This window comes from Flavobacterium muglaense, from assembly GCF_014305155.1.
Taxonomy (GTDB): domain Bacteria; phylum Bacteroidota; class Bacteroidia; order Flavobacteriales; family Flavobacteriaceae; genus Flavobacterium; species Flavobacterium muglaense.
This window is the reverse complement of record NZ_JACRUK010000030.1, coordinates 1-46,351: the sequence shown is the minus strand read 5'-3', so window position 1 is coordinate 46,351 and position 46,351 is coordinate 1. Positions and strand designations below refer to the sequence as shown.

The following is a 46,351-nucleotide window of genomic DNA, read 5'->3' as shown; positions in this document are numbered from 1 at the left end:
TCTTTGCATTTAAACAAGAAAAAGTAACTCTAAATACCTGTGTTTTATTGGATTTGCAATTTTTCAGCAAGCCCTAACTAATTTCAATGAAGTGTAAAAAGAAAGTCCGATTCTCATTTTTAGTATAAATGGGAATCGGACTTTTTTTGTTCGGATGGTTTTTACAATTTATCTTTCAAATAGGCCGCAGTAACAGAGTCTTTGATTTTTACAATAGCTTCGGGAGTTCCTACAGCGAGTAATTTACCGCCATTTTCTCCTCCTTCAGGGCCTAGGTCAATAATCCAATCGGCACATTTTATCAAATCTAGGTTGTGTTCGATAACGAGTATTGAATGCCCTTTTTCGATCAAAGCATTAAAGGAAGCGAGTAGTTTTTTAATATCGTGAAAATGCAATCCAGTTGTAGGTTCATCAAATACAAAAAGAGCTCGGTCTTTTGTAGCTCCTTTTACAAGGAACGAAGCAAGTTTGATACGCTGTGCTTCTCCACCAGATAAGGTTGAAGAAGATTGTCCTAGTTGCACATAGCCTAATCCTACATCTTGCAAGGGCTTTAACTTCTGTGTGATTTTATGCTGTTGATTGGCTTCAAAGAATTCCACTGCATCATCTATGGTCAAACAAAGAATATCGTTGATGTTTTTGCCTGCAAAGGCTACTTCAAGAACCTCTTTTTTAAATCTTTTTCCGCTACAGGTTTCACAAGGCAATTGCACATCGGCCATAAAAACCATTTCAACATTGATTGTTCCTTCGCCTTTACAGGTTTCACAACGTCCGGCATCCACATTAAAAGAAAAATGTTTAGGTAAATAACCTCTTAATTTAGCCAGCTTTTCCTTGGCATACAACTCTCTAATGTCGTCATACGCTTTTATGTAGGTCACGGGATTAGATCGAGAGCTTCGGCCTATAGGGTTTTGATCTACATATTCGATATGCTTGATGTGCGAGAAAGATCCTGATATTTCGCTAAATTGCCCTGCTTTTTCACCAGCATTATCTAGCTTTTTTTGCATTGCAGGAAACAAAATTTTCTTGACTAGCGTACTTTTTCCACTACCAGAAACACCGGTAATCACGGTGAGTACATCAAGAGGAAAAGTAACATCGATATTTTGTAAATTATTTTCTCGCGCTCCTTTTATTTCGATAAAATTCTTGAAAGGTCTTCGTTTTTTGGGAACTTCAATTTCGAGATCGCCATTAAGGTATTTAGCGGTTAGCGAACTAGATTGTAGAATCTCGTCATAGGTGCCTTGCGCGACCAATTCTCCTCCAAAAGTTCCTGCTTCGGGACCAATGTCGATAATCATATCAGCAGCTTTCATGATGTCCTCGTCATGTTCTACTACGATAACCGTATTTCCTAGATTACGTAACGAAATTAGGACGTTAATTAAGCGTTCGGTATCCTTTGGATGTAAACCAATACTTGGTTCGTCAAGAATGTACATAGAACCCACTAAACTACTGCCTAAAGAGGTGGCTAGGTTAATTCTTTGTGATTCTCCTCCTGATAAGGTAGATGAATTTCTATTTAAAGTCAAATAATCCAGCCCTACCTCAGTCAAGAATGACAGTCTGTTGTTTATTTCTAATAGTAAACGCTTTGCAATTTGTTCTTCGTAAACGTCTAGTTTTAGGTTTTTGAAAAATGCAACCAAATGTTTAATAGGCAGATCCACTAGATCCGAAACCGTTTTACTATTGATTTTAACATACGAAGCTTCGATGCGGAGTCGTTTCCCTTTGCAGGAATGGCATTTGGTTTTTCCACGGTAGCGAGAAAGCATCACGCGGTTTTGGATTTTATAATTTTTTTCTTCTAATTCTTTAAAGAAATCGTTTAAACCTTGAAAATAAGAGTTTCCTGTCCAGATTAACTCTTTTTGCTCCTCCGTAAGCTCAAAAAAGGGTTTGTGAATAGGGAAGTCAAACTTGTAAGCACTATTAACTAGTTCATCTCTAAACCAGCTCATGCTTTCACCGCGCCAAGGAAAAATAGCGTTTTCAAAGACAGATAAAGTAGTGTTTGGTACAACAAGTTCAGCATCGACACCAATGATGTTTCCGTAGCCTTCGCATACAGGACAAGCGCCATAGGGATTGTTAAAGCTGAATAAATGTACATTTGGCTCTAGAAAATTAATGCCATCTAGTTCAAAATTATTCGAATATGAGAATTTCTTATCGGAATTTAGTTCTCTTAGGTAACAAATTCCTTTTCCTTCATAGAAAGCTGTTTGTACAGCATCGGCAAGGCGATTGTAAAATTCCTCTTCCTCTTTTACAACGATTCTATCAATAATAAGAAGTATTTCTTTTTTAGCAAGTCCAGTAGGTAAATCGTCTAAACGCACCATTTCGTTATCGACTAAAATCCTTGCAAACCCTTGTTGTAACAGGGCTTTTAGTTTGTCTTCTAGTTTTCTACCTTTTTCTAAATGAATAGGAGCAACTAGCAACCACTTGCTATCGATAGCAAGCGTTTTTACATCTGTAATTACATCTGTAACCGTATTCTTTTTCACTTCTTGACCGGAAATAGGAGAGAATGTACGTCCTATTCGGGCAAAAAGAAGCTTCATATAATCGTATATTTCGGTTGAAGTTCCTACCGTAGATCTGGCATTTGTGGTGTTTACCTTTTGTTCTATGGCAATAGCTGGAGCGATTCCTTTGATATACTCCACTTTTGGCTTGTCTAGTCGGCCTAGGAATTGTCTGGCATAGGATGATAAGCTTTCCACGTATCGTCGTTGTCCCTCAGCATACAAAGTATCAAAAGCCAAGCTGGATTTACCAGAACCCGAAAGTCCCGTGATTACGACCAATTTGTTTCTGGGAATTACCACATCGACACTTTTTAAATTGTGTACTTCGGCTCCTTTGATAATAATGTTTTTCTTGGGATCTATTTTCGAAAAGTCAACTTGCATAACTACTGATATATTTTACACAAAAGTAATCATTTTTCGTTGGGGAGAAGGGGTTGAACAAATCACAAATTTTAGTTAGCATCATTCTTTTTAATCGAGTTATGAGATCTTAGTACTGTTTTTAACATTGTATAGTAATTATATATTCTTTTACTATTAAGTATTGTTTAATATTTTAATTTTACAAATTATAAATACCACCACAATGAAAAGTAAATTTTACATTTTACTCCTTTTAATAAGCGCTTGCGTTATGGCACAGGAATTACCGCCAATTGTAAAATACACGCCAACTACTTATGGCGCTGGAAATCAAAATTGGATGATTTCTCAGGATCAAAGTCATTTTATTTTCTTTGCAAATAATGATGGTTTGTTAGAGTTCAATGGTTCGAATTGGGAATTATACCCTTCGCCTAATGAGACTATCATTCGATCTGTAAAAGTGATAGACAATAAAGTGTACACGGGAAGTTATATGGAGTTTGGGTACTGGACAAGGCATAGTAACGGAAAGTTAAAATACAGATCCCTAAGCAATCTTATTAAAAAACAATTACTAGATGATGAGCAGTTTTGGAATATTTTAAACTATGATCAATGGGTTATTTTTCAGTCTTTAGCAAGAATTTATGTGTATGACACAAAAGCGGGTAGTTTTAAGATCATAGCACCAAGCACAGATGTTGTTAAGTCGTTTAGCACTACTAATGCTATTTATTTTCAAGTGAATAATCAAGGTTTGTTTGAAATTGAAGCAGGTAAAAGTCATTTGATATCCAATAATCCAATTTTAAAAGCCAATAGAATTGTCAATGTTTTTTCGGTTGGGAATAGTTTATTGATTTCGACTCAGAAAAACGGGTTTTATACATTAACAGGAACAGTGCTTACTAAGTTTTCAAGTGATATTGATGGTGCATTAAATACAGGAAGTGTCTATAGTTGTGAGTTATTATCGAATGGAGATTTGACAGTTGGAACTATTTCCAATGGTGTTTTTATTATTTCGAAAGAAGGTAAAATGAAATACCATATTGCTCAAAACAAAGGGTTAAGTAATAATACGGCACTGTCTTTATTTGAAGATGCCGATAAAAATTTATGGGTAGGGCTTGATAACGGGATCAATTGCATCAACCTGCAATCGCCTATCAAGAACTACGTAGATGATACTGGAATTCTGGGCACTACTTATACCTCTAAGTTGTTTAAGGAGAATCTATATATAGGTACAAATCAAGGATTATTTTATAAAAAGTACCAAAGCAATGACGAATTTAAATTTATAGCTGGTACCAAAGGGCAGGTTTGGTCCTTGTTTGAGTACCAAGGCACTTTGTTTTGCGGCCATGATTCGGGGACTTATGTTATAGATAATGGAAATGCAGTAAATATTTGTTCTAAATCGGGAACATGGAAATTTGAACCCATCCCTAATCAAAAAGATTTGTTGCTTCAAGGAAATTATTATGGAATTTCAGTTTTAGAAAAAAGCAATAATCAGTGGCGCTTTAGAAATAAAATCAAAGGTTTTGATTATTCGGCTCGTTATTTTGAAGTCACTAATGATCTTCAGATATATGTGAGCCATGAGTATAAAGGAGTTTTTCGATTGGAACTAGATCAAACAGTGCAACGTGCAAAATTAGTTTTTGCATATGCAAACCCTAAAAAAAGTAAGAACGCAGGTTTAGCCAAGTTCAATAATGCTATTTACTACGCTTGTAAAGAGGGTGTTTTTAAATTGAATGCCCAAACAAAACAGTTTCAAAAGGACAAAGTATTGAGTTCGGTTTTTGAAAAAGACCAATACACATCGGGGAAGATCGTAGTGGATAATTCGAACAAAATCTGGCTGTTTTCTAAAAACTATATTCATTATTTTTCACTTAGTAAGTTAAGCAATCAGCTGAAGCAAAATGTAATTCCAATTCCAGCTTCGTTAACAAATTCGATGTCAGGATTTGAAAATATTACTAAAATATCGAATTCAGATTATCTTATAGGAACCACTGATGGGTATTATACGATGAATATTAATGAGTTGAGTTTTGAGAATTATAAAGTTTCAATATCGAATGTAGAGACCAATAAACTCAATGAAAAATACAATTATAATGCTATTCTAGAGGAAGGTGCATTTCATTATGATGAAAATAATATCATTTTTAATTATACGGTACCAGAGTATAATAAATACATCAATGCCGAATATCAAGTTCAGCTGGAAGGCTTTCAAGATAATTGGAGTGAGTGGAGTACAAAGAATAGCGTGAGTTTTAAAAATTTGCCACCGGGTGATTATGTTTTTAAGGTCAAAGCTAAATTTGCAAGTTCTATTTTAGAGAATACTGCCCAGTATGCATTTACGATCAAAAAGCCTTGGTATTTGACCAATTTGGCTATTTTTTTCTATATGATCCTGACTGTTGTACTAGCAAGGGTGATTCATAAGGCATATAAGAATTATTATTACAAGCAAAAGGAGAAGTTAATTGAGGAGAATAACTTATTGCTAGAGATTAAGGAGCTCGAAAACGAGCAAGAAATCATGCGCGTGAGAAACGAACAATTGTCGCAAGATGTAGATTCTAAAAGTCGAGAGTTAGCCGTATCAACAATGACATTGAACAGTAAAAATGAATTGTTGAATTTTATAAAGGACGATTTAAAAAAATCAGTCGAAGAGGATAATAGAAGTTTGAAATCGGTTATTTCTAAAATCAATAAAAATATCACAGGAAATGATTCTTGGAGTGTTTTTAAGGAAGCATTTGAAAATACAGATAAAGAGTTTTTGAAAAAAATAAAAGAAGCGCATCCTTCTTTGACTCCAAATGATTTACGATTATGTACGTATTTACGATTGAATCTTTCGTCTAAAGAAGTAGCTCCATTGCTTAATATTTCAGTTCGAAGTGTAGAGATTAAAAGATATCGTTTGCGTAAAAAAATGGATTTAGTCCATGATCAAGGACTTGTCGAGTATATCTTGTCTATTTAATACCTCTACATTTTTAAAATCTACCTATACATTACCACAACATTAACGTTAAAGTTGTGGTTTTGTTGTTTTTAGACGGTGCTCAGTTGGCGTGATTTCCAGTAGCTATTCCTAGGTTTATTTATGATATTGGTAAAAAACATTGGTTTTTTTTGCATTGTATGTTTTTTGTAAAGGTTGTTTTTGATGAATTAAGGGTACTTCCTTTTTAATTTTATAATTCACAAAAAACACAAATTATGAAGTCAAACTATCTATTAATTATTTTTCTTTTTCTCTCAAGTTTTGGGTTTGCCCAAAGTTTTGAAGTAGGGGGAACTGTAAAAGAAAAAGGAACTGGTCTACCAATACCAGGGGTAAATGTTCAAATTAAAAATTCGACCAAAGGTGTCGCAACAGATTTTGATGGGAAATTTTTATTGAAAAGTATTCCGTCTGGATCAACACTAGTGTTTTCTTATATAGGATATAAGAATTTTGAATATAAAGTATCGTCAAGTACTACATCGTTAACTGTTGCGATGCAAGAAGATGCTAAAAGCTTAGACGAAGTTGTAGTAATAGGTTACGGAAGTCAAAAAAGACGTGAAGTTACCGGAGCGGTTTCGGTTATAGATAGTAAAACACTAGATATTATAAAACCAGTAAAAGTAGAGCAAGCCTTGCAAGGTACAGTATCTGGGGTTAATGTTACGTCACAATCTGGATCTCCCGGAGCAGCATTGGATATTAGAATTAGAGGTATTGCTACCAATGGTGAAAACAGACCAACAACCATTATTGATGGATATGTAGGTGAATTGGGGTTATTAAATCCTAATGATATTGAATCAATTACAGTTTTGAAAGATGCTCAAGCAGCCATTTATGGTACCATTGGTGCCAATGGAGTGATTTTGATAACTACAAAAGCTGGAAAGAAAAACTCAAAATCAAAGATTGTTTACAATACATATACTGGATTTCAAGAAACGTCAAGAAAGTTAAACTTGTTGAACGCAACTGAATATGCATTGCTACTAAATGAAAGTTATGCGAATGGTGGGCAAACGTTGCCGTATAAAACAGTAACAGGTTTAGGGAAAGGAACCAACTGGCAAAATGAAGTTTTTAATAGCAGTGTGCCTATCATTAACCATGATATATCAGTTTCGGGAGGATCAGATAAGGTAACTTATGCAGTTAGTGGATCTCACTTAGACCAAGAAGGAATCATCGGTGGAAACAAATCAGGTTTTTTAAGAAATACAGCCAGAGTCTCTTTGAATGCAGATGTCACGGATAAGTTAAAATTGAAAACAAACGTAATCTATACCTATTTTAATCGTAAAACTTTAAATGAAAATGGTTTAGGTTCTGTTTTATTCAATGCCTTAAACGTTCCCTCAACTTTAAGTCCTTATGATGCAAATGGTAACTACAGTTTAGTACCTAGTACGACTGGTCTTGGTACAGAAATTATAAATCCGTTGGCGCAAATCGCTAATACAAACAACGATTACAACTTCAAGAAGTTAAATGGAAATTTTGGTTTGGAATATAAAGTGTTGAAAGATTTTGTAGTGTCTAGTTCAATGGGTTTTAATACGTCAAACAGTAAATCGAGAGATTTTGCAAAACAGATAAGCTATGGCGGAAAAGTATTTGATGTTATTAGAAGTTCAGTAACTCAAGGCGCAGTAAATGACAATAATTATTCGTTTGACGTTTTTGGTACATACACTAAAAAAGTAGGTGCTAATCATAATTTTGTTGGTACAATTGGTAATACTATTTTCAAAGAATGGGGTAACGGTTTGTACGCAACTGGTTTTGATGTGCCAAATAACTCTTGGGATTTTGCTGATATTAGTTTAGCGAATGGATTATCTGCAGCAAAGTCTAACAGTTCTTATTCTTACGATGAAAGAAGGTTGTCTTATTTTGGTCGTGTACAATATGATTATAAAGGAAAATACCTTTTGTCGGGAATGTTAAGACGTGATGCTTCAACAAAATTTGGACCAGGTAATAAAGTGGGATATTTTCCATCATTCACCGCAGGTTGGGTACTATCTGATGAAGACTTCTTTGGGACAGACAAGCTAGTTAATTTTGTGAAATTACGTGCGAGTTATGGAACTTTGGGTAATGACCAAATACCAAACAATGGATATATTTCGCAATTGTCTGGCGAAGGTACTTATGTTTTTGATGGTGCACTAGTAACTGGTACGGCCATCGGTCAAATTCCGAATCCAGATTTGAAATGGGAGGAAGCTCAAAAAACAGATATCGGTGTAGATGTAAAATTATTCGACAACAAGGTTTCGTTAGTAGCCGATTATTTTACAGATACAAGAAAAGATTTATTGATTCCTAATATTCCAGTTTCAGGTATAACAGGTGTTTATGCTCCAGGAGCATCATCTCCAACAGTAAATGCTGGTACAGTAAAAAACTCAGGAGTGGAATTTGCTGTGGATTATAAAAATAAATTCTCAGAGAATCTAACGGTAAGTGTAGGCTACAATGTTACCTTTTTACGTAATAAGGTATTAGCTGTAAATAACGGTACAGGATTTATAGAAGGAGGTTCTTTTGGTGTAGGGCAACCAGCACCTTCAAGAATGGAAGTAGGAATGCCAATAGGTTATTTCTATGGATATAAAACAGATGGAATTTTTCAAAACCAAAAAGAAGTATCAGAGCATCCATCACAAATAGCATTAGGAGCTAATGCAGCACCTGGTGATATTCGTTATGTTGATGTGAATGGTGATGGTGAAATTACAACTGCTGACCGAACTAATTTAGGAAACCCAATCCCTACAGCAACTATGGGATTCAATTTACAGTTGAATTATAAAAACATTGACTTTGCAGCTTACACATTTGCTTCAGTAGGTAATGATATGGTTAGAAATTATGAGCGTACATTAACAGATGCAAATCGTTTGAATTATGTTTTAGGAAGATGGACTGGCGAAGGAACAAGTAACACTACGCCTAGAGTAACCACTGGTGCGACTGCTAATAATGTTTTCTCAGACTATTTTGTAGAAGATGCTTCTTATTTAAGAATTCAAAATATTCAAGTAGGTTATACGTTGAATTCTAGAATTTCTGAAAAAGTAGGTATTTCTAAGTTTCGCCTTTACACTGGTGTAAATAACTTATACACTTTTACAAAATATAAAGGTTTTGACCCAGGAGCTTCTAATGGTTCTCCTATTGGTGGTGGAATCGACTATGGTTTTTACCCGACTCCAAGAACCTATTTGTTAGGTCTAAATATTAATTTTTAATGCTAATTAAGATGAAAAAACACATATATAAAGCAATAACAGCAGTAGTACTCTTTTCTTTACTTACGGTTTCTTGTAGTGATGAGTTTGTAAATAGAGATGCAGTATACTCTATTGACTCAGAGAATTATTTTAATTCTAAAACGGATTACGATAATGCACTTGTAGCAGCCTATGATTTACTACAATCTTCGTATGTAAATGTTTTATTAGGAGAAATTGCTTCTGATAATACATTGGCTGGTGGAGAAAGTCAAACCGATGTGGTAGGTTTTCAACAAATTGACGACATGATTCATACACCGGTAAACAGTAATTTAAGAGATATTTGGAATTGGATGTTTGCGGGAGTAAATAGAGCCAATTACATTTTAGAATTCAAAGACAAAACAGATTTTGAAGGAAAAAGTCAGGTGATTGCAGAAGCTCGTTTTTTAAGAGCGTATTATCATTTTGAATTGGTGAAATGGTTTGGTGGAATTCCACTTAAAGGAGATGTACGTTTTAATGTAGGTGACGAGAAAACGATAGCACGTTCTTCTACAGCAGATGTTTATGCATCGATTGAAGCAGATTTGATTTATGCATCTAACAATCTAGCAGCTGTTCCATCTCAACAAGGAAGAGCGACTAAAGGAGCTGCCTTAGCACTTTTAGGAAAAGCTTATTTGTATCAAGAGAAATTTACTGATGCTGCTACCACTTTTCAAACGCTAATTGACACTAAAAAATATTCATTAGTGACCGATTACAATAGCATTTTTGAAGAAGCTGGAGAAAACGGGAGTGAATCAGTATTTGAAGTACAGTACACAGATGTTGAAGGGGCTGGTTTTGGATGTTTGCAATGTAGCGAAGGAAACGTAGCGGTAGGATTTAATGGACCTAGAAACTATGTAGGTACATTGTTTACTTCTGGATTTAGTTTTAATGTTCCAACTCAAAAAGTAGTGAACGCTTTTGAAGTAGGAGATAATCGTAAAGCAGTAGCTATTTTAGATATGGCTGCTTGGAACGCATCAACAGGTGCTACATACGGACAAGGTTATGAAAATACTGGTTATTTCAATAGAAAGTATATACCAAGAAAAAGAAGTGCAACTGCAGCTGGGGATTTGAACTTAACAAATCCTAATAATTATAGAGCTATTCGTTATGCCGATGTGCTTTTAATGGCGGCTGAAGCAAACAATAGAGGCGGAATTGATGATGCTAAAGCAAGAGGATTCTTGAATGAAGTAAGACGTCGTGCATTTGGAGATACAAATCATGATATTTCGGCGTCAGGAGCGGCTTTAACCGATTTTATTTGGGCTGAAAGAAGAGTGGAGCTAGTAGGTGAAGGACATCGTTTCTTTGACTTAGTAAGAACGAAAAAAGCAGCTCAGGAAATCACAGGATTTAAGACTGGTAAAAACGAATTATTCCCAATTCCTATCGAGGAAATTCAATTTTCAAGCGGAAATTGGACACAAAATCCTGGATACTAATAAAAAAACATGATGATGAAAAATTTAAAATACATAACAAGTCTTATTGTTGCTGCACTTATTTTTAGTTGCTCAACAGAGAATGATCTTATTGATCTAGACACGCTTAGCGCACCAACTAATATTTCGGCATTGACAACGGTGACGCAGGACAATACAGGTAAAGTGACTTTTTTACCACGTGGTGAAGGCGTTACGCAGTACATTATCTACTATGGTGATGGTACAACTGATCCTGCATACGTAAATCCTGGTGGAACAGTAGATCATATTTATAAAGAAGGAATTTATACTGCAAGAATCATCGGTACAACAGTGAATGGTAAAACAACAGAGCAGAAACAACAAGTTGAAGTCTCTTTTAAATCACCTGAGAATTTAGTAGTAACGATAGAAAATGATTTAGCAGTATCTAAAAAAGTAAATGTAAAAGCATCTGCTGATTATGCATTATTCTACGATGTGTATTTTGGAGAAGCTGGAGTATCAGCCCCAGTATCAGCAAATAATGGAGAGATTGCTTCTTACACATATGCTAATGCAGGAGTGTATACGATTAGAGTGGTTTCTAAAAGTGCTGCAATTAAAACGACTGAATTTACGAAGGTCTTTACGGTAACTGTGGTAAACAAACCTTTTACATCTGCGCCAACACCACCTAATAGACAAGCAACAGACGTGATTTCGATCTATGGTTCTAAATATACAAATGTTGCGGGTACTAATTTTTTCCCAGATTGGGGACAAGCTGGTCAAGGTAGCAGTTGGGCTGAATTTGATTTGAACGGAGATAAAATGCTTAATTATATTAAATTAAGTTATCAAGGAGTAGCATTAGCCGATGGAACAACAATTGATGTGTCTGGAATGGAATACTTACACATGGATGTATGGACTGCCGATTTAGAAAAAATCGAGACTTCACTTATTAGTAAAACGAATGGCGAAAAGCCAGTTGTTAAAAGTTTAACGGCAAATCAATGGACTTCAATTGATATTCCAGTTTCGGCTTTCACAAGTCAAGGATTAACAGTTGCTGATATCTTTCAATTGAAATTTGTAGGTACACCATGGGCTGGAGGAAGCGTATTCATTGATAATATTTATTTTTATAAAACGCCTGCGGCATTGATCGAATTGCCTATTGATTTTGAGTCGACTACATTGACTTATTCTTGGTCTGGTTTTGGATCATCAAGCTATGGAGCGATTCCAGCTTCAGTAGTTACAAATCCTGACAAATCAGGAATAAATGTTTCAAATAAAGTTGTTAAAATCGAAAAACCATCTGGAGCTCAAGTTTGGGCTGGAGCAAGTTTAGACTTAGATTCAAAAATCGATTTTAGTAAAGGAACCAAGGTAAAAGTGGCTGTTTGGTCGCCTAAAGTTGGCGCTACAATTTTATTCAAGACAGAAGTATCGACCTCTCCAAAAGACGGTAACGGTAATCCAACTGTGTTTGTTGAAGTACAAGGTACTACAACAGTGGCTAATACTTGGGAAATTATAACATTTGATCTTACTACGGCATCATCTTTCAGTGCAGCCAATAGTTACGATAGAGTAATCTTATTTCCTGATTTTAATGTAGGAGGTACAGGGACAAGCTACTATTTTGACGATATCAAACAATCCAACTAAAAATATACAAGATGAAAAAAATATTAATGAATACAATTACCATTCTTACATTGTTACTGATGGTAAATTGCGCCAAAGATGATTATTCTTTTGGGGACTTGATAGGGCCAACGAATTTAAATGTTAATTATGAAATAGTTGGAAAAACAACAGCTACTCCTGATGGAGATGGAACTGGTGTTGTGAAATTTACTGTAACAGCGGATGATGCTATATCATATAAATATGTTTTTACAGATGGAACCTCTGAAAACTCACCTAGTGGAGTGTTCGAAAAACGTTTTACGACCACAGGTGTAAATACTTATACGGTTACCGTTATTGCTTCAGGAAAAGGAGGATTGACATCAAATACAACTGTAGAGGTTAAGGTACTAAGTACTTTTAGTGATGATGGAGCTGTTCAATTATTAACAGGCGGAACGTCCAAAAAATGGTATTTTTCTGCTTCAGAAGTGGGGCATTTAGGTGTGGGACCTAACAGCTCTGATGCGACGCAAAATTATTATGGTTACTGGTATCAGGCTGCTGCTTTTGAAAAAGCAGGCGCGTCTAGCAGTAGTTGTTTATATGATAATGTGTTAACTTTTTCGAATGTTAACGGTCAGTTGAAATTTAATTTAGATAACGGCGGTAGCACCTTCTTCAACGCAGCATACTTAAGTACTGCGGGTGGTTCAGGTTCTAATGATAGTTGTTTAAGTTACACAACAACTGGAACTAAATCGGTTTCATTAAGTCCTTCGGCATCCGTTGTGACAAAAAACCCTAATGCTGCTACGCAAACAAGAGGTACTTTAATGACAATTGCTGATGGTGGATTTATGGGGTATTATATTGGTCAAAGTACGTATGAGATTTTATCAATTACCGAGAATCGAATGGTAGTGAGAGCGACCATGGGGAATGATTCTGGAATTGCATGGTACCACACATTTACAACTACAAAACCATCTCAGGCTAGTGCCGTTACAGATTACACAAAGTTAGTATTCTCGGATGAGTTTAATACTGATGGTGCTCCTGATCCTACAAAATGGGGTTATGATTTAGGTGCTGGTGGATGGGGTAACTCGGAAGAGCAAACTTATACAAATGCTTCAGATAATGCAGTTGTGTCAGGAGGTAGTTTGAAAATCACTGCCAAAAAAGTTGGAACTGGATATACTTCAGCCAGATTAAAATCAGAGAATAAATTTGAGTTTACTTATGGTAAAGTTGAGGTGAAAGCAAAGCTGACAACAGGTACGGGTACATGGCCAGCTATTTGGATGCTTGGCGAAAACTATGCGACTAATATTTGGCCTGCTTGTGGCGAAATAGATATTATGGAATTCAAAGGCAGCCAACCAACTACTATTTATGGAACGTTGCATTATCCTGGAAAATCAGGGGGTAACGCTAATGGGAATTCAACTACAATTGCTAATGCTGCATCAGAATATCATGTGTACAAAACGATTTGGACTCCAACTTCGATTAAGATTTATGTTGATGATCAGTTGTTTCATTCGGTTGCCAATGATAGCTCGTTGCCTTTTAATAAAGATTTCTTCTTGATATTGAATGTCGCAATGGGAGGTACATTTGGAGGAACTATTGATCCTGCATTTAGCCAGTCTTCTATGGAGATTGATTACGTAAGGGTGTATCAATAAACACATATTAAATACAACAATACTAAAAGGTAGGTTTTTTTACCTACCTTTTCTTTTTTAATAAAATAAAATAAATGAGAAAGTCAGTTTTAATTATATCATCCAGTCTATTGGTTTTGGCTGCTTGCAGTAAAAAAGTAGTGCAACCTGCCACCATTTTTGCCGCCGCAAATCCATTAGAACGAAAAGTAGATTCAGTACTTAAATTGATGACCTTAGAGGAAAAAGTAGGACAGCTAAACCAATACAATGGTTTTTGGGAAATAACAGGACCAACACCCAAAGAAGGACAAGCGGCAAAGAAGTATGCTGATCTAAAAAAGGGATTGGTAGGCTCGATGCTTAACGTAAAAGGAGTCAAAGATGTTCGTGCTTTACAAAAGATAGCAGTCGAAGAAGCACGATTGGGTATTCCTCTTGTTTTTGGTTTTGATGTTATTCACGGTTATAAAACAATTAGCCCTATTCCCTTGGCTGAGTCGGCTAGTTGGGATATGGAAGCCATAAAAAAATCAGCGGCGATTGCTGCAGAAGAAGCTGCTGCGGTAGGACTTAACTGGACATTTGCTCCTATGGTGGATGTGGCTAGAGATGCAAGATGGGGGAGAGTTATGGAAGGTGCTGGTGAAGATCCATTTTTAGGAAGTAAAATTGCAGTAGCGCGTGTGCAAGGTTTTCAGGGAACCAACTTGGCGGCAACCAATACTATTTTGGCTTGCGCCAAACATTTTGCAGGTTATGCATTTGCCGAAGCAGGAAGAGATTATAGCACAGTTGATGTGAGTGAAACAGTATTGCAAAATACGATTTTCCCTCCCTTTAAAGCAGCTGTTGATGCAGGAGTACGAACCTTTATGAACTCGTTTAATGAGTTGAACGGAATTCCGGCAACTGGTAGTAAATATTTGCAAAGAGAAATATTGAAAGGAGATTGGAAATTTGATGGTTTTGTAGTGTCAGACTGGGGTTCAATCAATGAAATGATGAATCACGGTTATGCCAAAGACAGTAAACAAGCAGCCGAAATCGCTATCAATGCAGGTTCGGATATGGATATGGAGTCTAGCGCTTATGTAGATCATCTAGTAGCCTTAGTAAACGAAGGAAAAGTAAAAGAAACCGTTGTTGATGATGCTGTTAAAAGAATTTTAAAAGTAAAGTTTGAGTTGGGGTTATTTGATGATCCATATCGATATTGTGATGAGAATCGCGAGGCAGCCACTGTGGGAAAACCTGCATTTCAAGAGGGCGTTTTGGACATGGCCAAAAAATCTATCGTGTTATTAAAAAACGACAAAGAGGTATTGCCTCTTAAAAAATCAGGACAAAAAATTGTGGTAATCGGTGCTTTGGCTAATGATAAAACAAGTCCATTAGGAAGTTGGAGAATTGCTGCTGATGACAATACTGCTATTTCTTTTCTAGAAGGAATGCAAAATTACAAAGGCAACCAACTTACGTATAAAAAAGGTGCTGATGTGGCCGTAGGAAGAACACAGTTTGTGTGGGAAACAAAAATTAATACGACTGACAAAAGCGAATTTGCCGAAGCGATTGCTGCTGCAAAAACTGCCGATGTAGTAGTAATGGTTTTAGGTGAACACGGATTACAATCTGGTGAAGGTCGCAGTAGAGCTGATATCGGTTTGCCAGGTGTACAACAAGAATTATTAGAGGAAGTGTATAAAGTAAATCCTAATATTGTTTTAGTTTTAAACAATGGTAGACCTTTGGCAATTCCATGGGCTGCAGATCATATTCCTGCTATTGTTGAAGCTTGGCAGCTAGGTACGCAAAGCGGAAATGCAATTGCACAAGTATTGTATGGCGATTATAACCCAAGTGGTAAGCTACCAATGACTTTTCCTAGAAACGTAGGACAGTTGCCTTTGTATTACAATCATAAAAACACAGGAAGACCGGTTATGACTGAAGAGGATAGCGTTTTTTGGTCGCACTATATTGACGAGAAAACAACGCCATTATATCCTTTTGGTTTTGGATTAAGTTATGCTAAATTCGAATATGCCGATTTACAAATTTCAGCTCCTTCATTTGCGCAAGCAGGAAGTATTACAGCAACAGTAAAAGTGACAAACACAGCTAAAGTAGCGGGTAAAGAGGTTGTACAACTGTACATCAGGGATTTAATCGGGTCTGTTACACGACCAGTAAGAGAACTAAAGGGATTTGAAATGATCGAATTAAAACCAAATGAGACTAAAACAGTTTCTTTTGTAATCGACTCAAAGACCATTCAATATTTTACAGCAAATTCAAAATGGGAAGCCGAAGCAGGAGATTTTAAACTGTTTGTTGGAGGAAGTTCTGCAGCTACTTTAGAGGCTGATTTTGAATATAAAAACAACTAAAACATGAAACATTTTTTAATAGTATTGGCTGTAGCTCAAATTGGTTTTGCGCAGCAAGGCAAACGAAAATTAGTTTGGGAAGAAAATTTTTCAGGAAAAAAGCTGAATGAAAAAGTGTGGAATGTGATGTTGGGTGATGGATGTCCCAATTGTGGTTGGGGTAATAACGAACGACAGTTGTACACGAATGAAAATCACGAATTGATCGATGGTAACTTAGTTATTACTGCTAAAAAAGTTGGTGATGCTTATACTTCAACACGCATCACTACAAAGGATAAACAACAGTTTCAATATGGTTATTTTGAAGCCCGAGCTAAGTTGCCTGTTGGTCAGGGAATTTGGCCAGCGTTTTGGATGCTTGGCGCTAATATCGATCAGGTGGGTTGGCCAAAATCTGGCGAAATAGATATTCTAGAATATGTAGGAAAAGAGCCTGCTATGGTTTTTACAACCTTACATACGCAAGATAGTTTTGGGAATTCGATCAACACTAAGAAAACTAAAATCGAGGGCATTGAAAACGGTTTTCATCGATATGGAATCGATTGGACCAAGGATAAAATGGACTTTTTTGTAGATGATGTTTTAGTCTATACTTTTCAACCAAAAGAGAAAAATGATGTAATATGGCCGTTTAATCAGCCTTTTTATTTCTTAATAAATATGGCAATAGGAGGGAATTTTGGTGGACCAGAGGTAGGTGATACCATTTTTCCACAGCAATTTACTGTTGATTATGTCAAAGTATATCAATAATTGATTCAATAAGTAGCATAGAGAAGGCCAAAATTTGACTGGTCTTCTCTATTTTTTTTAAATAATGCCAAGAACACTACTTTAAATTTGTAGCCTTACTTTTAATGATAGCTACTGTTAACGTTCTTTTAATAAGAAATATTGTTATTTCGTCAAGTTTATTTGTATTTTAAAATAAATTTTTGTTAAATTTGTCTCAGAACTTAATCTTAATCTATTCATTGCCTATTCAGTAAAATTACTTTTTTTTAGAAAAATTGCTCCAAATTTTAATTTAAACTAAAAAGTATATTATGGCTAATTTAGAATTACCTGACGCTTTATTGGTACAAAACTATGTATCAGGCGACGAAAATGCCTTGGCTACATTAATTAAAAGGCACGAATCAAGAATTTTTGGATTTATATATTCAAAAATCGCAGATAGAGATACTTCAAATGATATCTTTCAAGATACTTTTATCAAAGTAATCAAAACTTTAAAATCAAACTCTTATAATGAAGAAGGTAAATTCTTGCCTTGGGTAATGCGTATTGCGCACAACCTCATTATAGATCATTTTAGAAAAAATAAAAAAATGCCCATGTTTAGAGAAACAGAGGAGTTTTCTATTTTTTCAGTCATGTCTGATGATGAGCCTTCAATCGAGAGCCAGTTAATTTCGGCTCAAGTGGAGCTAGATTTAAAAAAGTTAATCGAAGAGTTACCTCTGGATCAAAAAGAAGTTTTGGTTATGAGGATGTATCAAGATATGAGTTTTAAAGAAATTTCCGAAATTACTGGTGTAAGCATTAATACGTCTTTAGGGCGAATGCGTTACGCTTTATTGAATTTGAGAAAAGTTATTGACAAACATCAAATTGTATTAACAAATTGACAATATATAAATAGTTCGTTCGTTGTTATAAAAAAAGAAATTATAACATGGCAAAAATTTACTCGAGAAAATCAGTAGTTGCAACAACTATGAAACCCAAAAAAGAAATTGTTTCTTTTTTATTAAGTTATTCAAAAGCGGTGAGCATGATCAATATCAAGAATCAAAGCTTTGAAATAATTGCAAATTAGTTAGTTGAACGCAGGTCTTGCAAAGTTAAGATTGCAGGTATCGCAATGAGTTTCCCTATTTTGAATTTCAAATTAGGGAAATTTATTTTTTAGTATATTCCTCTAGTACAGACTTACGTCCCACAGTTTTTGTAATAATATCTTTGTCCAAATCCCATCCTCTGGCAGGCGAATATTCACGGCCATACCAAATAATTTGTAAATGCAGATCGTTCCATATTTCCTCTGGAAAAAGGCGCTTGGCATCCTTTTCAGTTTGGACTACATTTTTCCCATTCGTTAAATTCCAGCGGTACATCAAGCGATGTATGTGCGTATCAACAGGGAAAGCCGGCACGCCAAAAGCCTGTGACATCACCACGCTAGCTGTTTTATGTCCCACAGCTGGCAATTCTTCTAGAAATTCAAAACTTTGGGGCACTTGACCGCCATGTTTATCAATTAAAATATGAGATAAACCATGAATTCCTTTAGACTTCATTGGCGAAAGCCCGCAAGGACGAATGATATCTCTAATTTCCTCGACCGTCATCTTGATCATATCATACGGATTATCAGCCTTGGCAAACAACAAAGGTGTAATCTGGTTCACACGCACATCAGTGCATTGTGCCGACAGTAATACCGCAATCAACAATGTATACGGATCCTTGTGATCTAGTGGTATAGGAATCGTAGGGTATAATTCTTTTAACGTATTTATAACAAATGTTACACGCTCCTGCTTGTTCATTTTTGTAATTTTATATCTTGTAAAAATAGAATAATTTTTAGGATGTGCCTAATCCAGCTGTATGTTACTCACCTCCTTTAAAACAACTTTTTTTTCACTGGACATAAGGAGCTTCCTGCGGTCGCTCTTCTTACCAAGAAAAAAATAGTTTTCTTTCAGAACGGGCTTTCCAGTACCATCTGGGGTATAAAGTAAAACACTATAAAACAATTATTCAACCAAAGCATAGCACTTGTGGTGAAAATCGTAACGTTCTTTGCGGAAAAAATAAGTAATAAAACATAGCGACCTTAGATAATAACTTTTGAGGTTAAAATAACGTAAATCACCATAAAATAGCCCTAGCATTTTTTAAAGAAAATAAAAAAAAAACAAAATTATGACAACATTAAAACAAGGAGACCAAGCACCATCCTTTTCGGGAGTAGATCAAGACGGTAAAGCGCACAAACTAGAAGATTACAAAGGGAAAAAACTAGTCGTTTTTTTCTATCCCAAAGCAAGTACACCAGGTTGTACTGCTGAGGCTTGTGATTTAAGAGACAATTTTGCCCGTTTTGAAGCCAGTAATTATGCTTTACTAGGAGTAAGCGCCGACTCGGCAATTAGACAATCTAAATTCAAAGAGAAATATGAATTGCCTTTTCCGTTATTAGCCGATGAAGATCGATTTGTAATTGAAGCATTTGGAGTTTGGGGGCCTAAAAAATTTATGGGAAAAGAATACGATGGTATCCATAGAACCACATTTGTAATAGACGAAAATGGTGTGATTGAAGAGGTAATAGAAAAAGTAAAGACAAAGGAGCATGCCAATCAAATACTGAAATAAGCAGGATTTGTGGCAGTACAATAAATCCATAAAAAAAAAAACAGATTAAATGAGCCTCAACGCTTGATTTAATCTGTTTTTTTGTGTTAGATTGGTCTTGTAGTTCTATTGTTTTTTAATAAATAGACCTTTGTCGTTTATTTGGTATTTAACAACTTCGGTTAAGGTATCGTTTACTTTCTTGTTTCCAATGATATCACCATTGTCATTAAAGTCTAATTTATCAACGCTTATTTTTTTAATTTCGATAGTATTTCCATCTATTTTAAAATTACGGTAATATTCTGTTTCAAATGTAAAACGACAATCCAATAGTAAAGCGTCTATTAACTTTTCGTCTTTATAACTGTTCAACTGAATGTTTAAAATTTTACCGTCGTTCTCGCCATAGGTGTTAAAAAGAATGATTTTGAATGTATGGGCAGCAATCTCAAATGATTTTGCTGTAAAATAATCAAAGTCGGTTGATTTAGCATAGTCAAAATCATTCTCTTTTAAAGGGAAAGAAAGTGCTGTACTAGTAAATTTTTCAGCTTTATCGAGTCCTGTAATATCGTATTCAACCAATTCTGGATCAAATTTTAAGTAGGAATCAAGATTTTTTGAACTAATAGCAATAGTTACTTGGTTAGTGTTTTCCTCTTTTGGAGCAGCCTCTTTGGTATCATTTTTACAAGAAATAAAAAGGATCGTTAGCATAAAAAATAGTGTTTTTTTCATTCTCTTATTTCTTTAAAATTAGGCTCGTACTCTTGTACATGAATATGATGGTAATGATTGGCAGTGTTTTTGGGTACGTGATTTAGGTATTTTTTTTTGCCTCTACTGACCAATGTCCATCCTAAGAAATCTTTCCATCCAAATTTGTATAACGCATTATTCCATTTGTTTTGCCTCACATAATCCAGCGAGTCAGGTGATTTAATGATGTTTAAACTAGTCCCTTTTCCACAAGGTAATGATTGGTCTTTTCTAAGGTATTTAAAATCACCATTATTACCATTAATATGGCTTTTGCTAGGTTTTGATGAGCCGTCACTATGGCTAAAACCGTTGCAACTAATGTCTAGGAAGTTAACCTCTAGCATGGCACCAAAAAAGCTTGCCAATGTTTGTTCGTTTACAAACGACCGTTTTGAATCAATATTAAAATGGTATTGATAGTTTTTTATTTTAAAGTATTTAGGGACTTCTTCTAGGTTGATGAGGTTGATAAATTCACCTTCTTCTCCTCTGTATAGCGGTGTTTTTTTGACCGAATATGCACCTAGATCATATGACTTTCCTTTTCGATCAAAGTAAATATAGTTGTATTTATTTTCATTTTCTTTCTTGACCTGTCTCGGAATGTGTTTTTCAATTCTGCCATCAAAAAATATGTAGTAGGTAATGATGTCTTTTACTGTTGTCTTTATAACAGCGTCATCGGGCCCCTTTTTGACACTGATGGTTGTAGTTCGTTCATTGAATTTTGAACTATCGATTGGCTTGGAAAAAAATAATACTTTATCAGTATCTGTTGTACGTGCTACTGTCTTGATTTCAAGAGGGTGCTTTTTGTTTAAAGCGTTTAGTTTTAATTTATCTAAAGGTTCTTTTGCATTTCCAAAGTGAAAAAACAGACCAATAACACCCAAAATATAACGATTCATCTTTGTGGTTATGTGGTTAAATAAAATTTTCGCGACTCTTTTATTACTTTTAATTCGTTGCTTTTAAAAGTTTATTGGGGTCGTAGCCAAATAAGTAGTGCTCTTTAATAATCTCGGCAATACCAGTAGGAAGCATTGGTTCCCAGCCCGGTTTACCTTCGCTAATCATTTTTAAAACTTCGCGAGAGAACACTTCAAGAATTGCTGGGTCATAATTGTCAATGTCAATCACTTTTCCGTTGAATTTAAAGAATTTGTACAATTCTTTCATTCTAGGATGCACCTTTAAAGTTTCAGAAGTTATAATGTCACCATTTTCATCTATCATTGGATACAAGAAAACTTTCATATCGCGGTAGAATAATTTTCCAAAGGCTTCCAGAATTCCACCACTTAAATGACGGTAGTATTTCTCATCAAAAATATCTACTAAGTTGTTTACTCCCATGGCAAGTCCCATACGAGCTTTAGTGTAATTAGCAAAATATTCGACTACTTTATAATATTCTTGGAAGTTAGAGATCATAACCGTTTGTCCTAGCGAACAAAGCAATTCGGCACGATCCATAAAGTCTCTTTCATCAATTTCTCCATCAGAACGCAAATTAGAAAGGGTGATTTCAAATACCACTAAGGTATTTTCTTTCTCTACTTTGTTTTCTTCAATGAACATATTTAGTGACTTCTCATACATATCCATGTTTACCTTCGTAACTGGACGAAAACTTCCTCTTAAAGCAAGAATATTTTTTTTGTATAAGATGGCTGCTGGTAGAATGTTTTTTCCGTTAGGGTCAAACATTACTGCATCTGTCATTCCGTTTTTTACTAATTGTAAGCTCATTAAACGGTTGTCAACATTGGCAAAACGTGGACCAGAAAAATTGATCGTGTCAATTTCTAGCTGGTCTTTGTCTAAATGATCATATAAATAGCGTAATAATTTTTTAGGATCGTTGTATTTATAGAAAGCACCGTATATCAAGTTTACTCCTAGAATCCCTAGTGTTTCTTGTTGTAAACGAGCATCAGTTTCTTTAAATCGAATGTGAAGCGTGATTTCGTTATAATCCTCATCAGGCTCAATTTGGTAGCGTATTCCTACCCATCCGTGACCTTTGAATTGTTTGGCAAAATCAATGGTAGCTACTGTATTAGCATAACTGAAAAACATTTTGTTGGGATGCTTTTCGCGGCTTAATCGTTTTTCAACAAGTTCGGCCTCCATATTAATCATTCTCTTAAGCCTACTTTCAGTAACATATCGGCCATCTTTTTCAATACCATATATGGCATCACTAAAATCTTTATCGTATGCAGACATCGCTTTTGCAATAGTTCCAGATGAGCCTCCAGATCTAAAAAAATGCCTTACTGTTTCTTGACCAGCTCCAATCTCGGCAAAGGTTCCGTATATATTTTCATTCAAATTTATACGTAGTGCTTTGTCCTTAATTGAAGGTATTTGTTGGATGACTTTGTCACCTTTTAGTTTAATTGCAGTATCCATTTTTGATTTAAATATGGGTAATAATATACAAAGTTAATTAAATAGGTTTCTTATGAAAGATAATTAATCCTATTTTTGTAAAAAAAACACATTAAATTGAGGATATATTTTTTAGGAACTGGTACATCACAAGGAATTCCCATAATAGGGAGTGATCATCCTGTGTGTAAAAGTATTGATAGTAAGGATGTAAGGCTTCGTGTTTCGGTTTTGATTCGATGGGAAACCTATTCTTACGTTATCGATTGCGGACCTGATTTTAGACAACAAATGCTGGCGTCAAATTGTAAAAAAGTAGACGGAATTCTCTTTACCCATGAACATTCTGACCATACTGCTGGAATTGATGACATTCGACCATTTAATTTTAAACAAGGAGAAATTCCTGTTTATGCTCATCAAAGGGTTATTGATAACCTAAAAAAACGATTTGATTACGTATTTGAAACCGTCAATAAATATCCGGGAGCTCCATCGGTAAAAACAATTGAAATTGTCAATAATGAGCCTTTTGCTATTGGCAATAAAATGGCTATTCCTATAAATGTCATGCATGGGAATTTACCTGTTTTTGGTTTTAGAATCGATGATTTTGCTTATTTGACCGACGTTAAAACGGTGGAGGCGGTTGAAATTGAAAAGTTAAAAGGAGTAAAAGTATTGGTCGTGAATGCTTTGCGCGAAGAACATCATTTTTCACATTTTAATTTAGAAGAAGCACTGGATTTCATTGCTTTGATTCAGCCAGAAAAGGCTTATTTAACTCATATTAGCCATTTATTAGGTTTTCATGAAGAGGTGCAAAAAAAGTTGCCTAAAAACGTTTATCTTGCATTTGATAACTTAGAAATTACAATTTAATTAAACTTAGAATGAAAAAATCATTATTGCTATACGCTGTTATTTTATTAGCATTATTCAATGTCTATACCTATATGTTTTTAAGTAAAGAGGTTGAATTTGAACAACAACGATACGAAAAAACAACTAAAAAGCTGAAAGATAGCTTGAATTCGATGACTACAAAGCTTACAGATGCGAATTATTTTTCATTAGAAAAAAATGAAAACGCACAAAATTATTTTGACGCTGCAGGTGCTGCTAAGACAATTCAGTACGAAAAATTAATTCCGTATGTGAAGGATCAATTACTAGATTTGAATTCGAATCCAAAAGGGAATCCGTATGTAGGTCAAGACCAAATAGGAGCTAATAAATTTATCATTAATAAGGTGAAAGTTTTAAATCACCGATGGATTATAGCTGATTATAGCGATGGAGAAATTTGGGGAGAAGTGTTATTGAAGTACTTTGTAAATGATGATCAAACCATTTCATTTGAAGTCATTCAATCCCTTTTATACCAAAAACAATAAAAAACGAAAAAGGTTCCAATTGGATTGGAACCTTTTTCGTTTTCGAACTATTCTTCTAATAGCCACTTTTTAAAATCATAGAAGTTTTGCGGTGAAACGCCATGACCTATTGGATATTCTTTATAAGTACTGTTAACTTTTAAATCATCTAGAAAAGGTTTTGTTTTTCGAGCCCAATCAACAGGAATGACTTGATCAACAGTTCCGTGAGAGGCATATATTTTTAAATTCGAAAAATCATTTTCTTTATAATTTTCATCAAATAGGGGTTCGCTAATATAACCACTTAAGGCAACCACTTTTTGAACCTTTTCAGGATGTGATAGTGCAACTGCATAGCTCAAAATAGCACCTTGACTAAATCCAGTTAAGATTATGTTTTTTGGATCGATAGGGTAGGTTGCTATCAGTTCGTCTATGAAACGAATAATGAGATCACGCGACTCCTTAGCTTGCACTTCATCAGAGAATTTATTTTGGTTGGCATCAAAGTTAATAGCGTACCAAGCATAACTACCGTATTGCATATTATGTGGTGCACGAGCCGAGATTACATAATAGTCTTCGGGAAGTTCAGATGCAAAAGAAAATAAATCTTCCTCATTGCTACCATATCCATGAAGGAGCAGTAGTAAAGGGTTTTCATCTCGTTTTACAATGGGTTCTTTAATCAGGTATTCTAATGATAATTTCATTTTATTAAGATAAGGTTGAAAACCATTTTTGGAAATAATTTCCCAATAACGGAATAGGTTTTGTTTGGCCATTAATGGCGGTAAAAATGCCGTACGTCCATAATACCGACAAGAAAATCCACATAGAGATAGAAATCATAGGATTGTCAAAGTTGCTTATTATAAGACCTAATGAGATAAATGTAATAGATAATCCCAATGCTTGACGTATGTGAAAAGAGGCAAACGAATTTTTGTCATCAGCATTCATAGACATGGCTATAAAAACGCCAATGATTAAAATGTAGCTGGTAATCGCTGCGGTTTTTCCTTTTTCGACAGTAGTATTGTTGTTCATTTTTTTTTAAGCTAAAATTAATTGGTCTTGGTTTACAATTCCATATACACTTCCTTGCAAAGCTGTTCCTAGAAAAGCTGAATTTTTTGATTTGGATAAGATGTCTTGTTTTGTAAAACGGCTACTTCCTTCGGTTGTGAAAAGGCTCAAACTAGCTTTTGATCCTTCGGTTATTACTGTAGGTTCGATTCCGAAAGTAGTTTTTCCAGCAGTTAGTTTTTCAATTATGATTTCTAATGGCAATACAGTAAGTAGTGATCCAAAGGCATTTTCTAGACCGATGGTACCGTTTTTTGCGGCATCAAATTCCATTTTTTTATGTTCAATATCGATTGGATTATGGTCTGTTGTAATCATATCAATCGTTCCGTCAATTACAGCTGCAATTAGTGCTTTTCTGTCGGTTTCGGTTCTTAATGGAGGGGAAACTTTATGTCTGGTATCAAAATCTTCTAGTTTTTCATCGGTCAAAACGAGATGGTGCACGGCAGCACTGCAGCTGACCGCTAATCCTTTGGCTTTGGCAGCTTTAATCAATTCGGCTGATTTAGCGGTTGTTACGGTTGGTATATGTAGTTTTCCTCCCGTGTATTCCAAGAGAAATAAATTACGAGCGATTTGCAATTCTTCGGCTAGATTTGGAATTCCTTTTAGGCCTAATCGCGTTGATACGATACCTTCATTAGCAACTCCGTTTCCTTTTATTTTTTCATCTTGCGGAAAAGCAATAACTAAACCATCAAAATCTTGTACGTATTGCAATGCGATTTTAAGTAAATTGGCATTGTCTTGGCTTTTATTATAATCACCAAAAGCAACAGCGCCCATTTTTTTCATGTCATACAATTCAGCCATGTCTTTTCCTTCGCTTGCTTTCGTTAATGCACCAATAGGGTAGAGTTGGGTAGCACTCCCTGCTGCTTTTGTTTGAACAAAATGGATTTGAGATTGATTGTCAATAATGGGGAAAGAGTTGGGTTGCAATGCGATTGCAGTAAAACCACTTTTGGCGGCAACGCTTAATCCATTTGAGATGGTTTCTCTATCTTCAAAACCAGGTTCACCTAATGAAACACTGCTGTCAAACCAACCTTGTGAGACGTGTAAATTAGCTCGTTTTAATTCGTCACAATTATCCTCGTTGGGAATAGAAGTTGCTATTTTTTTTATAAATCCATCTACAATTAAAATATCTGCTTTTTTGTTATGAAAAGGACTTTGTGGGTCGATAATTTTTGCTTCTCGGATGATCAGTTTCATATGTGAATTGTGTTTTTTTTATTCGTAATTAATGAAATGTTTTTATTTCATGAATCGTATGATTGCCATTTCTGCGGCCATAAATAACAGTGCAAAGATAGCAAACCATTTCCAAATTTGGCTGTCTGTACGCTCTGTTTGTAAGGTATCGAAGACTGTACTAATGGAATCTATTATTTTATAATCGGCAATCGCGTTTTCATTGCTGGTTTCGATATTGCTTTCGCTACGGCTGTAGTTAAAGCTTATGTTTTCTAGGCGTTCTTTTTGGTTGTACACTTCAAAGTTGCCTGCTAGCTGCGGATAATCATTAAAAGTAAGTTTGACTTTATTGTTTAATATTTGTTGGATCGGAATAAATTGTTCTGCTTTGTTTTTTACAGTCAATACAGCATCTTTCGATAATACTACATCAACTAGAAATGGGTTTTCGTTTCCTATCGTGAGGGCAGTAACCGCACTGTTGTTATTGTTTACAGCCATTTTGTAAAAAGTAGGGACAATCAATGGCGATTGTTGAAAATTGGAATTTTCAGTATTGATTGGTGCCGAAAAAACATAAACCGTCGCGTTTGTTTTTGCTAAGGAAGTTAAAAACGAACTTTGATCCTCATAGTACAATGCAGCAGAACTAGAACCGGAAATTCGGAACGAACCTTTGGTTTGTGGGTATTGAAAATTAGTAATTTTATTTTCAAAAACCCCACTAAATAAAGGATGATCAAAATTAATTTTAGTAATCCGTTTTGGATTATTTTCGAATGCATTGAACTGTAGTTTTCCAAAATTATTCAAAAAAGGATTGATAGTACTCAATGGAGTTTGAGTAGCTGGAATCACAACTAGATTTGTTCCTTTCTCTACAGCCGATTTTAAAGTGGTTTGTAGTGCTTGCGGGATTTCCTCTAGTTCATTTAAAACAATTACATCTTGTTTTTCTAATGCATTGTATTCTATTGAAGACAAGGTAGTTGTACTGAAATCAAATTCATCTTTAGTAAAAATTCGACTCAGAAAAAGATTTTTTGATACTTCGCCGATACTTAATGCTCTTATTTTTTTGGTTTTTGAAATACTAAAAAACAATTCATTGTCATAAGCTAGTCCATTGTCACTGATGCTTACATAGCCATGGAATTCTTTTTTAGGAATAGTAAAACGAGTTGTTTTTGTACTTGTTTCGAATGTTATTAAGGTTTTTGCAATCAATTTGTTATCGTTGTAAATCGCAATAGGAACTTCTTTTTGATTTTCGCCAAAACGCGAAAGTTTTACTTCAATTTCATAGAATTTTTCTAAGGTTTGACTAATATAAACACTGTCAATTGCTAGGTTGCCTTTTTGTTCTGCCTTTGGAATAATAAAGTAAGGTTTATTGGCTTGATCTAATCCTTTTAGTTGTTTTTTTTCAAGACCAATGGCGTCAGTAATAACAATAATATCTTTTTTAAAACTAGATTTATGCGATTTTACTTTGGCAATCAAATGATCCAACTGGAACGGAATGGCGCTATAACTAAGCGTTTGTAGGCTATTTTGTATTTCCTTTATATCAGTATTCCAATACGTTTCGGTGTTGGTGAGCAGTGAGAAATGAGTGTTTTCAGGAGTGTCTTCAAGTAATTCTTGTACAGCTCGTTTTAATAGTTCTCCTTTTTTTCCTTTGGCTTGCATACTAAAAGAATTATCAAGGATAATATACAATTCGTTTGAAGCATTTTTATTGTCTTTGGCTAGAAAAAAAGGTTGTGCAAATGCAATTATTATAGCTGTTAATAGCAGTAACCTACAAGAAAGCAGCAGCCATTTTTTTATTGTAGAACTTTTTCTTGTTTGAACGGCTAATGCTTTTAAAATTTGAACGTTGGTGAAATATTCTTTTTTAAAGCGTCTTAATTGAAACAAATGCACCAGTATAGGTACAATTAATAGAAAAAGGAAGTATAAAATTTCAGGATGTTTATATTGCATTCGGCTTTCAGGTTTACTTCATTGAATTATATTTCGATTGAAGTTAAATGGATTACATAAGTCAAAAATACAAATTTGTTGACAGTTTATTGTGTTGTTGTTATAATTTTTAAAAGCATTAAACAATTAAGCTTAATTATGTATTTTAGCTATCTCAAAAAAACAAAGTATTATGAAAAACAAGGTCTTTTTTCTTTTTTTATTTGCAATGGTAGTTCAGGTTTCTGCTCAAAGTCAAAACGTTAATTTGGTTGTAGGAACCTATACAAATAGTTGTGAGAGTAAAGGTATTTACGTTTATAATTTTGACACAGCCACCGCCGATTTTAGTTTTAAAAACGTTTCTGAAAATGTGGTAAGTCCAAGTTATTTAACGGTTTCTAAGGATAATAAATTCATCTATTCTGTAAACGAAAATGGTCCAGAAAGTACAGTGAGCGCTTTTAGGTATGCAGCTGAGACAGGAAAAATTGAATTGCTTAATAAGCAAAATGCCAATGGAGCTGACCCTTGTTACATCATTAACGATGATAAAAATGTTATAGTAGCCAATTATTCAGGAGGAAATATAGCAGTTTTTGGTAAAAAAAGTGACGGAAGTATTGGCGAAGCCAAGCAAATGATTCAGCATTATGGTAAAGGTCCAAATGCTAAAAGACAAGAAGGACCACATGTGCATATGGTTCATTTTTCACCAGATAAAAAGTTTGTTTTGTCAAATGACTTAGGTGTTGATAAAGTGTATTCGTATGCATACAATCCAGATGTGCCAGAAGTATTAAAAGTAACGGATAGTATAGCTGTAAAATCGGGAAGTGGACCTAGACATCTTACCTTTAGTAATGATGGACAGTTTGTATACCTTTTGCAAGAATTAGATGCTAGTTTAACAACTTTCAAATATTCGAATGGGAAACTGAAAAAGATAGACGAAACATCTATTTTAGGAAAAGATTTTAAAGGAGCGTTTAGCTCGGCAGATATACACATTTCTCCAGATGGAAAATTTTTATATGCATCAAATAGGGGAGAAGCAAATGATATATCGATTTTTGAAGTTCGTTCTAACGGAAAACTAAAATGGAAAGGACAAACAAGCACATTAGGCAAAGGCCCAAGGAATTTTGTTATTGATCCAACAGGTAATTTTCTATTAGTAGCGCATCAATATAGTAATAATGTAGTGATTTTTAAAAGAGATCAATTTACAGGAGCTTTGACTGATACAGGAAAAAGAATAGAATTATGTTCTCCAGTTTGTCTAGTATTTACAGAGAACTAGAAGATTGTTAAAAGAATAAAGGCTTAAAAATGAATTTCATTTTTAAGCCTTTATTTTATGCTATTTTTTTTTGTCTTTTCGTTTTTTATCTCTTGTTTTAAGCATGTTTCGATTGACAGATCCGTGTGTTTTTTTCTTTGTTACACCAGGTCCACCCAAGTTGACTTTCTTGTTCTTTTTACTTTTTTCTTGAAAAGCACCATCACCTTCTAGTTTTTTCTTTTTCATCAAAAACTTGATGGGTTGTCTGTCTTTTTCAGGTTCGATTAATTTTGATGAAACTTCAACTGCTTCTGGGAAGGCTTCAGGATTAAGCTCCATATTCATCAAGAGTTCGATTTCTACTTTGTACTCCTCTTCACGTGGAGCTACAAAGCTAATCGCTGTACCTGTTTTATCGGCACGCCCAGTTCTACCAATACGGTGCATGTATAATTCAGGAAGTTCAGGCATTTCAAAATTGATTACATGTGTAATGTTCGAAATGTCAAGACCTCTCGCCATAATGTCAGTAGTAATCAAACCACGTAGGTTTCCTTCTTGAAACGAAGCCATAGTACTCAAACGATAGTTTTGAGATTTATTAGAGTGTATTACTCCAAATTGTCCTTCAAAATCTTCTTCGATACGGTCGTGAACCATATCCGATATTTTTTTATTGTTTACAAAAACCAAAACACGACTCATGTCTTCGTTTTCTTGTAATAAGTATTTTAAAAGGTTTATTTTAGTGTTAAAATTGGCCGCATTGTACATCAATTGTTTGATGTTTTCCAATGGTGTTCCAGATGCCGAAAGAGTGACTTCTTCTGGGTAATCAAAATAATCATTCAAGATCGCATCAACTTCATCTGTCATTGTTGCTGAGAATAATATGTTTTGACGTTTTTTTGGCATCATTGCTAAAATGGCTGTCAACTGGGTACGAAAACCTAGGTTAAGCATCTCATCAAACTCATCAATAACCAGTTTTTGCATTTCTTCAAAACGGATTACGTTGTCTAGCGTTAAATCCATGATTCGACCTGGAGTTCCTACTAGGATGTCGCAACCTTTATAAACAGTAGTTTTTTGAGTATTGATATTCACCCCACCAAAGATACCTACGGTACGAACCGACATGTATTTGGTTAATTTTTCGACTTCTTCTACAACTTGTACTACTAGTTCACGGGTAGGAACTAGAATTACAATTTTAGGAGTATGTCCTGGTGTAAATTTATATAACTTTAAAAGGGGTAATAAATAGGCAAAAGTTTTTCCAGTTCCTGTTTGTGCAATTCCCATCATATCACGGCCAGACATTATCACAGAAAAAGTTTTTTCCTGTATAGGAGTTGGGGATGTAAACCCTAAATCGTCGATTGCTTTTTGGACTGATTTGGGTAGATTTAATTGCTCGAAAGTGGTCATAAAACGTATATTTTGTGCAAAGATACGTTTTTTGAATGTAAAGTTGCTAATTGTGTAAAATCTACTGGTTTTATCTAAAACGAATGTCCCAAATTAATGAAAATTGATAAATCCAAAAGTAGTTTCCTGGGTCAAAACTAATTTCTTGATGCGTCACACCTAGTTGTGCTCCCCAAGCATTTTGCTTGTTGTGCGTAGTAAAGTTGTAACTTAAATTTATTTTTTGTGATTTCAGATCTATAATTGGCGCTTCTGTTAAACTGGCATTGAATTGATTAAACTCTGGTGAAAACCCCATTCCAAAGGAAACCCCGAAAAAATTATCGGCATCAGAGCGGTATTTTCGATAAGTGAATGTTCCCGATGTACTAGTGCCTGATTCGCCTGGAGTAAAATAAGGACGAAACGAGTAAAAGCTATTTCCGGCATACCATACTATAGACCCGGTGTAAATATTTGTTGTCGTACTGTATTGTAATGATCGAAATCCTGCTGATACTTCTAAACTATGTGGCAGTGTTTTATACAATTCTCCTCCATATCTTAGGTCAGGAAACAGGAAGGTATTGGCATATCCTACATTCAAATAAGCATACAGCCCGGTTGTGATTCTTGGGTATAAATCAACCTCAATTTGCGATCCGTTTTCGCTAAAACGTCTAGTAAAATTGTATTTAGCAATTATTGATCCGTATTTAGTTTGCCTACCATAGCTCAAGGTGTAATACTGCATTGGGTCAAAAGTTTCATTGTAGATATCTACTTCGGCTCTAACTCCAATGGTGTTTTTTCGCAATCGGGTTCCTAAACTGTAGATATAATCCTTGGCCTCTTTGTTATTAGGATCTTTTTTTAGAATAGATTCTAAGGTGTTTAACGCCTCCTGAGGGTTGTTAGCCGCTTCCAAAGCAGATGCTTTTTGATACAATATTTCAGGATCATTGGGAAAACTTTTTAAAGCTTCGGGAATCATTTCTAATGCAGTATATGGTTTTTCGGCCCACAATTCGTTTTTCAAAGCTGCAATCCAATTGGGTTTGTTTTTGGGGTCTTTCTCAATAACATAACTGAATTCAATACGCGCTCTTTTATAATCCCCATCCCAAGAGTAGGTGGTCGCAAGAAACATACGAATATCATGGTAATTAGGATATTTAGTAAGAATGTTATTCAAAGTATCTTGCGCTTGCTTGCGTTGCTTGTTGAACGCTAGTTTGCGCGCAGTTTCAAAGGAAGTGTCTGGATTCCCATTGTACTTTTGTACTTGTCCTTGAGATTGAAAAATTACAGCAAGGGCAATGAATAGGGTCGTTTTTAATGTCTTTATTGAAATCATTCGGCAAAGGATTTTTTAATTTTGAGTAATTCTGAATTTTTTGGATGCTTGTTAATCACACTGTCAATGATTTTTTTAGCTCTAGGAATATTGTTTGTTCTAAAATAAGCTTGGGCTAATTTACCGGCTAATTCAGGTGCATCCACTTTGTTTGCAAGCCCTCTTTTACCAACTAAAATTCCTTTTTCATTTTGGTCAGACCACCAATACATGTCCATTAAAGCAAGGTAGCTATCGCTGTAAAAAGGGGTTCTTTTAATGACTTCTAGGAATTCAACTTCGGCTTTTGGGTATTGCTTGTCCCAGGCTAATGTACGCCCTTTTAACGTTCTTACATCTGCATAATTAGGGAATTCATTTAAAACATAATTGCAGAGTAATCGTGCTTTATTGCGTTCCTTGTTGAAGGCAAATTCACGAGCACGCATAAATATTTGATCGTAGTTTAGTCCTTCGGTTAGTTGTTTTATTGTTTTTAGTTCTTCCTTAGAAAATTCAAAGGCAGCTTTAGTATAAATATTTATCGAATTGGGTATAATTTTGTTTTTCTGAGTCAGATATGCGTTTAACTTTTTAGCCGATTTTAAACTGTCGGATATGGTTTGTAACATTTCAGAATCATTTACTTCTGAGATTTCAAAGTTTTCTTTTATTTTAAACAAATCACCATCAGAGTAGAGGTAGTTTTTTAAGATTAATTCATTGATACTTCCTTTATTTTGCATAATCGGAATGGTATGGATGTTTCTGAACTTTTGAACCGTGTCTAATCCCGTGCTCATCCAAGCAGTTTTTTCCATCTTGTTCATTTTGTAATTATTCATTAAAAATGAGACTAAACTGGGCGTAATATCCCAATGAGAGGAGATTGATTTAAACGACTTTGGTTTTTTTAATAACGGACTGTAAATGTACAGCGGAACGTGAAATCTACAAAGTTTGTCTTTTTGAGCAATCGGAATAAGCCTGTGATCTCCTGTGATCACAAAAATGGTGTTCTTATACTCGGGTCTTTTTGAATAGGCTTCTATGAAGTTTTTAATAGAATTGTCAGTGTATAAAAGACAAGCATAGATGTCTTTATATGTTTCAACCTCAGATTTTGATAATTCAAGTGTTTTGTTGCTGTTGATAATTGCATCTACTTTTTTTAAATATTCCTTTTTCTCCGGAAAGTCAAATGGTTCATGGTTTGTAAGTGTCATGATCACATCAAGGCGAGGTAGTTTTTTTGAATTTAAGTCGGATAAGGTTTTTTTAAATATTTCACCATCAGGATATCCCCATGAGAAACCACCAGCATTGGCTTTTGTCATTTCGTAGCCAGGGCCAAATTTATTAATATCCACTACGTTTTGAATGCCATTGTATTCTAAGAAGTTTATTTTTCGGTCAAAACTCGATTCGTCTCCGCAATAAAAGGAGGTTGTATAATCATTTGCTTTTAGGATGCTAACTAAGGAAATATTGGATGGTAGTGGATTGAGTTCTAAAAATCCTTTTTCGCCGTAAGGCAATGAACCTAAAATAGAAGGTAAGGCACCAAAAGTTCGACCAGCATTACTAACAAAATTTTCCCAATACAGCGATTTTGGAATTAAAGAATCGAGATATGGGGTGAAACCTCGATTGGCATTCTTACCAATAAATTCAGCTCCTAAACCTTCTACGATAATCATAATAATATTTGGTTTTTCTTCTTTTATTTCGAAAAAAGGACCTAAAACATCAGGTGTAGCGTCAAAAGGCTGAACTAATGGATATTCTTTTTTATAAAATAAATCGGCGGCATTAAAAGCACTTTTGTCAGTTTGAAAACGAAAAATATCATTCACAAAAAAGAACAATTTATTTTTATAAGTTGTGTCAGATAGATCCGGCACAGTTAGTTTTACTGCACCACAAGCAAGGACGGCAATTCCTAAAACAATATATGCCTTTTTAGGCGTTACATGAGTTAAGAATATGTTGTTGATTGCCAGTAAAACAAGAGGGAAGGCGATGAAAGGAATGAAATATAGGATTGAAAATGACTCAGATGCAGTCACCGTGGTGTACATGTCATTATACGAATATCCTAATACATCAGCTCCTAAGTTGACAAGGGTTGTAAGGTTGTATTTTACTAACGAATACTGCCCTATGATCAGTAAAAAGAAAAAGACTTTGATGAATGTTAAGCTCCATGTTTTTTTTATAAAATAAATAAGGGCAAACAACGGAAAAAATAATAATCCAATGAGGATACCGATTCCAAAATCATTAATGAATTTATACAACAGCGTTGTAGGAACGTTTTGTAGTGCAATTCCATTAGCGATTTTCATATAAATTTCATAGCCGCTAATGAACCAAAAAGCAATAATTAACGAAATCGTTAAATAAACATAGGGAAAACAGTTACTTAAAAAGGATTTAATCTTCATCATATTGTTAGCTCAATTTTTTTATAAATTTAATCATTGGACATTCCTTTTCGGGTCATTTCTCCCCATTTTATTTTTTTATTAAAATAATAATCATAATTCCCTTTGGCAGCTGCGTACAGAATAAAAGGGTGATTAATTATAGGTTCTAAAAATGCTGTCATAAGCAGTTGAAAGCCAATGCCTTTTTTCTTGTATTGATGATAGGTAAGTTCCTCTGTAATGATGGTGATAACGGAGAAAGCAACCGTAAATAAATACGAAAGCAAAATAAAAACAATAGCATAATCCCACCTGATAAAGTGATTTAGCAGCAAATATAGGAAATAAATAAGGCCTGTAACCTCTATTACAGGTGCCAGTCTTTCGTAAATTAACCAATACGGATAACTGATTAATCCTAAAGTATGGTAGTCACGATTGAAACCAATTTTTCTATGTTTTCTTAAGGTTTCTATGGTTCCACGCGTCCATCTGTTTCTTTGCGAAATAAATATTTTATAACTATCAGGAGCTTCAGTCCAGCATAATGGATCGGGTATGTAGGCAACTTTGTATTTTACTTTTTGTTCTTCCATATGTCTTCTCATTCGTACAATGATTTCCATATCTTCACCTACTGTTTTGGTATCATAACCACCTACCTCTATGGCTGTTTTTTTGTCAAAAATTCCAAATGCTCCCGAAATAACCAGTAAGCCATTCAATTTACTCCAAGCCATTCTACCCAAAAGAAAAGCTCTTAAGTATTCTAGTATTTGGCCGCGCACAATCAGGCTTTTTGGTAAGTTAACATCAAGTAGTTTACCGTCTTTAATTACACATGAATTCGCGATTCGTATTACACCACCGGCCGCAATTACTTTAGAGTCGGTTGTTTCTAGAAAAGGTTTGATCATTTTTTGCAAAGCTTCTTCAAGCAGCAAACAATCAACATCAATGCAGGCAACATATTTATTAGGACTAATATTTAACCCAGTGTTTAACGCATCTGCTTTTCCGCCATTTTCTTTGTCAACTACAATTAGTTTTTCAAAAGCAGGATTAGTCGATTTAAAAACGCCTTCGCGCAATGGTTTTGTAGGGATTTGACTGTTGATTAGGTAGTCTACTTTAACTAAGTCGTATGCTTTTATAAGTTTCTCAAGACTGTCATCTTTGCTACCATCATTTACAATAATTACATCATAGTTCACATAATGATTGGAAAGTAATGAGCGAACGTTTTCAACGATATTAAGCGTTTCGTTGTAAGCTGGTGCAATAATCGAAATAGAAGGGGATATTGAAGATGATAAAATTTCTTTGTAGTTCACAAAGCTATTTTTTTTCATATAATCAATTGTTTCCACTGCAGATATAAGCGCTAGTATAATGTACGACAAGATAGCACTTAATGAAAAAGCAAAAAATAAGAATTCAATTATATTGTTTATCATTTGGGGGCTATTTAGTAGGAATTAGCTAGCTTGTATTAAGTTGGTGCTCGATGGGGGGGATTCTGGGGCTGTGTTTATTTGAAATTTACTAGCGTCTTGAATGTTCATTTCTTTAAAAATCTTATTAACCGAAACTTTTATATCAAAATTTTCATGATTCATGTATTCAAATAGAAAGTCAACGTCACTAGGAGTGTACATGTTTTCCATCATTTTGAAAAAAGCAATCTGCTCGTCAATATCTTTTTCGTTGAGATTGTTTTTAAGTAAATCGACCATTTCAAAAACACCAAGATCGCCTAGTACTGCGATAGCATCAATACGAACATTGAGGTCTGGATGTTCTAGTAGCTTGATAATTTCATCTTTGGCATCGTATTGATTGTATATTTTTGCAATTTTTAAAGCAAAAAGGACCACTGAGGTGTTTTTAGAACGCAACCATTTTGTAGTTGAGGGTAAGTTTTGGTCATCAAAATTTTGCAAAATTTCAAGTAACTGAATCTGATCCCATTCTGATAATTGAGATTTTAAAAGATCAAGAAAATCAAGACCTTTAAAATGGAATAGTTTTACCAAGTACATTTGTACTTCTCGACGTACTTCTTTTTTGGGATGATTAATTTGGGCAATTACATTGTAATGTACCTCAGTCACATCAAATTGAGCAAGTTCTTTGATTCCTCTTGCTACGATTTCCCATTTTTTACTGCGTAGTTTCAAAGTACCATAGTCAATAAGACCGGTTTGGTAATACAATCTTTTAATGGCATCAGCTGTTTCGCCTGAAACTTCGTTTCTTAGCTTAAGTAAAGTGGTGATGATTAATTTTCTTTTTAGTCTATTTTGGGCGCACTTGTGTAAATAGTTAACAATGATTCCTTGTTCTTTAGTCATTTCCTCGTCTTCATTTCCAGAGTATAGGTACTCTATTAAATCAGATTCATATTTTTTAAGGTAAACATTTTGTATTCTTTCTTTGGTTCGTAATGTGCTTCTTAAGAATTTTAAATAGAAGATTAAACTAATTAAAGTTACTGCAAATAGGGCACTCAAAACCCACGACAATTGGATAATTATCGGGGCATCATTGAAATAATCAATACAATATTGATATATATTTGCCATACTTTAGTTGAATAATGAAGTTTATCGCATTAATCGTTTTATTCTAATACTTAATTCGTTTGGACTAAATGGTTTACTCATAAAGTCTGTTGCTCCTAGGTTGAATGCTTTGATCACCATTTCCTCTTGTCCTGCCGATGAGAAAACGATGATAGGAGTTTGTATCTCCAGTTTGTATCTCACGTGACTGATGACTTCGAGTCCACTTACAAATGGCATCATAATATCAGTAAGAATGATGTCTGGGCTGTGTGCTTCAACAATTTCTATTGCTTCTTTACCGTTTACAGCGATAAAAAGTTGGTATCCTTCTTTTTCAAGTTTGAACTTGAGTAACAACGAGAGAACCGAATTATCCTCTGCCAAAAGAACTTTTTTTACTTCGCTCATTTTATATGTTTTTATTTTGTTTATTTGTGGCTGATAATTACTTTTTTAAAGCAAATCACTAATTTGTAATACTATCAATCAAATTTAATCTATTTTTAATTACAAATATCGATTAAGTACAAAAAACACCGATTAAATGCATTTTTAATTCATTTTGAAAGCTTAGTACTACATTTTTGTAAATAAGAGATTGTGCTAGAAATAAGTAAGCTTTAGTTTTTACTTTTTTATTTTAATCGAGACTATTCAATTCTAAGCAATAGTTTAAAATCCTTCAAATACGCCTAACCCAAATAATGCAAAATCATATTTAGATGGGTCAGAAGAATCAAATTCACGAAGTTTATTGTCTAGCTCCAAAACGGCCTTTGCATCATTTTGTTTTCGTTGTAATAAATCCAATTTTCGTGCCACGTTACCAGAGTGAACATCTAAGGGACAGGAGAGTGCTGCTGGTGAAATGCTTTTCCAAATTCCTAAGTCGACTCCTTTGTTGTCTTGCCGTACCATCCATCTTAGAAACATGTTTATGCGTTTGGCAGCCGAGTTGTTCATGGGATCCGAAACGTGTTTTTGCGTTCGGTATTGATGAGGAATCTCAAAAAATATTTTTTTGAATTCTGAGATTGACAGTTGCATATTTCCTAAATGTTGGTTTTTAGTAAATACGGATTCTAAGCCTTCATGGTTTTGATAAATGTTTTTTAAGCTGGTAATAAAGTGGGTAAAATCGACACCATTAAAGGTACGATGTACAAAGGAATCGAGTTGCTCTAAATTGGTTTCCGAATGGGACATCACAAAGTCATAAGGCGTATTGCCCATGAGGTTCATCATGCGGTGACTGTTTTTAATAATCATAGTGCGGTTGCCCCAAGCAATGGTGGCACTCAAGAAACCAGCAATTTCGACATCTTCTTTTTGAGTGAAGAGATGCGGAATTTGAACGGGATCACTTTCTATAAAATCGAGTGTGTTGTATTGAATGACTTTTTGGTCAAGAAAGGATTTTAGCTCCGATGCATCCATTGTTTTATTCTAGCTTTATGGTTGTGACTTATTTAGGATCGAATGGTTTATTAGGTGTAGTTTTTTTTTAGCCCAGATAGCAGTGAAAATCCTTTGTTGTCCTGTTTTTTAAGGACAACAAAGATTGTAACGAATAGCTGGAAATAGCTCCTAATTACTAATTTGGCCATCGACCATGATTAGTTTCCTGTCGGCCATATTTGCTAGTTCTTCATTGTGGGTAACAATTACAAATGTTTGACCAAGTTCATCACGTAATTTAAAAAATAACTGATGAAGGTTTTCGGCAGAGGCTGTGTCTAGATTCCCAGAAGGTTCATCGGCAAAAATGATCGATGGCTTGTTAATAAGGGCTCTTGCTACCGCTACGCGCTGTTGTTCCCCTCCCGAGAGTTCGTTGGGTTTATGGTTTATGCGGTGCGAAAGGCCTAAATAGTCTAGTAGTTTTTTGGCTTCGGCCTCCGTTTCATGTTTTGGTTTATTGGCTATAAAAGCAGGAATACATACGTTTTCTAGAGCGGTAAATTCAGGTAATAATTGGTGAAACTGAAAAATGAAGCCTAGGTTTAAATTTCTAAATTTAGACAGTGTTTTGTCATTCATGGTGGTAATGTCCTCATTGTTGATGAGTAGTTCAATACCGTTTTCGGCAGATGGTTTGTCTAACGTGCCTAGTATTTGTAATAGTGTGGTTTTACCAGCTCCTGAAGCGCCAACGATAGATACGATTTCGCCTTGCTTGATGAGTAGATCAACGCCTTTTAAAACATGAAGACTGTCGTAATATTTATGTAAGTTTTTTGCTTGTATCATTTTGGACCAATTTCTACAAAGAAACAAAGTTTTATGCTAATAATAGTATAATTTAGGGTGATCAATCTATAAATTTTAGTTAATACTAAAAGGGAGCCTGGATTAATTTGATTAAATTTGGATGATAGTGGTAATAGTCAATGCTAAGTTGGTATTATTGAATTTAAAATATAAGATTTTATAAAAATGGATAAGGGTAATAAGCTGGAAATAGCGACAATTGCAGGAGGTTGCTTCTGGTGTACGGAGGCGGTTTTTTTAGAGTTAAAAGGGGTAGTTAGTGTCGTTTCGGGTTATATAGGAGGAGATACTGTTAATCCTACTTACAAGGATATTTGTACGGGGAATACTGGACATGCTGAGGCGATTGCTATTGGTTTTGATCCTACAGTTATTTCTTTCTCTGAGTTACTAGAGGTGTTTTTTGCAACGCATGATCCTACTACTTTGAACCGTCAAGGCAATGATGTAGGAACACAATATAGGAGTGAGATTTTTTATCATGATGAAGATCAAAAAGAAATAGCATTAGATTTTATTTCGATATTAAATTCGGAAAACATCTTTGGGAAGGAAGTAGTGACAAGAGTTTCGGCGGCTAGCATTTTTTATTCAGCCGAGGATTATCACAGCGATTATTACAGCAGGAATAAAGAGCAATCCTATTGTAGTTTTGTCATTAAGCCAAAAATGGATAAGTTGCATAAAGTGTTCAAAGATAGGTTAAAAGAATAATTGGCATCACATTTGTGTTTGTAGTTCTGAATAGTGAAAAACAAATAGGATGAAAAACGAAATACAAATGGAAACGGTTGCTGTAGAACAATCTTCTAAAACACAAAAATTACTCTTAGGGATTCTTTTTGATGGTTTGGGAATGGTTTCTTATACGGTCCCTTTTCTTGGAGAATTTTCAGATGTGATTTGGGCACCAATAGCGGGTTTGATCATGACTAAAATGTATAAAGGACAAGTGGGTAAAGTAGCGGGTTATATTGCATTCTTTGAAGAGTTGATCCCGTTTACCGATGTGATTCCTACCTTTACCTTAACCTGGATTTATACCTATATAATTAAAAAGGAAAAATAATATTGCTAAAAGAAGAGGCTTTCGAGCCTTTTTTTTATGTCTTAAAAAGAAACCCTAGTCCCAATCGTTTGAGCATTTTTTTTTCGAATTCCCAGAAGAATTTGAATTGACCAAAAAGGAATCCGTTGACTACCAGTAGTACTTGATAGAGGGGAAATATGATGATTAAACGTACGGGGGTGAACCACAAACCCCAATCTTCTTTGGTGATTCCTAACCAGAAACAAACGGGTTTAGACAACCAAGCCGAAGCAGAACCGGTAATGGCAAAGACGATAAATATGATGGTTAGTTGAAAATTAGATGTTATTCCCCAACGTTTTTTTAATCCTTTCATTTTTATTTATAATGATTACAAATATACTACCATTATCTTAAGGGAACGTAACCAAATAGTTTTTGTTTAAATGTATTTTGAAAAAAGACTAAGTAGTTATAAATTAAGTAATTTACCTCGTAGCCATAGTTTATAGTTGGGCTATAAGCAATGGTCATTTCGTATAAGTTAGGATTGTAGCGAAAGGGTTGTTGAACGCGGTTGTTCCATTCTGCAATCCATATCCTGTTTTTAGTCTCTAAATAGGATTGTGAATAATAATTGCGTGGCTGTGCTGTAGCTGCTAGCCAAGTATTGAAGCCAGGTTCAATAATGATCACTTCATATTCTAATTCATCATTAGCAATGCGTAGGGTGTCATTTTGGGAAACTGCTGGTTTTCGTTCTGGAGCATAAGGAGTTTGGGAAGTTTTACAACTATAGATCGAAATTAGAATAATTGCTGCTATGTAAACACATTTCTTCATCTTATAAATTTACAAAATAAATTATTGTTTGTAGAATTTAACCCAAAAAAAATCATCTGCCTTAGCAAATGATTTTTTTTTATATCGTAAAGATGTGGTTTTTATTTTCCGAATAATCCACCTAGCATACCACCAAGTCCACCTTTTTTAGTTACTGCATCCATTGCATCGCTCATGTCTACTTTTCCGTCACCGTTTTGGTCTAAACCAAATTGTCCACCGTATTTTGTAATTGCGTCCATGATTCCAGCATTGTCACCTCCACCAGAGATAGCGCCAATGATGTCAGAGATTTCAAAACTAGAGTCATTAGGGTCTTTTGCTTTTCCTACTAATGAACCTAGTATTTGCGGGATTAATTTTGAAGCTACACCAGAAGCATCATTTGCACTTATTCCAAATTTTTGACCTAAGTTACCTGATAATTCTTGTGTTAATTTTTGTACTACAGGGTTTGAGCTATCTGCAGCATTATTTCCTTGAAACAGTCCAGCCAGTTGGTCCATACCACCTTCTGAAACTATTTTTTGTAACCCACTTATTACAGAGTTACTGGCTTCGCCTATAACGGCTTCATTTTTATCATTTGGAACAGATGGATTGTTGATTACTGAATCTACTCCAAATTGTTGTGCTAATTGTGTTAGTTGTTCGAACATATTTATTTTTTTTCGTTTCCTTAAAGGTACAAAAAAAAGTGGGATTGTTAAAATAAATTAACAATCCCACTTGTATATGGTATTAAAATTGGCTGTTTATCCAATGAAACTAATGATCTGAGATGCTAATTCAGTTCCAATTCTATCTTGAGCTTCTCCAGTTGCAGCACCAATATGAGGTGTCAAAGAGATTTTAGAGTTCATTAAAATAGTCATTTCTGGAGTTGGTTCGTTTTCAAAAACATCCAATCCAGCAAATAATACTTTTCCGCTGTCTAATGCTTTTACAAGTGCAACTTCGTCAATAACACCTCCACGAGCACAGTTTACAATCCCTACACCATCTTTCATGATCGCTAATTCTTTCTCTCCAATGATGTAGCCATCTTGAGCAGGAACGTGTAGCGTTATAAAATCGGCTTCTTTAAAAACAGACTCTAATGATTGTGAAGTAATACTAGTAGTGATCGATTGTCCGTCAAAGAATTCTACTTTAACATCTACTTTTGGGATAAAGCTATCCGCAGCAATTACTTTCATACCTAGTCCAAGAGCCATCTTTGCAGTAGCTTGACCAATACGACCAATACCTACAATACCAAGTGTTTTTCCTCTTAATTCTACTCCATTAGCATACGCTTTTTTCAAACCATCAAAGTTTGAATCTCCTTCAAGAGGCATATTTCTGTTAGAATCATGCAAGAAACGTACTCCTGAAAATAAGTGAGCAAAAACCAATTCAGCCACAGATTCAGATGAAGATGCAGGTGTATTGATTACGTGAATTCCTTTGCTTTTAGCATAGTCCACATCAATATTATCCATACCTACACCACCACGACCAATTATTTTTAACCCTGGGCAAGCGTCAATTATATCTTTACGAACTTTAGTTGCGCTACGTACAAGAACAACACTTACGTTATTTTCGTTTACATAGTTCGCTACTTGCTCTTGAGCTACTTTTGTAGTAATTACTTCAAATCCACCTTTTTCTAAAGCTAAAATTCCACTTTTAGAAATTCCGTCGTTTGCTAATACTTTCATTATATTTTTTTGTTTAATTAGTTTAATGTTTAATTTGTTTAAAGTTGCTTAATTGAACTTTATACTTCTAAACTTTAAACTTTGTTTTCCAATTCTTTCATTACATCTACTAAAACTTGTACGCTTTCAATAGGCATTGCGTTGTACATAGAGGCTCTGTAGCCACCTACTGAACGGTGTCCTGGAATTCCTGAAATTCCTGCAGCTTTCCACATCGTATCAAATGTAGCAGCATGCTCTGGGTTGTTCAATAAAAAAGTAGCATTCATGTTAGAGCGATCTTCCACTGCAGCAGCCCCTTTGAACAAAGGGTTTCTGTCAATTTCTGCGTACAATAAAGCATCTTTGGCGTTGTTTAATTTTTCAACAGCAGCAATACCACCTAGGTTTTTCAACCATTGTAAAGTAAGTAATGAGGCGTACACAGGAAAAACAGGTGGTGTATTATACATACTCTCTGCTTTAATGTGTTTTTCGTAATCTAAGATACTTGGAATCGTTCTACCTGATTTTCCAAGAATTTCTTCTTTTACAATCACTAAAGTAGTTCCTGCAGGTCCCATATTTTTTTGAGCTCCAGCATAGATGATATCAAACTGTGTAAAGTCTAATACTCTAGAAAATATATCCGAACTCATATCGCATACCACTGGCATGTCTAATGATGGGAAATCTTTTATTTGTGTTCCAAAGATGGTGTTGTTACTTGTACAGTGAAAGTAATCAGCATCAGTAGGTACTGTGTATCCTTTTGGAATATTGTTATAATTTTGATCTTTTGATGAAGCAACAACAACTGTTTCTCCAAAAAATTTAGCTTCTTTTATTGCTCCGCTTGCCCATGTACCGGAATCAAGATAAGCAGCTTTACCGCCTTCTTTCATTAAGTTATAAGGAACCATCAAGAACTCTAGACTTGCTCCACCAGCAAGGAAAAGGGCTTGGTATCCTTTACCTTCTAATCCTAATAATTCTAGTGCCAATGCTCTAGCTTCGTCCATAATCGCAACGAAATCTTTACTTCTATGCGAAATTTCTAAAATAGATAATCCAGATTCATTAAAATCTAAAATTGCTTGTGCTGATTTGTCAAAAACTTCTTGTGGTAAAATACAAGGTCCTGCGCTGTAGTTGTGTTTTTTCATGGTGTAGTTTATGTCCGAAAAATTAAAGTGCAAATTTCGGTAATAGGACTTTAAAAACTGTTAAATAATTCGAAAAAATAAAACTTATTTAACCTATATTGTTAACAAAAACGATATAGTATCGATATTATCTGCATAATTCCATAAATGCGGGTTTTGTGTTTCTCCAAATTCAATGCTGTTTTCAATAAGATTATTACTCACAATGCATTGTATTTGTTCATTCTCATCGTCCAATTTTTTTTGTAAATCTGCTTGGTTTTCATAACGTTCATAAAACACACTCGAAATAGGAGAGGCGTAACTTGGGTCTTCTTTTAACGTCAAAAAACCATTGTCTAATAACTTAAAATTACTCATCAGGAACACTGCTTTATTGTAGTCGTAATTATTAGCGTATTTTTCATAATGAATCACGTCTTGGTATTTAAATATAGCTTCAAAAAACGGATCGAAAACATACTCTTTAGGAACAAATAACTTAGAAACATTGCGGCATCCTAATCCAAAATACCTAAAGATATCTTCGCCCAAAGCGGTCAGTTGTTCTTTTGATTCTGATCCATCTAATACAGCAACTGAGTTTCTGTTTTTTCTAATGATACTTGGTTTGTCTTTAAAGTAATATTCAAAATAACGTGCTGTATTATTACTTCCAGTAGCGATTACAGCATCAAAATTCTCTAGTTTTCCTTCTACAAATGTAATTTTTGAAGCAAATAGGGGTTCGATAGCTATAATGTATTTGGCTAAAAAAGGCAATAAATGTTGGTCGTTTGATGATGTTTTAATCCGTACATTATGACCTGTGATCAATACCGATAAAAAATCATGAAACCCAACAAGCGGAATGTTTCCTGCTAAAATTAATGCAACATTTTTGGGTGTTACATGCTCCATTTTATAAGCTGCTGTCCACTGCGTTAAGTTTTCATTTGTCAATGCTTTTGCCCATGATTGTATGGAGAAATAAACTTGTTCGGGGGTGTACCATCCATTATGAGATTGAGAAAGTGCTATCAGGTTTATGAAATCGTCAAAAAAGAGATCATTATTTAAGACAGTTGGTATTTTTGAATTGTTGTTTTGAGAAAATTGACTTAAAAATAGGCCTAATTCAACAAATACACTTTTTTTTGTTTCTAATGTCATAATGTTTGCTTATGAATTGTTTTGATTGTAATTTTGTACAAAAATAAGCTTTAATAAGTCGAAAGTCAAAAGTCTTAAAGTCAAAAGTTACTAATTAAGATTTTTTTTGACGTGAATAATAAATAATATAGCAAATGGCAATTATAATAACAGACGAATGCATCAATTGTGGTGCTTGTGAACCAGAATGTCCTAATACAGCGATTTATGAAGGTGCAGATGATTGGAGATATAAGGATGGTACAAAACTAACAGGAAAAGTAATTTTACCTGATGGTACCGAAGTAGATTCGGATGCTGCTCAAACGCCAGTTTCTGATGAGGTGTATTATATTGTACCGGGAAAATGTACAGAATGTAAAGGATTCCATGACGAGCCACAGTGCGCGGCAGTTTGTCCAGTTGATTGTTGTATTCCGGATGACAATCACGTAGAATCGGAAGAAACGTTGTTAAACAGACAAGCTTTTTTACACAACGAATAAAGAGCATTGCTGCATAATTATAAAAAAAACCTGAACGAATGTGAGGGCACTGAAAAACTACGCATATTTTGATTAACGTCGTTTTCTAGAGATTAAAAAAGCGCTTATAATAGGATTTC

39 protein-coding genes are annotated in these 46,351 nt (G+C 34.7%); 16 read left to right on the top strand and 23 right to left on the bottom strand.

Going from position 1 to position 46,351, the window contains the following annotated elements; all coding sequences use genetic code 11:
- Positions 1–161: 161 nt before the first annotated feature.
- Positions 162–2,945 (bottom strand): excinuclease ABC subunit UvrA, encoded by a 2,784-nt coding sequence (gene uvrA / locus H8R24_RS12085; protein WP_187019417.1) that lies wholly within the window; start codon positions 2,943–2,945, stop codon positions 162–164.
- A 205-nt stretch (positions 2,946–3,150) separates the two neighbouring features.
- On the opposite strand from uvrA, the gene H8R24_RS12080 reads away from it, so the two are divergent.
- From H8R24_RS12080 to H8R24_RS12040, 9 genes are all read left to right on the top strand, one after another.
- A complete protein-coding gene (locus tag H8R24_RS12080; protein ID WP_187019415.1) occupies positions 3,151–5,952 on the top strand; it encodes a helix-turn-helix and ligand-binding sensor domain-containing protein in 2,802 nt (933 codons plus the stop codon).
- A gap of 239 nt (positions 5,953–6,191) precedes the next feature.
- Positions 6,192–9,239, top strand: coding sequence for a SusC/RagA family TonB-linked outer membrane protein (locus tag H8R24_RS12075; protein ID WP_187019413.1), 3,048 nt, complete (start codon positions 6,192–6,194; stop codon positions 9,237–9,239).
- A gap of 11 nt (positions 9,240–9,250) precedes the next feature.
- A complete protein-coding gene (locus H8R24_RS12070) occupies positions 9,251–10,729 on the top strand; it encodes a RagB/SusD family nutrient uptake outer membrane protein (RefSeq protein ID WP_187019411.1) in 1,479 nt (492 codons plus the stop codon).
- Positions 10,730–10,744: 15 nt separating this feature from the next.
- Entirely contained in the window at positions 10,745–12,370 is a 1,626-nt protein-coding gene (locus H8R24_RS12065; protein ID WP_187019422.1) for a hypothetical protein, read from the top strand.
- Between the two features lie 11 nt (positions 12,371–12,381).
- Positions 12,382–14,028: a glycoside hydrolase family 16 protein gene (locus H8R24_RS12060; protein WP_187019408.1), complete on the top strand. Its 1,647-nt coding sequence runs from the start codon at positions 12,382–12,384 to the stop codon at positions 14,026–14,028.
- Between the two features lie 74 nt (positions 14,029–14,102).
- On the top strand, positions 14,103–16,400 hold the full coding sequence (gene bglX / locus H8R24_RS12055; RefSeq protein ID WP_187019406.1) for a beta-glucosidase BglX: 2,298 nt from the start codon (positions 14,103–14,105) through the stop codon (positions 16,398–16,400).
- Positions 16,401–16,403: 3 nt separating this feature from the next.
- Positions 16,404–17,159 carry a glycoside hydrolase family 16 protein gene (locus H8R24_RS12050; RefSeq protein ID WP_187019404.1) on the top strand — a complete coding sequence of 252 codons (756 nt, stop codon included), beginning with the start codon at positions 16,404–16,406 and terminating at the stop codon, positions 17,157–17,159.
- Between the two features lie 293 nt (positions 17,160–17,452).
- Entirely contained in the window at positions 17,453–18,037 is a 585-nt protein-coding gene (locus tag H8R24_RS12045) for an RNA polymerase sigma factor (RefSeq protein ID WP_187019402.1), read from the top strand.
- A gap of 47 nt (positions 18,038–18,084) precedes the next feature.
- A complete protein-coding gene (locus H8R24_RS12040; RefSeq protein WP_187019399.1) occupies positions 18,085–18,228 on the top strand; it encodes a hypothetical protein in 144 nt (47 codons plus the stop codon).
- Between the two features lie 82 nt (positions 18,229–18,310).
- Here the strand turns inward: H8R24_RS12040 and H8R24_RS12035 are convergent, their stop codons facing one another.
- On the bottom strand, positions 18,311–18,961 hold the full coding sequence (locus H8R24_RS12035; RefSeq protein WP_187019397.1) for an endonuclease III domain-containing protein: 651 nt from the start codon (positions 18,959–18,961) through the stop codon (positions 18,311–18,313).
- Positions 18,962–19,340: 379 nt separating this feature from the next.
- Here H8R24_RS12035 and bcp point away from each other — a divergent pair, with 379 nt between their 5' ends.
- Entirely contained in the window at positions 19,341–19,793 is a 453-nt protein-coding gene (gene bcp, locus H8R24_RS12030; protein WP_187019395.1) for a thioredoxin-dependent thiol peroxidase, read from the top strand.
- 105 nt (positions 19,794–19,898) lie between these two features.
- Here bcp and H8R24_RS12025 read toward each other — a convergent pair whose 3' ends face one another.
- The 3 genes from H8R24_RS12025 to H8R24_RS12015 are packed head-to-tail and all read right to left on the bottom strand — an operon-like array spanning position 19,899 to position 22,955.
- Positions 19,899–20,513: a hypothetical protein gene (locus H8R24_RS12025; protein ID WP_187019392.1), complete on the bottom strand. Its 615-nt coding sequence runs from the start codon at positions 20,511–20,513 to the stop codon at positions 19,899–19,901.
- The gene (locus H8R24_RS12020) at positions 20,510–21,445 is read right to left on the bottom strand and encodes a hypothetical protein (RefSeq protein ID WP_187019390.1); all 936 of its coding nucleotides are present in this window, start codon (positions 21,443–21,445) and stop codon (positions 20,510–20,512) included. The genes H8R24_RS12025 and H8R24_RS12020 overlap by 4 nt, the downstream gene beginning before the upstream one ends.
- Before the next feature lie 49 nt (positions 21,446–21,494).
- A complete protein-coding gene (locus tag H8R24_RS12015; RefSeq protein WP_187019387.1) occupies positions 21,495–22,955 on the bottom strand; it encodes a TonB-dependent receptor in 1,461 nt (486 codons plus the stop codon).
- A gap of 96 nt (positions 22,956–23,051) precedes the next feature.
- Between H8R24_RS12015 and H8R24_RS12010 the strand changes: the two genes are divergently transcribed.
- Both H8R24_RS12010 and H8R24_RS12005 read left to right on the top strand, forming a co-directional pair.
- Positions 23,052–23,816 carry an MBL fold metallo-hydrolase gene (locus H8R24_RS12010; RefSeq protein ID WP_187019385.1) on the top strand — a complete coding sequence of 255 codons (765 nt, stop codon included), beginning with the start codon at positions 23,052–23,054 and terminating at the stop codon, positions 23,814–23,816.
- An 11-nt stretch (positions 23,817–23,827) separates the two neighbouring features.
- Positions 23,828–24,331, top strand: a complete 504-nt coding sequence (locus H8R24_RS12005; protein WP_187019382.1) for a hypothetical protein — start codon at positions 23,828–23,830, stop codon at positions 24,329–24,331.
- A 47-nt stretch (positions 24,332–24,378) separates the two neighbouring features.
- On the opposite strand, the gene H8R24_RS12000 is transcribed toward H8R24_RS12005, so the two are convergent.
- From H8R24_RS12000 to H8R24_RS11985, 4 genes are read right to left on the bottom strand one after another with little or no spacing between them, the layout of a single operon-like run.
- Positions 24,379–25,026 carry an alpha/beta hydrolase gene (locus H8R24_RS12000; protein WP_187019379.1) on the bottom strand — a complete coding sequence of 216 codons (648 nt, stop codon included), beginning with the start codon at positions 25,024–25,026 and terminating at the stop codon, positions 24,379–24,381.
- A 4-nt stretch (positions 25,027–25,030) separates the two neighbouring features.
- Positions 25,031–25,363 (bottom strand): hypothetical protein, encoded by a 333-nt coding sequence (locus H8R24_RS11995; protein ID WP_187019377.1) that lies wholly within the window; start codon positions 25,361–25,363, stop codon positions 25,031–25,033.
- Positions 25,364–25,369: 6 nt separating this feature from the next.
- Positions 25,370–26,623 carry a dihydroorotase gene (locus H8R24_RS11990; protein WP_187019374.1) on the bottom strand — a complete coding sequence of 418 codons (1,254 nt, stop codon included), beginning with the start codon at positions 26,621–26,623 and terminating at the stop codon, positions 25,370–25,372.
- 42 nt (positions 26,624–26,665) lie between these two features.
- A complete protein-coding gene (locus H8R24_RS11985) occupies positions 26,666–28,594 on the bottom strand; it encodes a BatA domain-containing protein (RefSeq protein WP_187019372.1) in 1,929 nt (642 codons plus the stop codon).
- Positions 28,595–28,766: 172 nt separating this feature from the next.
- Here H8R24_RS11985 and H8R24_RS11980 point away from each other — a divergent pair, with 172 nt between their 5' ends.
- Positions 28,767–29,876 (top strand): lactonase family protein, encoded by a 1,110-nt coding sequence (locus H8R24_RS11980; RefSeq protein ID WP_187019369.1) that lies wholly within the window; start codon positions 28,767–28,769, stop codon positions 29,874–29,876.
- Positions 29,877–29,936: 60 nt separating this feature from the next.
- Here the strand turns inward: H8R24_RS11980 and H8R24_RS11975 are convergent, their stop codons facing one another.
- From H8R24_RS11975 to H8R24_RS11940, 8 genes are all read right to left on the bottom strand, one after another.
- Positions 29,937–31,289, bottom strand: coding sequence for a DEAD/DEAH box helicase (locus H8R24_RS11975; RefSeq protein WP_187019367.1), 1,353 nt, complete (start codon positions 31,287–31,289; stop codon positions 29,937–29,939).
- 70 nt (positions 31,290–31,359) lie between these two features.
- Entirely contained in the window at positions 31,360–32,625 is a 1,266-nt protein-coding gene (locus H8R24_RS11970) for a YaiO family outer membrane beta-barrel protein (protein WP_187019364.1), read from the bottom strand.
- Entirely contained in the window at positions 32,622–35,054 is a 2,433-nt protein-coding gene (locus tag H8R24_RS11965; protein ID WP_225876816.1) for an LTA synthase family protein, read from the bottom strand. Before H8R24_RS11965 ends, H8R24_RS11970 begins: the two co-directional genes overlap by 4 nt.
- A 26-nt stretch (positions 35,055–35,080) precedes the next feature.
- On the bottom strand, positions 35,081–36,490 hold the full coding sequence (locus tag H8R24_RS11960) for a glycosyltransferase family 2 protein (protein WP_187019362.1): 1,410 nt from the start codon (positions 36,488–36,490) through the stop codon (positions 35,081–35,083).
- 21 nt (positions 36,491–36,511) lie between these two features.
- The gene (locus H8R24_RS11955; protein ID WP_187019359.1) at positions 36,512–37,618 is read right to left on the bottom strand and encodes a HEAT repeat domain-containing protein; all 1,107 of its coding nucleotides are present in this window, start codon (positions 37,616–37,618) and stop codon (positions 36,512–36,514) included.
- A 21-nt stretch (positions 37,619–37,639) separates the two neighbouring features.
- The gene (locus tag H8R24_RS11950; RefSeq protein WP_187019357.1) at positions 37,640–38,008 is read right to left on the bottom strand and encodes a response regulator transcription factor; all 369 of its coding nucleotides are present in this window, start codon (positions 38,006–38,008) and stop codon (positions 37,640–37,642) included.
- Between the two features lie 264 nt (positions 38,009–38,272).
- Positions 38,273–39,037 (bottom strand): TIGR02757 family protein, encoded by a 765-nt coding sequence (locus H8R24_RS11945; RefSeq protein WP_187019355.1) that lies wholly within the window; start codon positions 39,035–39,037, stop codon positions 38,273–38,275.
- Positions 39,038–39,187: 150 nt separating this feature from the next.
- A complete protein-coding gene (locus H8R24_RS11940; RefSeq protein ID WP_187019352.1) occupies positions 39,188–39,850 on the bottom strand; it encodes an ABC transporter ATP-binding protein in 663 nt (220 codons plus the stop codon).
- Between the two features lie 186 nt (positions 39,851–40,036).
- Between H8R24_RS11940 and msrA the strand changes: the two genes are divergently transcribed.
- Positions 40,037–40,585, top strand: a complete 549-nt coding sequence (gene msrA / locus H8R24_RS11935) for a peptide-methionine (S)-S-oxide reductase MsrA (RefSeq protein WP_187019350.1) — start codon at positions 40,037–40,039, stop codon at positions 40,583–40,585.
- Positions 40,586–40,634: 49 nt separating this feature from the next.
- A complete protein-coding gene (locus H8R24_RS11930; RefSeq protein WP_187019347.1) occupies positions 40,635–40,940 on the top strand; it encodes a hypothetical protein in 306 nt (101 codons plus the stop codon).
- Between the two features lie 34 nt (positions 40,941–40,974).
- Here H8R24_RS11930 and H8R24_RS11925 read toward each other — a convergent pair whose 3' ends face one another.
- From H8R24_RS11925 to H8R24_RS11900, 6 genes are all read right to left on the bottom strand, one after another.
- Complete coding sequence (locus tag H8R24_RS11925; protein ID WP_187019345.1) at positions 40,975–41,277, bottom strand: DUF6787 family protein; 303 nt, start codon at positions 41,275–41,277, stop codon at positions 40,975–40,977.
- Positions 41,278–41,309: 32 nt separating this feature from the next.
- The gene (locus H8R24_RS11920) at positions 41,310–41,744 is read right to left on the bottom strand and encodes a DUF6146 family protein (RefSeq protein WP_187019343.1); all 435 of its coding nucleotides are present in this window, start codon (positions 41,742–41,744) and stop codon (positions 41,310–41,312) included.
- Positions 41,745–41,845: 101 nt separating this feature from the next.
- Complete coding sequence (locus H8R24_RS11915) at positions 41,846–42,403, bottom strand: hypothetical protein (RefSeq protein WP_187019340.1); 558 nt, start codon at positions 42,401–42,403, stop codon at positions 41,846–41,848.
- A gap of 96 nt (positions 42,404–42,499) precedes the next feature.
- Positions 42,500–43,450: a D-2-hydroxyacid dehydrogenase gene (locus H8R24_RS11910; RefSeq protein ID WP_187019338.1), complete on the bottom strand. Its 951-nt coding sequence runs from the start codon at positions 43,448–43,450 to the stop codon at positions 42,500–42,502.
- Positions 43,451–43,524: 74 nt separating this feature from the next.
- Entirely contained in the window at positions 43,525–44,595 is a 1,071-nt protein-coding gene (gene serC / locus H8R24_RS11905) for a 3-phosphoserine/phosphohydroxythreonine transaminase (RefSeq protein WP_187019336.1), read from the bottom strand.
- 93 nt (positions 44,596–44,688) lie between these two features.
- Entirely contained in the window at positions 44,689–45,747 is a 1,059-nt protein-coding gene (locus H8R24_RS11900; RefSeq protein WP_187019333.1) for an acyl-CoA reductase, read from the bottom strand.
- 134 nt (positions 45,748–45,881) lie between these two features.
- On the opposite strand from H8R24_RS11900, the gene H8R24_RS11895 reads away from it, so the two are divergent.
- Entirely contained in the window at positions 45,882–46,232 is a 351-nt protein-coding gene (locus tag H8R24_RS11895) for a 4Fe-4S dicluster domain-containing protein (RefSeq protein WP_187019331.1), read from the top strand.
- The last annotated feature ends 119 nt before the right edge of the window (positions 46,233–46,351 follow it).

What these genes read in the sequence shown, in the direction of transcription:
- H8R24_RS11915 (WP_187019340.1), bottom strand. Translation starts at nt 42,403, where the DNA reads ATGTTCGAACAACTAACACAATTAGCACAACAATTTGGAGTAGATTCA.
- H8R24_RS12015 (WP_187019387.1), bottom strand. Translation starts at nt 22,955, where the DNA reads ATGGATACTGCAATTAAACTAAAAGGTGACAAAGTCATCCAACAAATA.
- H8R24_RS12080 (WP_187019415.1), top strand. Translation starts at nt 3,151, where the DNA reads ATGAAAAGTAAATTTTACATTTTACTCCTTTTAATAAGCGCTTGCGTT.
- H8R24_RS11955 (WP_187019359.1), bottom strand. Translation starts at nt 37,618, where the DNA reads ATGGCAAATATATATCAATATTGTATTGATTATTTCAATGATGCCCCG.
- H8R24_RS11920 (WP_187019343.1), bottom strand. Translation starts at nt 41,744, where the DNA reads ATGAAGAAATGTGTTTACATAGCAGCAATTATTCTAATTTCGATCTAT.
- H8R24_RS12050 (WP_187019404.1), top strand. Translation starts at nt 16,404, where the DNA reads ATGAAACATTTTTTAATAGTATTGGCTGTAGCTCAAATTGGTTTTGCG.
- H8R24_RS12060 (WP_187019408.1), top strand. Translation starts at nt 12,382, where the DNA reads ATGAAAAAAATATTAATGAATACAATTACCATTCTTACATTGTTACTG.
- H8R24_RS11995 (WP_187019377.1), bottom strand. Translation starts at nt 25,363, where the DNA reads ATGAACAACAATACTACTGTCGAAAAAGGAAAAACCGCAGCGATTACC.
- H8R24_RS11960 (WP_187019362.1), bottom strand. Translation starts at nt 36,490, where the DNA reads ATGATAAACAATATAATTGAATTCTTATTTTTTGCTTTTTCATTAAGT.
- H8R24_RS11945 (WP_187019355.1), bottom strand. Translation starts at nt 39,037, where the DNA reads ATGGATGCATCGGAGCTAAAATCCTTTCTTGACCAAAAAGTCATTCAA.
- H8R24_RS11940 (WP_187019352.1), bottom strand. Translation starts at nt 39,850, where the DNA reads ATGATACAAGCAAAAAACTTACATAAATATTACGACAGTCTTCATGTT.
- H8R24_RS12070 (WP_187019411.1), top strand. Translation starts at nt 9,251, where the DNA reads ATGAAAAAACACATATATAAAGCAATAACAGCAGTAGTACTCTTTTCT.
- H8R24_RS12005 (WP_187019382.1), top strand. Translation starts at nt 23,828, where the DNA reads ATGAAAAAATCATTATTGCTATACGCTGTTATTTTATTAGCATTATTC.
- uvrA (WP_187019417.1), bottom strand. Translation starts at nt 2,945, where the DNA reads ATGCAAGTTGACTTTTCGAAAATAGATCCCAAGAAAAACATTATTATC.
- H8R24_RS11985 (WP_187019372.1), bottom strand. Translation starts at nt 28,594, where the DNA reads ATGCAATATAAACATCCTGAAATTTTATACTTCCTTTTTCTATTAATT.
- H8R24_RS11975 (WP_187019367.1), bottom strand. Translation starts at nt 31,289, where the DNA reads ATGACCACTTTCGAGCAATTAAATCTACCCAAATCAGTCCAAAAAGCA.
- bglX (WP_187019406.1), top strand. Translation starts at nt 14,103, where the DNA reads ATGAGAAAGTCAGTTTTAATTATATCATCCAGTCTATTGGTTTTGGCT.
- H8R24_RS11910 (WP_187019338.1), bottom strand. Translation starts at nt 43,450, where the DNA reads ATGAAAGTATTAGCAAACGACGGAATTTCTAAAAGTGGAATTTTAGCT.
- H8R24_RS12075 (WP_187019413.1), top strand. Translation starts at nt 6,192, where the DNA reads ATGAAGTCAAACTATCTATTAATTATTTTTCTTTTTCTCTCAAGTTTT.
- H8R24_RS12065 (WP_187019422.1), top strand. Translation starts at nt 10,745, where the DNA reads ATGAAAAATTTAAAATACATAACAAGTCTTATTGTTGCTGCACTTATT.
- H8R24_RS12000 (WP_187019379.1), bottom strand. Translation starts at nt 25,026, where the DNA reads ATGAAATTATCATTAGAATACCTGATTAAAGAACCCATTGTAAAACGA.
- H8R24_RS12025 (WP_187019392.1), bottom strand. Translation starts at nt 20,513, where the DNA reads ATGAAAAAAACACTATTTTTTATGCTAACGATCCTTTTTATTTCTTGT.
- H8R24_RS11965 (WP_225876816.1), bottom strand. Translation starts at nt 35,054, where the DNA reads ATGATGAAGATTAAATCCTTTTTAAGTAACTGTTTTCCCTATGTTTAT.
- H8R24_RS12020 (WP_187019390.1), bottom strand. Translation starts at nt 21,445, where the DNA reads ATGAATCGTTATATTTTGGGTGTTATTGGTCTGTTTTTTCACTTTGGA.
- H8R24_RS11930 (WP_187019347.1), top strand. Translation starts at nt 40,635, where the DNA reads ATGAAAAACGAAATACAAATGGAAACGGTTGCTGTAGAACAATCTTCT.
- H8R24_RS11900 (WP_187019333.1), bottom strand. Translation starts at nt 45,747, where the DNA reads ATGACATTAGAAACAAAAAAAAGTGTATTTGTTGAATTAGGCCTATTT.
- H8R24_RS11970 (WP_187019364.1), bottom strand. Translation starts at nt 32,625, where the DNA reads ATGATTTCAATAAAGACATTAAAAACGACCCTATTCATTGCCCTTGCT.
- bcp (WP_187019395.1), top strand. Translation starts at nt 19,341, where the DNA reads ATGACAACATTAAAACAAGGAGACCAAGCACCATCCTTTTCGGGAGTA.
- msrA (WP_187019350.1), top strand. Translation starts at nt 40,037, where the DNA reads ATGGATAAGGGTAATAAGCTGGAAATAGCGACAATTGCAGGAGGTTGC.
- H8R24_RS11925 (WP_187019345.1), bottom strand. Translation starts at nt 41,277, where the DNA reads ATGAAAGGATTAAAAAAACGTTGGGGAATAACATCTAATTTTCAACTA.
- H8R24_RS11895 (WP_187019331.1), top strand. Translation starts at nt 45,882, where the DNA reads ATGGCAATTATAATAACAGACGAATGCATCAATTGTGGTGCTTGTGAA.
- H8R24_RS11980 (WP_187019369.1), top strand. Translation starts at nt 28,767, where the DNA reads ATGAAAAACAAGGTCTTTTTTCTTTTTTTATTTGCAATGGTAGTTCAG.
- serC (WP_187019336.1), bottom strand. Translation starts at nt 44,595, where the DNA reads ATGAAAAAACACAACTACAGCGCAGGACCTTGTATTTTACCACAAGAA.
- H8R24_RS12035 (WP_187019397.1), bottom strand. Translation starts at nt 18,961, where the DNA reads ATGAACAAGCAGGAGCGTGTAACATTTGTTATAAATACGTTAAAAGAA.
- H8R24_RS12045 (WP_187019402.1), top strand. Translation starts at nt 17,453, where the DNA reads ATGGCTAATTTAGAATTACCTGACGCTTTATTGGTACAAAACTATGTA.
- H8R24_RS11990 (WP_187019374.1), bottom strand. Translation starts at nt 26,623, where the DNA reads ATGAAACTGATCATCCGAGAAGCAAAAATTATCGACCCACAAAGTCCT.
- H8R24_RS12040 (WP_187019399.1), top strand. Translation starts at nt 18,085, where the DNA reads ATGGCAAAAATTTACTCGAGAAAATCAGTAGTTGCAACAACTATGAAA.
- H8R24_RS11950 (WP_187019357.1), bottom strand. Translation starts at nt 38,008, where the DNA reads ATGAGCGAAGTAAAAAAAGTTCTTTTGGCAGAGGATAATTCGGTTCTC.